The organism is Paenibacillus sp. GSMTC-2017 (assembly GCF_016019935.1).
Lineage (GTDB): Bacteria > Bacillota > Bacilli > Paenibacillales > Paenibacillaceae > Pristimantibacillus.
Genome location: NZ_JAECMT010000004.1, coordinates 519044 through 576714 on the forward strand (window position 1 = coordinate 519044; position 57671 = coordinate 576714).

General features: G+C 42.2%; 52 protein-coding genes (2 of these 52 running past the window's edge). 31 read left to right on the plus strand and 21 right to left on the minus strand.

Features of this window, described 5'->3' with window-relative positions:
- From murQ to I6N90_RS18400, 9 genes are all read left to right on the plus strand, one after another.
- Positions 1-284: the 3' end of an N-acetylmuramic acid 6-phosphate etherase gene (gene murQ, locus I6N90_RS18360; protein WP_197937064.1), read on the plus strand. It extends 631 nt beyond the left edge of the window; the window shows 284 of its 915 coding nt (coding positions 632-915); its start codon lies beyond the left edge, outside the window; its stop codon occupies positions 282-284.
- Between the two features lie 54 nt (positions 285-338).
- The gene (locus I6N90_RS18365; protein ID WP_197937065.1) at positions 339-1784 is read left to right on the plus strand and encodes an ABC transporter substrate-binding protein; all 1446 of its coding nucleotides are present in this window, start codon (positions 339-341) and stop codon (positions 1782-1784) included.
- Between the two features lie 84 nt (positions 1785-1868).
- Positions 1869-2771, plus strand: coding sequence for a carbohydrate ABC transporter permease (locus I6N90_RS18370; RefSeq protein WP_197937066.1), 903 nt, complete (start codon positions 1869-1871; stop codon positions 2769-2771).
- 20 nt (positions 2772-2791) lie between these two features.
- Positions 2792-3652: a carbohydrate ABC transporter permease gene (locus I6N90_RS18375; RefSeq protein WP_197937067.1), complete on the plus strand. Its 861-nt coding sequence runs from the start codon at positions 2792-2794 to the stop codon at positions 3650-3652.
- Between the two features lie 36 nt (positions 3653-3688).
- Positions 3689-4660 (plus strand): GNAT family N-acetyltransferase, encoded by a 972-nt coding sequence (locus I6N90_RS18380; protein ID WP_197937068.1) that lies wholly within the window; start codon positions 3689-3691, stop codon positions 4658-4660.
- Complete coding sequence (locus I6N90_RS18385; RefSeq protein ID WP_197937069.1) at positions 4657-5364, plus strand: PIG-L deacetylase family protein; 708 nt, start codon at positions 4657-4659, stop codon at positions 5362-5364. The genes I6N90_RS18380 and I6N90_RS18385 overlap by 4 nt, the downstream gene beginning before the upstream one ends.
- A 49-nt stretch (positions 5365-5413) precedes the next feature.
- Entirely contained in the window at positions 5414-6553 is a 1140-nt protein-coding gene (locus I6N90_RS18390; protein WP_197937213.1) for an exo-beta-N-acetylmuramidase NamZ family protein, read from the plus strand.
- Between the two features lie 17 nt (positions 6554-6570).
- A complete protein-coding gene (locus I6N90_RS18395) occupies positions 6571-7488 on the plus strand; it encodes an N-acetylglucosamine kinase (protein ID WP_197937070.1) in 918 nt (305 codons plus the stop codon).
- 15 nt (positions 7489-7503) lie between these two features.
- Entirely contained in the window at positions 7504-8721 is a 1218-nt protein-coding gene (locus I6N90_RS18400; RefSeq protein ID WP_442950967.1) for an anhydro-N-acetylmuramic acid kinase, read from the plus strand.
- A gap of 49 nt (positions 8722-8770) precedes the next feature.
- Here the strand turns inward: I6N90_RS18400 and I6N90_RS18405 are convergent, their stop codons facing one another.
- The 3 genes from I6N90_RS18405 to I6N90_RS18415 form a co-directional block, all read right to left on the minus strand.
- The gene (locus I6N90_RS18405; protein WP_197937071.1) at positions 8771-9550 is read right to left on the minus strand and encodes a hypothetical protein; all 780 of its coding nucleotides are present in this window, start codon (positions 9548-9550) and stop codon (positions 8771-8773) included.
- A 75-nt stretch (positions 9551-9625) separates the two neighbouring features.
- On the minus strand, positions 9626-10081 hold the full coding sequence (locus tag I6N90_RS18410) for a hypothetical protein (RefSeq protein ID WP_197937072.1): 456 nt from the start codon (positions 10079-10081) through the stop codon (positions 9626-9628).
- Between the two features lie 238 nt (positions 10082-10319).
- On the minus strand, positions 10320-10898 hold the full coding sequence (locus I6N90_RS18415) for a beta-class carbonic anhydrase (RefSeq protein ID WP_197937073.1): 579 nt from the start codon (positions 10896-10898) through the stop codon (positions 10320-10322).
- 231 nt (positions 10899-11129) lie between these two features.
- Here I6N90_RS18415 and I6N90_RS18420 point away from each other — a divergent pair, with 231 nt between their 5' ends.
- Together I6N90_RS18420 and I6N90_RS18425 are read left to right on the plus strand one after the other, a co-directional pair.
- On the plus strand, positions 11130-11612 hold the full coding sequence (locus tag I6N90_RS18420; RefSeq protein ID WP_197937074.1) for an SRPBCC family protein: 483 nt from the start codon (positions 11130-11132) through the stop codon (positions 11610-11612).
- Entirely contained in the window at positions 11587-11943 is a 357-nt protein-coding gene (locus tag I6N90_RS18425) for an ArsR/SmtB family transcription factor (RefSeq protein ID WP_197937075.1), read from the plus strand. Before I6N90_RS18420 ends, I6N90_RS18425 begins: the two co-directional genes overlap by 26 nt.
- A gap of 119 nt (positions 11944-12062) precedes the next feature.
- On the opposite strand, the gene I6N90_RS18430 is transcribed toward I6N90_RS18425, so the two are convergent.
- From I6N90_RS18430 to I6N90_RS18455, 6 genes are all read right to left on the minus strand, one after another.
- Positions 12063-12926 carry a 1,4-dihydroxy-6-naphthoate synthase gene (locus I6N90_RS18430; protein WP_197937076.1) on the minus strand — a complete coding sequence of 288 codons (864 nt, stop codon included), beginning with the start codon at positions 12924-12926 and terminating at the stop codon, positions 12063-12065.
- A 36-nt stretch (positions 12927-12962) separates the two neighbouring features.
- Positions 12963-13694, minus strand: a complete 732-nt coding sequence (locus I6N90_RS18435) for a futalosine hydrolase (protein ID WP_197937077.1) — start codon at positions 13692-13694, stop codon at positions 12963-12965.
- A 1-nt stretch (position 13695) separates the two neighbouring features.
- Positions 13696-16002, minus strand: a complete 2307-nt coding sequence (locus tag I6N90_RS18440) for a PAS domain S-box protein (protein WP_332262471.1) — start codon at positions 16000-16002, stop codon at positions 13696-13698.
- Between the two features lie 64 nt (positions 16003-16066).
- A complete protein-coding gene (locus tag I6N90_RS18445; protein ID WP_197937078.1) occupies positions 16067-16564 on the minus strand; it encodes a hypothetical protein in 498 nt (165 codons plus the stop codon).
- A 51-nt stretch (positions 16565-16615) separates the two neighbouring features.
- Positions 16616-17119 (minus strand): hypothetical protein, encoded by a 504-nt coding sequence (locus tag I6N90_RS18450; RefSeq protein ID WP_197937079.1) that lies wholly within the window; start codon positions 17117-17119, stop codon positions 16616-16618.
- A gap of 63 nt (positions 17120-17182) precedes the next feature.
- On the minus strand, positions 17183-18244 hold the full coding sequence (locus I6N90_RS18455; protein ID WP_197937080.1) for a multicopper oxidase domain-containing protein: 1062 nt from the start codon (positions 18242-18244) through the stop codon (positions 17183-17185).
- Positions 18245-18501: 257 nt separating this feature from the next.
- Here I6N90_RS18455 and I6N90_RS18460 point away from each other — a divergent pair, with 257 nt between their 5' ends.
- From I6N90_RS18460 to I6N90_RS18470, 3 genes are all read left to right on the plus strand, one after another.
- Complete coding sequence (locus I6N90_RS18460) at positions 18502-18726, plus strand: hypothetical protein (RefSeq protein WP_197937081.1); 225 nt, start codon at positions 18502-18504, stop codon at positions 18724-18726.
- A gap of 367 nt (positions 18727-19093) precedes the next feature.
- Entirely contained in the window at positions 19094-19627 is a 534-nt protein-coding gene (locus I6N90_RS18465; protein ID WP_197937082.1) for a YceI family protein, read from the plus strand.
- A gap of 191 nt (positions 19628-19818) precedes the next feature.
- The gene (locus I6N90_RS18470; RefSeq protein ID WP_232243093.1) at positions 19819-20973 is read left to right on the plus strand and encodes an amidohydrolase family protein; all 1155 of its coding nucleotides are present in this window, start codon (positions 19819-19821) and stop codon (positions 20971-20973) included.
- A 44-nt stretch (positions 20974-21017) separates the two neighbouring features.
- Here I6N90_RS18470 and I6N90_RS18475 read toward each other — a convergent pair whose 3' ends face one another.
- The 3 genes from I6N90_RS18475 to I6N90_RS18485 form a co-directional block, all read right to left on the minus strand.
- A complete protein-coding gene (locus I6N90_RS18475) occupies positions 21018-21575 on the minus strand; it encodes an NADPH-dependent FMN reductase (protein WP_332262472.1) in 558 nt (185 codons plus the stop codon).
- Positions 21576-21706: 131 nt separating this feature from the next.
- Positions 21707-22381 (minus strand): response regulator, encoded by a 675-nt coding sequence (locus I6N90_RS18480; RefSeq protein ID WP_232243094.1) that lies wholly within the window; start codon positions 22379-22381, stop codon positions 21707-21709.
- Positions 22381-24063, minus strand: coding sequence for a GAF domain-containing sensor histidine kinase (locus tag I6N90_RS18485; RefSeq protein WP_197937084.1), 1683 nt, complete (start codon positions 24061-24063; stop codon positions 22381-22383). Before I6N90_RS18485 ends, I6N90_RS18480 begins: the two co-directional genes overlap by 1 nt.
- 370 nt (positions 24064-24433) lie before the next feature.
- On the opposite strand from I6N90_RS18485, the gene serS reads away from it, so the two are divergent.
- The gene (gene serS / locus I6N90_RS18490) at positions 24434-25732 is read left to right on the plus strand and encodes a serine--tRNA ligase (RefSeq protein ID WP_197937085.1); all 1299 of its coding nucleotides are present in this window, start codon (positions 24434-24436) and stop codon (positions 25730-25732) included.
- Here the strand turns inward: serS and I6N90_RS18495 are convergent.
- The 3 genes from I6N90_RS18495 to I6N90_RS18505 all read right to left on the minus strand — a co-directional run bounded on the left by I6N90_RS18495 (position 25711) and on the right by I6N90_RS18505 (position 28904).
- On the minus strand, positions 25711-26091 hold the full coding sequence (locus I6N90_RS18495; RefSeq protein ID WP_197937086.1) for an aminoglycoside 6-adenylyltransferase: 381 nt from the start codon (positions 26089-26091) through the stop codon (positions 25711-25713). The two genes, serS and I6N90_RS18495, sit on opposite strands and share 22 nt — an antisense overlap.
- A 604-nt stretch (positions 26092-26695) precedes the next feature.
- A complete protein-coding gene (locus I6N90_RS18500) occupies positions 26696-27418 on the minus strand; it encodes an amino acid ABC transporter ATP-binding protein (protein WP_197937087.1) in 723 nt (240 codons plus the stop codon).
- Complete coding sequence (locus I6N90_RS18505) at positions 27411-28904, minus strand: ABC transporter substrate-binding protein/permease (RefSeq protein WP_442950972.1); 1494 nt, start codon at positions 28902-28904, stop codon at positions 27411-27413. Before I6N90_RS18505 ends, I6N90_RS18500 begins: the two co-directional genes overlap by 8 nt.
- 497 nt (positions 28905-29401) lie before the next feature.
- Here I6N90_RS18505 and yidC point away from each other — a divergent pair, with 497 nt between their 5' ends.
- The 3 genes from yidC (at position 29402) to I6N90_RS18520 (ending at position 31423) form a co-directional block, all read left to right on the plus strand.
- Positions 29402-30226, plus strand: coding sequence for a membrane protein insertase YidC (gene yidC, locus I6N90_RS18510; protein WP_197937088.1), 825 nt, complete (start codon positions 29402-29404; stop codon positions 30224-30226).
- A gap of 108 nt (positions 30227-30334) precedes the next feature.
- Positions 30335-31069 (plus strand): pirin family protein, encoded by a 735-nt coding sequence (locus I6N90_RS18515; RefSeq protein ID WP_197937089.1) that lies wholly within the window; start codon positions 30335-30337, stop codon positions 31067-31069.
- Positions 31070-31096: 27 nt separating this feature from the next.
- A complete protein-coding gene (locus I6N90_RS18520; RefSeq protein ID WP_197937090.1) occupies positions 31097-31423 on the plus strand; it encodes a hypothetical protein in 327 nt (108 codons plus the stop codon).
- Between the two features lie 426 nt (positions 31424-31849).
- Here the strand turns inward: I6N90_RS18520 and I6N90_RS18525 are convergent, their stop codons facing one another.
- Complete coding sequence (locus I6N90_RS18525; RefSeq protein ID WP_197937091.1) at positions 31850-31981, minus strand: DUF4023 domain-containing protein; 132 nt, start codon at positions 31979-31981, stop codon at positions 31850-31852.
- A gap of 325 nt (positions 31982-32306) precedes the next feature.
- Between I6N90_RS18525 and I6N90_RS18530 the strand changes: the two genes are divergently transcribed.
- The 5 genes from I6N90_RS18530 (at position 32307) to I6N90_RS18550 (ending at position 39344) form a co-directional block, all read left to right on the plus strand.
- Complete coding sequence (locus I6N90_RS18530) at positions 32307-32513, plus strand: cold-shock protein (RefSeq protein ID WP_197937092.1); 207 nt, start codon at positions 32307-32309, stop codon at positions 32511-32513.
- A 140-nt stretch (positions 32514-32653) separates the two neighbouring features.
- Positions 32654-35101 carry an ATP-dependent DNA helicase gene (locus I6N90_RS18535; RefSeq protein WP_197937219.1) on the plus strand — a complete coding sequence of 816 codons (2448 nt, stop codon included), beginning with the start codon at positions 32654-32656 and terminating at the stop codon, positions 35099-35101.
- Between the two features lie 76 nt (positions 35102-35177).
- Entirely contained in the window at positions 35178-35336 is a 159-nt protein-coding gene (locus tag I6N90_RS18540; protein ID WP_197937093.1) for a hypothetical protein, read from the plus strand.
- A gap of 212 nt (positions 35337-35548) precedes the next feature.
- Positions 35549-37297 carry an ABC transporter ATP-binding protein gene (locus tag I6N90_RS18545; protein WP_197937094.1) on the plus strand — a complete coding sequence of 583 codons (1749 nt, stop codon included), beginning with the start codon at positions 35549-35551 and terminating at the stop codon, positions 37295-37297.
- 19 nt (positions 37298-37316) lie between these two features.
- Positions 37317-39344 carry an ABC transporter ATP-binding protein gene (locus I6N90_RS18550; protein WP_197937095.1) on the plus strand — a complete coding sequence of 676 codons (2028 nt, stop codon included), beginning with the start codon at positions 37317-37319 and terminating at the stop codon, positions 39342-39344.
- A 166-nt stretch (positions 39345-39510) separates the two neighbouring features.
- On the opposite strand, the gene I6N90_RS18555 is transcribed toward I6N90_RS18550, so the two are convergent.
- The 3 genes from I6N90_RS18555 to I6N90_RS25300 form a co-directional block, all read right to left on the minus strand.
- Positions 39511-39789: a ribosomal protein L7/L12 gene (locus I6N90_RS18555; RefSeq protein ID WP_197937096.1), complete on the minus strand. Its 279-nt coding sequence runs from the start codon at positions 39787-39789 to the stop codon at positions 39511-39513.
- 100 nt (positions 39790-39889) lie between these two features.
- A complete protein-coding gene (locus tag I6N90_RS18560) occupies positions 39890-41635 on the minus strand; it encodes a methyl-accepting chemotaxis protein (protein ID WP_197937097.1) in 1746 nt (581 codons plus the stop codon).
- Between the two features lie 193 nt (positions 41636-41828).
- The gene (locus I6N90_RS25300) at positions 41829-44471 is read right to left on the minus strand and encodes a putative bifunctional diguanylate cyclase/phosphodiesterase (protein WP_197937098.1); all 2643 of its coding nucleotides are present in this window, start codon (positions 44469-44471) and stop codon (positions 41829-41831) included.
- Positions 44472-44722: 251 nt separating this feature from the next.
- On the opposite strand from I6N90_RS25300, the gene I6N90_RS18570 reads away from it, so the two are divergent.
- The 5 genes from I6N90_RS18570 (at position 44723) to bcp (ending at position 51883) form a co-directional block, all read left to right on the plus strand.
- Positions 44723-45169 carry a MarR family winged helix-turn-helix transcriptional regulator gene (locus I6N90_RS18570; protein WP_197937099.1) on the plus strand — a complete coding sequence of 149 codons (447 nt, stop codon included), beginning with the start codon at positions 44723-44725 and terminating at the stop codon, positions 45167-45169.
- A 43-nt stretch (positions 45170-45212) separates the two neighbouring features.
- Positions 45213-48389: an MMPL family transporter gene (locus I6N90_RS18575; RefSeq protein WP_197937100.1), complete on the plus strand. Its 3177-nt coding sequence runs from the start codon at positions 45213-45215 to the stop codon at positions 48387-48389.
- Between the two features lie 226 nt (positions 48390-48615).
- Entirely contained in the window at positions 48616-50196 is a 1581-nt protein-coding gene (locus tag I6N90_RS18580; RefSeq protein ID WP_197937101.1) for a sensor domain-containing diguanylate cyclase, read from the plus strand.
- Between the two features lie 97 nt (positions 50197-50293).
- On the plus strand, positions 50294-51358 hold the full coding sequence (locus tag I6N90_RS18585; protein ID WP_197937102.1) for an asparaginase: 1065 nt from the start codon (positions 50294-50296) through the stop codon (positions 51356-51358).
- Positions 51359-51418: 60 nt separating this feature from the next.
- On the plus strand, positions 51419-51883 hold the full coding sequence (gene bcp, locus I6N90_RS18590; protein WP_197937103.1) for a thioredoxin-dependent thiol peroxidase: 465 nt from the start codon (positions 51419-51421) through the stop codon (positions 51881-51883).
- Between the two features lie 104 nt (positions 51884-51987).
- On the opposite strand, the gene I6N90_RS18595 is transcribed toward bcp, so the two are convergent.
- Positions 51988-53793, minus strand: coding sequence for an LTA synthase family protein (locus I6N90_RS18595; RefSeq protein WP_197937104.1), 1806 nt, complete (start codon positions 53791-53793; stop codon positions 51988-51990).
- Between the two features lie 298 nt (positions 53794-54091).
- Here I6N90_RS18595 and I6N90_RS18600 point away from each other — a divergent pair, with 298 nt between their 5' ends.
- On the plus strand, positions 54092-55042 hold the full coding sequence (locus tag I6N90_RS18600; RefSeq protein WP_232243098.1) for a M15 family metallopeptidase: 951 nt from the start codon (positions 54092-54094) through the stop codon (positions 55040-55042).
- A gap of 171 nt (positions 55043-55213) precedes the next feature.
- Here the strand turns inward: I6N90_RS18600 and I6N90_RS18605 are convergent, their stop codons facing one another.
- A complete protein-coding gene (locus I6N90_RS18605; protein WP_197937105.1) occupies positions 55214-55369 on the minus strand; it encodes a DUF1540 domain-containing protein in 156 nt (51 codons plus the stop codon).
- 101 nt (positions 55370-55470) lie between these two features.
- Between I6N90_RS18605 and cls the strand changes: the two genes are divergently transcribed.
- On the plus strand, positions 55471-56919 hold the full coding sequence (gene cls / locus I6N90_RS18610) for a cardiolipin synthase (RefSeq protein WP_197937106.1): 1449 nt from the start codon (positions 55471-55473) through the stop codon (positions 56917-56919).
- A gap of 481 nt (positions 56920-57400) precedes the next feature.
- Positions 57401-57671, plus strand: the 5' portion of a protein-coding gene (locus I6N90_RS18615; RefSeq protein WP_197937107.1) for a Fur family transcriptional regulator. Its footprint extends 125 nt past the window's final position; only the first 271 of its 396 coding nucleotides appear in the window; its start codon is at positions 57401-57403; its stop codon lies off the right edge, out of view.

Consider the following 57671-nt stretch of genomic DNA (forward strand, 5'->3'; position numbering starts at 1 on the left):
CGACTGGCACGATGGTGAAGCTGGGCAAAACGTATAACAACCTTATGGTAGACATGAAGGCTAGCAACAAAAAGCTGTATATTCGGGCTTTACGCATGGTTAGAATGACAACTGGTGTGGATCATCAAGCAGCAGAAAATGCTTTGCAACTTGCTTCGCTAGACTGCAAGCTCGCCATTATGATGATTAAATCTGGATTGAAAGCTGATGAAGCGAAGACATTATTGGCCGAAAGCGGTGGCAGCCTGAAGAAGGCTATACGCATCTGCACCAAAGCGATCTAATAGGCTTGGCCGGATGCCAGCATATAGAACTTACATTAAGGGAGGATCTTAGCAATGAAAAGAAAAACAAGATTTGCTGCAACAGTACTCGCTCTTATGTTATCTGTCGGTGCATTATCAGCATGTGGTTCTGGCAACAACAAACCTGCTCCCAGCGGTTCACCTAGCTCGACTAGTGGGGCAGAGGCAAGTGGAGCTAAAGACACAATTACAGCGTTGCTTCCGCCGGTGTCTCCAAATTACCAAAAAAACTTTAAGCAAATGGAAGCAGACTTCACTAAGCTTTATCCGAACTTAACTCTTAAAATTGAACCTGCGAGCTGGGAAGATATGACTCAGAAGCTGGATACGCAAGTAAATGCGGGCAGCCCTCCTGATCTAGCTTTTATCAACTCCGAAGGTATTTCAAAATATGCACAAATGGACATGGTGATGGACATTAGTGATGCGGTAACACCTGAGATGGTTGCTGACTTTGATGAAGCGCCACTTGCGTATATGAAAAAAGATGGTGGCTTGTTCGGTCTTCCAGCTTACATGGAAGTTCACGCTATTGGCGGTAACAAGCAGTTCCTTGAAGAAGCAGGAATCGACTGGAAAAAAATTCAGCAAGAAGGCTGGACGTACGATGAGTTCCGCGAAGCAATCAAAAAAGGTGTTGTTCAAGAAAATGGAGCAACTTCCCGTTATGGCTTCGTATTTGCAACATCAGGTGTTGCAGCGAGAGATTACTTAGGTATTCTTGTGAAAAATGCAGGTTTGCCTTCACCTTTCACAACGGATCACAAGTATACGTATACAAGCAAAAACTTCCTAGAAGTGCTTAAAGCAGTACGTCAAATGATCGACGACGGTTCCATGCCAAAAGAGCTTAGCTCCGTAGATGCAGGAAAACGTTGGAACATGTTCCTAACTGGCCAAACGATGATTACTGGTAAAGGTCTTGCTGTATTCGAAAACTCTGCAAACAACAATAACAAAAAAATTGATGCTAACGATGGCAGCGCAGTTGCTAACAGCATCAAAGTAGACTATATCGTATTGCCTCTTCCATCTTTTGCAGGACATAAGCCAGTATCGCATGCAGTAGTAGACGGTTATGTAGCATTCCGTGGTAAGTCAGAGCCAACAGCTGAGCATAAAGCAAATGTAGCGAAAGCAGCTTATTTCCTAGCAGCAGGACAAACATCAGCGGCAACAAACAGCGATTTGTTCGCAGCATTTATTACAGACAGCGCACGTAAAGCAGCTGAAAGCATGGAATCTACTCGTAACCCAGACAACATTGCAGCAGTTGACAAAATGTTAGAACATGCAGCACCTGCTCGCCCTGATATTCCAGTTGTACTTGGTGCTAAAGCGATTAAAGTAGAAACAGAAGTTATCATCCCTAAACTTCAAGCATTGCTTGCAAATGAAATTACACCAGAAGAAATGCATGAAGCAGTTACGAAAGCTGCTATCGAGGCATTTGGAGCAGATGGAGTAGTAAAAGAGTAATTTGACACTCGGATAGCCGCTCCTTGATCGGGGCGGGCTATCCGATCTATGTTTTGAACTGGTATTGGAGGGGAGTCCTGCAGTATGGCTCGAGCAAATTCGAAGGGAAGTTATCGCTTAAACAAGGGAGACAGCATGTGGGCGTATGTCTTTATTGCTGTTGCTCTTATCGTATATGCACTGTTTACAGCTTATCCTGTTTTGAGTGCATTCATTATTAGTTTTCAGGAGTACAAACCGTTAGGCTCAGAATTTATTGGACTAGACAACTACGCGAGTATTTTTAAGAGTGAGCTATTTGGAAAAGCAGTTTGGAATACGGTCATTTATACGTTACTAACTGTCCCTGTAGCACTCATTCTTTCATTTGGTGTCGCCATTATGATTATGCCTCTGAAAAAATGGGCGCAAACAACGTTTAAAGCAGTCTACTACTTGCCTGCTGTTGCATCTGGTGTGGCACTTTCCGTTGTATGGCTATGGATCTTCGATCCAATGGCAGGCGGTATGCTAAATCAGCTTATAGGCGTATTCGGTATCGAGAGCCAGAACTGGCTAGGTTCTAGTTCAACGTCTATGTTCTCACTTGTCCTTATGTCGTGGCTGTCGAGCCATGGTACTAGCATTATCATTTACGTAGCAGCCTTGCTCGGAATTGATCAGAGTTACTATGAGGCAGCAGACATTGACGGTGCTTCGTTTTGGCAAAAGATGTGGCATATCGTTATTCCATGCCTGAAGCCTACGACACTTTTCCTACTCGTAACTGGCGTAATTGGCTCTTTCCAAGTTTTCCAAAACGCATACCTTATGACAGGCGGCGGACCGGATCACTCAACAACGATGGTAGGTCTCTTAGTCTTCGATACAGCGTTCAAATATTTTGAATTCGGGAAAGCAGCAGCTCAATCACTAGTTTTAGCTCTTATTATCGGTATTATCGCATTTATTCAGTTCAAATTCCTTGGCAAAGACGTGGAATACTAAAGTAGAAGGAGGGGCTCATCTTGTCATTGTTCAACAACCATTTAGGAAATCCAGTCTTCAGATATGCGCGTAACACGATTATCGTAGTCCTCCTTCTACTATTTGCGATTGCGACATTGTTTCCAATCTTCTTTATGATTATGTCGTCTTTCGGAGATCCCGTAGAAGCAGGAGCAATTAGCTATTCCATCTGGCCGGGTAAGTTTTCACTCGATTCATACAAGTTTTTCTTCGATTATAGTGAATATTCATTCCGTTGGATCTGGAACTCATTGTTTGTGGCAACGATTATTATGATCTCGAACGTAGTATTTGCGACTATGGCGGGTTATGCATTTTCAAAGCTTCAGTTTAGAGGCCGCAATGTACTGTTCGCTGTATTGTTAAGTGCCATGATGATTCCGTATCAAGTAACACAAGTTCCTCTTTATATTTTGATCGTTAATATTTTTGAGATTCAAAATACGTATAAAGCACTTATAATGCCTTCGTTAGTTACGGTGTATAACATTTTCCTTGCGAAGCAGTTTATGAGTTCAATTCCGAAAGAAATATTGGAAAGCGCTAAGGTAGAAGGTGCTAACCAATTGAAAATTTTCTTCAAAATCATCATGCCGCTATCCAAAACGGTTATGGCTGTTATGGCGATTTTAACGTTTATGGAAGCATGGAATACGTTCTTCTGGCCATTCCTCGTTACGAACACGATGGATATGCAGACGATTCAAGTAGGTTTGAAAAACTTCCGTTTTGCGAACACAACTTATTTTGCTCCAATGATGGCGGGTGCGACTATTTCGGCATTGCCGATGTTTATTCTCTTCTTTAGTCTACAACGTTACTTCCTTGAGGGTGTAACAGTAGGCGCAGTTAAAGGTTAATCCATTGCATACGTGGATAGTCGAAGGAGGATTACAATGATTGCGACTTGGCATGACCGTTATACGTCCCAAGTAATCGCCTTATGGAACGAAGAGGCGGTGAAGGACGGTTATAAGGAAATGACAGAGGAATCCTTTCATAACATCTTCTTGCGCAATACTTACTTCGATAGAGAAAACACCTTTGTATGGCTTCAAGGCGGGTTTGTGCAAGGTTTCGCATGTGGATGTACAGGGAATGATCTTCCTCTAGGTGACGTTGCAGGTTATATTACTTGCATCATTTTGAGGGAGACATACCGTACAGATGCACGTTTCAAAATGTTGCTTGATGTGATGGAGCTGCGCTTCGAGCAGCTCGGTAAAAAACAAGCTGAGGTACTCTTTTTCAATCCGATGCAATTACCTTGGTATATTCCTGAGACAGCCCGGCATGAGCATAATAATGCGCCGGGTTTTCCTGTAGGCAGTAAAATTCATCAGTTTCTAACTAGTGTTGGTTATATAGATAGAGCTACTCAATGTGCGATGTATTTACTGCTTAGTGAATTTAAAGTACCGCTGAACATCGTATCTAAAGAAGAAAAGGCAGCATTGCTCGGATATCGAGTAGAGTTGTTCCATCAAGAGCGTCATAGCGGATTAAACGAAATGTTAGATGGACTCGCTAACCCCTTATGGAAGAAGGAGATTAATAGAAGCGTTAAGGAAGGTGCTCCAGTTGTTATCGCCGTATGCAATGATGTTGCTGTTGGTTTCGCTGGCCCTGTCATTCAAGGGAAGAATGGGCGCGGCTATTTTGCTGGTATTGGCGTTCTGCCTGAGCACGAGGGACACGGATTAGGTTCAAGTCTATTTTTTCGATTATGTGAAGCGTTCCAATCCAGTGGAACAGAGTATATGTCGCTCTATACAGGCAGTAACAATCCTGCTATTCGCATCTATGAGAAAGCCGGATTTACAACGGTGAAAACATTCGCGATTATGAGAAGGGAGCTTGTACAATGAATGAACGCAAGAGGATAACCATTTTGGGTATTGGTGCTCATGTAGGCGACGTGGAACTAGTAGCAGGCGGTGTACTTGCTAGCCATTATTTGAAGGGCGACAAAATTGCAACATTGGCGCTAACAGCAGGCGAACGCGGTGTTCCAGATGGTAAAGATGTGAATGAATATCGAGAACAGAAAATACGCGAGGCTCATACTTTTGCAGAAATGCTAGGTGGAGAAGCTCGTGTTTTTGACATTCCAGACGGAGAAATTGAAGACGATCAGGACATCAGACTTCGTGTATGCGATGTCATTCGCGAAGTGAAACCGGACATTATCATTACTCATCATAGCCAAAGTATGCATAAAGATCATGCTACCACTCATCGTATTGTGAATGATGCTAGATTTTTTGCGGGATTGCGTGCAATGGAACGTGAGCTTCCTTCCCACTTTGCCCCTAAACTATATTATGGAGAGAACTGGGAAGATGCTGTAGATTATGTGCCGTATGTGTATGTAGATTTCAACCAAGAAGCATTTGACCTTTGGATCAAAGCATTGTCTACACACTGGTTCGTAACGGGCAGCAAGTCGTTTAATTATATGGACTATTACAAGTCGCTCGCGCGAGTTCGCGGCCTTGAGGCGCGGAAGGAATATGCGGAAACATTTATGGTTCCGGCTGAAACGATGCGCCTGCGTCAAGCAGAGCTATAGAAGCTGAACGAAGTAAGAAGTACGTAGTATGAAGTATGAGGTGGAAAATATGATCCTTAACGGTATCGATAACATTTCGAAGTATGCACATTTATTTCAAGGCAAGCGAATCGGCTTAATTACTTCCCCTACGGGACTAGATGCTAATTTTCGGTCAACGATTGATATTTTGCATGAACGATTTCATCTTGCGGCAATGTTCTCCCCAGAGCATGGTGTACGTGGTGATCTGGCGGCGGGCGCGCTTGTCGATACTTATGTAGATGCTAGGACGGGTGTACCCGTTTATAGTCTTTATCGGAAGGATTCCAAGAGACTGACTAAGGAGATGTTGGATGCGGTAGACATCGTTGTTTATGATATTCAAGATGTCGGAACTCGCTATTATACGTTTATTTATACAATGTTATATGCACTGGAAGACTGCGCTGGTGCAGGAAAACCATTTGTTGTACTCGATCGCGTTAACCCGTTAGACGGGGTGACAGTAGAAGGCAATGTGCTCAAGAAGGAGTTTCAGTCGTTTGTTGGCAATTATCCGTTAGCTGTTCGTTATGGGTTAACAGCCGGAGAAGTTGCGACGATGGCAAATGAAGAGTTGGGCTGGAACGGTGAGCTTCATGTTGTTCGTTGTGAAGGGTGGAGTAGAGGAATGAGCTTCCGAGAGACGCGAAGACCTTGGATTCCGCCTTCTATGGGAATTCCTCGTTACGATACTGCACTTCTATATCCGGGAACCTGTTTATTCGAAGGGACGAATATTTCGGAAGGACGCGGGACGACAGCTCCATTTGAGATGATTGGAGCGCCTTTTATAGATGCACAGCAGCTTTCGGAGGAGATGAATGCGAAGAAGCTATCGGGTGTACATTTTAGACCAGCTTATTTCAAGCCAACTTTCTCGAAGCACGAGGGTGAGCTATGCGGCGGTGTTTACGTTCATGTGTTGGATGAGCGAGCTGTGCGTACTGTAGAAACTGGTGTTAAGCTTATGTTCACCATTCAGGAGATGTATGCTGAGTTTGCGTTTCTAACGCCCGTACGGGAAAATGGAAGGCCGTTTATCGATTTACTGTGCGGAGATCGTGTATATCGGGATAAGTCGATAAATGTTGATATGCTGCTAGAATCATTTGCAGAGGAAAGTCTAGCATTTGCGGATCGGAAGAAGCAATTCCATCTCTATTGATATTGGAGTGAATGTAGATGAAATATGTTGTCGGTTTGGATGGTGGTGGGACGAAGACAGCAGTAACGATTGCAGATGAGCAGGGTGCGATTATAGGCACGTTCGTCGCAGGAGCGCTTAACTATAATGGGCAAGACGAAGCTAGTGTACGAATTACGCTCGCACATATTTGTGATGAGATCGAACGAATTTGCGATGGTGGACTGGGTGCGTGTGAAGCAATATGTATCGGTGCAGCAGGTATAAGCAATCCAGTAGTCAGCGGGCGATTGACGTCTGGATTAAGAGAGAACGGATATAACGGCAAATTAGTGCTGGTCGGTGATCATGAAACTGCTCTTTGTGGCGCACATGAAGGATTATACGGCATTATTATCATTGCTGGTACGGGATCTATTTGTTACGGACGAAATACATCTGGTGCTATTCATCGTTCTGGTGGATTTGGCCATCTTATTGATGATGAAGGAAGTGGCTATAGTATTGGTCGCGACCTGCTATCTGTTGTGGTACGAGCTTATGACGGACGGGAAGATGCAACTATCATTACGAAGCTTGTTTATGACCGTCTTGGAATAGGGACGGTGCAGGAAATCGTTGGGTTTGTCTACGATAAAAGTAGAAATAAAGGGGATATCGCGGCACTAGCTTCCCTGTTATCTGAAGCATGCGAAGCGGGTGATAAAGTCGCCCAGCGTATAGCGATTAAAAATGCGAATGCTCTAGTCGAGCTAGCTTCTGCCACTGTGGAACAGCTCGGTTTACAGGAAGGCGAGCTTTCACTTCTTGGTAGCGTGCTACTGAACAATCGCCATATTCGCGAGTTGTTCAAGTCGCGGATGAAGGAGCGGTATCCGAGGCTTCGTTGTATCGAAACGAAACAAGATGCAGCTTATGGTGCTGTTTTGCTAGCGCTGGATAGCATTCGGAAGTAAAGTTTAGCCTGAGCAATGTTGCAACTATGGGAGCGTGGGGGAATCATGTTAAAGTGGACGACGGACAAACCTTTTGTCTTTGCAGTTGGACTTATGTCAGGAACGTCACTTGACGGTGTTGATGCTGCTATCGTACGGATTGAAGGATCGGGACTGGATGCTAAAGTGCAGCTTTTACACTATTACACAAGATCTTACGATGATGCTCTACGCGAGAGAATAAAGGAACTTTGTGACCCAGCAAACTCGGACATTTCTAAATTATGCGGCATGAACGTCTATATTGCGGAGTTGTTCGCTGACGCAACGTTGGAGGCTATACATGAGGCGGGACTGTCGCTTTCCGAGATTGACTTCATTAGCTCACATGGACAAACTGTATGGCATATGCCAGACTCAGTGCAGGATGACCCTTATATGGTGCGATCCACTTTGCAGCTAGGAGACTTGTCGGTTATCGCCAAAAAGACGGGAATATTAACGGTGGGTGACTTCCGCCCAGCGGATATGGCTGTAGGAGGTCAAGGAGCACCGCTTGTACCCTATGGGGATCTCATACTGTTTGGTCATCCAAGCAAAGGACGATTGCTTCAGAACATTGGGGGTATAGGGAATTGTACTGCTTTGCCTCCAAGAGCTGGAACGGACGATGCATTCGCCTTCGACACTGGCCCTGGCAATATGATTATCGACCAGAGCGTTCACACGCTGACAGATGGCAAAATGAGCTACGATGCAGAAGGGTCTTGGGCAGCAATTGGTACGGCTGATGATGAACTACTTGCCGAGATGCTAACTCACCCATACTTTGAGATGCCTGCGCCGAAGTCAACTGGTCGCGAGTTGTTTGGTACAGCCTATACAGCTGCTTTTCTTGAGCGTGCTGGTGAACGAGGGCTTGCTGCTGCCGACATCGTTGCAACGGCAACTGCATTTACAGCACATACGATTGCTAACGCGTGTAAGGGGATTGTATTACCACGATGCCAAATTGATGAAGTTATAGTAAGCGGCGGTGGCGCACATAATCGCACGTTGATGAATATGCTCGCAGCGCTGCTTCCTGAGCAGAAAATTATGAACGCTGGTACACTTGGGCTCGCTGATGATGCGAAGGAAGCTGTCATATTCGCATTGCTTGGGCATGCTTTCCTATGTGGAAATACGAACAATGTGCCCGCTGCAACGGGAGCTATACGTCCAACAGTAATGGGTAAGCTTGCGTTGCCTTAACCTATTTAATTGGTTCACAAAGTTTATTAATAATCGAGAGTCGAGTGGTTTAGTCGATAGAAAACGGAGGTGACTTACCGCCGCTGCCATTATGTTCAAGACTGCCTCGACTCACTATATAAGAAACCCACTGTTCTCCGCGATCTTCTTCTTTACTCCAACTTTCCACAAAAAACACTTCATATGTCTCTTCGCCTAGCTCACTAACTTTTGTCTCGCGGGTGACTGAATAGCCGTCAATTTCGGTTGTCGTTTTACCAACTTGATCTGGATAAACTCTGGTCATTGTACCATCGCCAGCTGTTGCAATTGAAACAGCGTCCTCCTTAGTAAAAGGCCCCACTGGCAACGGTGGTGGTGCAGGGGGAAGTAAAGCGGATACCAGGACTGTAATGACAATTGGCAGAAGGAACAAACCGATCCATACTTTTAATCGGTGTTTGTTGTTTTGTATACAAATTAGTAATTGATCCATTAGGAAATAGACGAGTGCTGCCCAAGCGGTGAAATAAATAAACCAATCCAATTTCAATAAAATAGCATGCAATGCTCCGAAGGCAACATGTCCAATGCCCTGAGTAATAATGAGAACTGAACGGTTTTTAATCCATTTAGGCAAGAGAAACTCTAGTCCAACTGATATAAGAGATCCATAAATTAGAATAACAGGAAAGGCGATCATTCCTGAAATACCCATCCAGCTCAAAAACGAATCGACTGTATAGTTTTTATCACCTTTAACCAACATGGATAATAGTGGAATACAAATAATTAAAGCGAAGGCGGAGATATAGGTGTTCAAAACTTTACGACCTAGCACGTGCAGCATTATTGATGTCTCCTTTTATTTGGCTAGTTGTGTACGTGACAAGCAACCTAATTTTGATATAACGTAATAGATATTCTAACACGTGTTCCTATTTCGGTGAGCAAGTTCAGTTCCGATAATCATAATGCAAAGTACAACCATAATTGTAATCAACCAAAAAGCTCCATGTGACCATAAGCTTGGCGTTGGATAATTGCCAGAATAGGTGGCGAGTATGTACCGACCTTCCGGTGTTTTTACTGCAATTTTGGACTTTTTGTTTGCACCCTCAATCGCGTAATACTGGGTACCCTTTGGATATGTATTTGAAAAGTTACCGTGATACGTTCCTTCTCGATCAGAATAACGTGTAACTTCGCCAAGTCGCTTCCCAATGCTGTCAGATTGAATTTCCTTATCGGTAATTGTATAGCTGTTGCCATCATATACAACGAAATTATTTATCCAGTCGGCGGATATCGTTACAGGTTGTAGGAATAGTATCATGATTACAATAAATGAACGGAGCAGAAAAGTTACCATTTGGCGCATAACAAGTCCCCCAGTACTAATCTCTATCCTATATGAACGAAATTTGCGATACGAATTGCACTCCTATATAGACGTTAATTATGGAGTAAAAGTTGTGACTTGCTCGGTGGGCGTAGAACAACAGAAAACAACCTCGCTGAATCACTCTTACAAGTGTCAGGGAGGTTGTTTTGTCATTACTATTTTATTTAAACAGATAACTCTCAAAGTTCAATGGAGCACATCTATTTCTAGTTTCTTATTGTGTGTTTGACTCTTCTCTGTAATCTTCAACAAGAACCTCAAGTGCACCTGTTTCTGGATGAATGACGAAGCCATGAACAGGGATATCTTTAGGGAATAGAGGATGATTACGAATCATTTTGACACTGTGCATGACACCTTCCTCAGAGCTGCCGAAGCCACGAAGGAATTTTTCCATACGAATGCCTGCATTTTCAAGTGTTTCAACTGCAAGAGGGTCAATTCCATGTTCGCTAAATTTACTAATTAAGGCATTTGTATCAAGGTTGGTCATGCCACAGCCATGATGTCCAATAACGAGCACTTCACGTGCTTCGAGCGCATATACAGCAACAAGAATGCTTCGCATCGCACTACCGAACGGTTGTGTCAGAATGGCACCTGCATTTTTAATAAACTTAGCATCTCCGTTACGAAGATTAAGAGCTTTGGGAAGCAATTCTACAAGTCGTGTATCCATACAAGTTAGAATAGCAATTTTTTTCTCGGGGAATTTGTCTGTCAAATATTCCTCGTATTGCTTTTCCTCTACGAATTGTTTATTAAATGCCACAAGCTGAGACACAATAGACATTGACCGTCCTCCTTTAGATTAAATGTGAATCGATTCGTATCGTCTTCGCATTAGTAAGCATATAAGTTGTGGTTGTTCTATTCAACCCTACTATGTATTATTCATACAAAGTCGGCATCCGTCAAATGAAGGATTTGTTGACGCGAAACCAAATGGTATCGTATAGTGATAATATGAAACCATTTGGTTTCGTAATTAGTTGGAAAGCTATCATGTAGTGGAGGTTAATATATGAATAATCATCAAGGTCATGTTGAAAATAGTGGAAAAGCAGAACAGTCAAAGCTGCCTGATGTAGTAAAGGATATTACGATTAAAGCACCTATAGTGAAAGTATGGGAGGCTGTTTCAACAGCAGAAGGAATTGGTGCGTGGTTTATGCCTAACAATTTCGAGCCTCAAGTTGGATTTGAGTTTCATGTTGATGCAGGACCATTCGGCAAATCGCCTTGTAAAGTATTAGAGATTACCCCACCGAATCGTCTTTCGTTCCGCTGGGACAAGGATTGGATTATTACTTTCGAGCTGCAAGAGACGGAGGAAGGTACCCGCTTTACGTTGACACATGGCGGATGGTTAGCTGAAGGTGTAACAGCCTTTAATGAAAAACATGATGTTGTTCGAGATCGTATGGGTAAAGGCTGGATTGGTATTGTACAGAAACTCGCACAATATGTGGAGGATCAATATGGCGGAACCAGCTCAGAAGTATGATGTATTTCAGGCAATTGCCGACCCAACTCGGAGGAAGTTATTGCATTTATTAGGTAATGAAGAGATGCCTGTTACAGAAATTAGTGGGCACTTTCCAATGACTCGGACAGCTGTGTCCAAACATCTTAGAGTGTTGGCGAAAGCGGGGCTAGTGCGGGATCGCAAGGTAGGAAGAGAAACAAGGTATCGATTAAATGCGGAGCCGCTGCGTGAGCTTGAGCAATGGTTGTCTTATTATGAACGATTCTGGGATAACAAGTTGTCAATGCTCAAACATTATGTAGAGTCCAATAATACAGACATATCGACTCGGGCAAAAGCAGAGGACTAGTGTAGTGAGCAGAATTGCTGATGCGAGCTAGAGCTACTGTAATGTTATCCAAATAAAAACGGTCTCACACACTCTAACGAGAGTATGGAGACCGTTTTTCATTTGCAGAGTGCGTTACGTTACCGCAGTAGGCTCAAATCAAATGAAGGTACGAGGCCCTGAGCGGCGGCTCGTCCTAATAATGCTTCAACAGCGCTGTAGCCTTCTTCACCAAGATCGCGGCTAAAGCTGTTCACGTACAGATCAATATGCGACTTCGCAACTTCAGGAGAAAGCTCTTGTGCATAATCCATAATATAAGATTGTGAAACGTCAGGATTCGCCCAAGCATAATCAACAGACTCACGAATCCAACGACTAATTGCTTCGCTATCTAGTGTCCTACGAGCGATAATGGCTCCAAGCGGTATAGGAAGTCCGGTGTCAGATTCCCACCAACTGCCGAGATCGGCCACCATATGAAGTCCATAAGTCGGATATGTGAAGCGGGCTTCATGGATAACAAGCCCTGCATCTATCTTGCCATCTCTCACAGCAGGCATAATTTCATGAAAAGGCATGACGATTACTTCTCCTACACCACCCGGTACCTGCTGTTCTACCCATAAACGGAACAGCAAGTATGCAGTGGAGCGTTCGCTAGGAACTGCAATACGTTTACCAGAGAGTGTAGCGCCATTAATATGCGCTCCACCCTCAAGCGAATTTTTTGTAAGGACAAGTGGTCCACAGCCTCTTCCAAGGGCTCCGCCACAAGGCAATAAGCGATAATCGTTAAGTACCCAAGGCAATGCTGCATAAGAGATTTTCATTACTTCCGGACCTTCTAAGCGAGCTGCAAGATGATTAGTTATATCAATATCCGCATAAGTTACATTCAGTTTGGGAGCACCAGGTACAAGTCCATGAGCCCAAGCGTGAAAGATGAATGTGTCATTAGGACAAGGAGAATAGGCAATGTTTAGGCTAGGTTGAGTAGACATTTGTGAGATAAACCTCCTCTATAGGCAAGATAGCATTTACGTATCGAGGTTATCGATATGCTTTGGGAAAAGTGTAGCGATCGCATAGCTAGCATCTTCTAGTGCTTGTAATGCTTCACCAATGCGCCAAGCAGAGCGGTCTCGAGGACCGACCTCATTAGATATTGCTCGTAATTCCATGACTGGAATACCTAATTGCTCCGCTGCAATAGCTACGCCATAACCCTCCATACCTTCGGCAGCTGCACCAGGCACAAGTTGTGAACGAAGCTCAGCTGTAGCTGATGAGCCTGTTGCCGACGACACTGTAATAATGGGAGCATATACAACGGTAAGACCACTTAGCGCTAATGCAGACAAAAGTTTATCGTTCCATGATTCGCTCACTGCTACATGTGATGACCCGAATCCGAGCTGATCGACACTTAGAAATCCATCTTGTGTCTCCGCCCCAAGATCTGCTGCTACAATGCTATCAGCGAGTACGAGTGAGCCGATGCTCGCACGTGAAGGGAACCCGCCACCGATGCCAACACTAATAACAAGTTCATACGTACCGTTAACAATTGAAGTAGCTGTTCTTGCCGCAACCGCAGCAGGACCTACACCCGCCGAAATGACATTGATGCGTGAAGGGCGAGCTTTTGCAAGACCTCTAATGACAGCATCACGTTCTGCATCAACGGCTGTGACGATAAGGATACGCTTGTCGGTAGGATAATTATTATCATCTATTAAGACATTAGCGAATGAATGTTGATTTGACATCTTATTGTACTCCTTTTTCCTCAAGAGGTAGGCAGATCGATTTTTCAGGAATCGGTAAACGAATTTCTACACAAGTGCCTTCACCAATCTTACTATAATAATGCATGCTACCTAGATGAATGGCGATAATTTGTTGGCAGATCATTACGCCGAGACCGTTGCCGCCTTCTTTCTTAGAATAGAAAGGTTCGCCAATTCGTTTGAGATCGTCTTCAGAAATACCTTTTCCTTGATCGATGAAGCAAATGATAATTTCGTGGTCATCGAAACTCTTGAGCTCGATAATGAGTTCCCCGCCATCTTCCATCGCTTCGAGGCCATTTTTGATCACATTGACGAACACTTGCTTAAGTTGGCTTGCTACGCCTGGAATAGTAGGGATATCGGTCAGTTTCCGAACGACAAGTTCCACATTATAAAGTTTAGCTTCTGAATCCATAAGCATCACAATATCCCCGACGAGTTCGTTTATTTTCAAACAATCTTGTCTGATAGCTTGTGGTTTAGCAAGTACAAGAAACTCGCTGACAATCATATTAATTTGATCCAGTTCGGATAACATCAGGTCCAGAATAACGGGTGACAATGACCCTGTTCGCTGGTAGTGTTGCACGAAACCTCGCAAAGTCGTAAGAGGGTTTCGAACTTCATGCGCAACGCCCGCTGCCAGTTGACCTACGACGGACAGCTTCTCGGATCGTCTAATCATTTCTTCTGCTTGTTTCCGTGAAGTTATATTACGTGAAATCGAAGCGATCGCGATAATGGCATCATGTTCGTTTCTAATAGCCGAAATTGTGATGCTGATCTCAATACTATCACCAGTCTTAGTAAATCGAGTCGTCTCATGGTCCGTAACCGAACCACCAGTTATAACCTTATGAATAAGATCTTCATAAGCCGTGCGATATTCTTCAGGAACAGTAGGAAGTGGATGACCAATTACTTCGTCTCTCCGCCAGCCATATATGGCCTCAAAAGCGTTATTCACTTGAATAATTCGTCCTTGTAAATCGATTACGTGAATCGCATCTGAAGTGTGATTTACAAAGGATTCCAAGTATTGCTTTGTACTTTGTAACTCATTCGCAGTGTCCTTAAGCTGAGTCGTATATTTATTAAGGTTAGCACCCATTGTATTAATTCGCGTAGCCAGTAGACCCAATTCATCGTTGTTATGAATAACGGTGGTAGCTTTGAAGTTGCCGGTAGCTATTGCGTTGACTGTTATTAATATTTGATTGAGCGATCGTATCATATAGCCTGCAATAAAATAGCTAGAAATCAGTGTGATCATTACAAGTACAAGCGAGATTAAAATATGTGCAAAAAGTTGCCTTTTGAGCGGCTCATGAAGTGCTTGTTCATCGAATGCAACACTAATGACATAGTGCTTGTCCGCTATAATTGGAATAAAGCTCCGTAGTACTTGCTTGCCGTTAGAAGAATGACTATTGGTGATCGTTTGTCCAGTTGTAACAACTTCCTGAACAATAGCTGTTTCTTCGGCTGTATTTTTGTACGTGTACGTACCGAAGGGAATAGCTCTAACATCAAGATTGTGTACGGGCACACCTTTTTTCATCTTTATAATCGGAGCAGTACCAAAATACTGCGGGTCGATACCTGTTATTTCTAGAAGGGCAGGCTGTTGATTAATCAGTTTACGAATAACATCATTAGTACCGTTTACAAGATCGTACTTAAAGTTTTTATCTGTATTGATAATCGTATTGATCATGTAGTTTGTGGAACCGTCGTAATAATAGCCCCATTTGTTAATAAGTGTAGGGTCAGAAACGGCGTAGTTGATAGGACCTGTCCAAAAGTTTTGTAACGTTTGTCCTTGTTTAATATCAACTTTTTTTAAATTAAATAGCTGGTGAAAAGCTGTATTCCAATAATCCCATGACTTAGAGCTTAAGCCCAGTTCGTCGGGATTAGAGGATTTAACGGAAATAACCTCACCGTTAATACGTTGCCAGAGTGTTAAATCATCTATGCCGAGCTCATCACGCAGCGCTACTAACTGCGCATCTGTAACTTGCTCGATATCTGGATTTAATTTCTCTTGGGCGACCATAGCGGCGAGGCGAAGTTTAATACCCAGTTCTATATCCATCGTATTACGATTTTTTTCTAATGTCTCAAGAGTGACAACAATCTGCTTGGCGATAGCCTGCATTTGTCTCTCGTAAGTATTTTCTTGATTCACTTTGGAAGACATATAAGAAGACGCAATATTAAGTAATAATATGATGGCGACAATCATTGAGATGGAGAAAGATAACTTAGCTTTGATTGACACGATTGTTCCTCCCGAAGTCTAGGATGTACCTTAATAATTAGACAACGGGAGGTCGAAATCCTGTCTACTCGCGTCGAAATTGCTCGTCTTGTAAATATTGGACGGATTCTTCATACGTTTCGAAAGCCATTTCTAGTTCTTTGCCAGCGTAGACATACCAGAGGTCATCTTCGAGAAGCAACGTTAGGCGTGCACCGCCCGGTCCTCTCCAAAATTCTGCACGTGAAGATTGGAAGGAGTCTTTTGGTTCGCGGGCAACTCTAGTGTCAGCTACTTCTAAAGAGTCACCAGTAAGCGAAGTGATCGAACGAGCAATTAATTGCTTTAGCTCATCTGACTCGAAGTCACGGATGTTAACCATGCCTTTGGCATCTGTGGGCACTCCCTTAAGAAGTCCGGCAAATACAAAGCCGTTTCCGTTCGGGTGTAAGTGGTAGACGACTGTTTGTTTCTCATGGACACTCTCTTCATAATGAAAGTTTACGCGGCCAAGCGAAACGTCCTTTCGCTGAAGTTCAGGAAAGGACGTAATGATAGCTAGTTTTTGGTCAAATGTAAGCATATTACAGGGTGAGCCTCCTCAGAATAGACAACGGTGAATGGGTGCTTCGTCTTAGTCTGTCTTTTTTCTTAGCAATAAAATCGCTGCTCCACCTACGACAAGAAGAACTGCGAAATACGGCTGTTCCGATAACACAGTATTAAATAGCGCACCGAATGAAAAGACAATGAAGAACAATAGAGAGAGCACGGTTAAAATATTGATTGGAATGAGCAGCCATTTGTTACGGTTGCCGAACCAATAAAATTCAAGCAAACCAACTGCAGGGGCAAGGATAAAGCCAGGCCACATCACGTGCCAGTTGTTAAATAACATGGAAATTTGACAAACGATACCAACTGTTATCAAAGTACCGCCTGGAATTAAAAGTCCAAGACCTCTTCTGCCAGTCATACTGAAATATAGCCAGTGAAAGAACAGACCTAGCGGAAGTACAAATAGTGATGGCCAGAAGTATGCAAAGATTTTACCAGGTCCGAATGTTTCACCTTGATTAAGTAGCAACATGACGCCGAGCAGCAGTAGAAGTGAACCGCCAATTGTTTTGATCTTCATACGAATGAACACTCCGTTCCTTATAAATTATAATGGATCATTACTCACAATCAAAGTACGGTTTTATTTTGGCTCAAAAGCGATCTCATACACCTCCCCGGGTGCTACATGAAGTGTATCCGTTAGCAATGGACTGCCCGTTATAGGCTTTTCATTGTGCGAGAGTACAAGCATATGATAACCATGCAAATGCAAGGGGTGATGAACAGTGCTGCGATTAATAATAGTTGCCCTTATTTGTTCGCCTTCCTTTGCAACAATCGTAGAAAGATTAGGCGTTGAAATCCCATTAATTGTATCATAAAGGGCTGGTATTCCGTCGTAAATAGAAAGTCGATTATACAAAATAATGATACATGGATCGTTCAAAGTAGACTCCTTATTAAAGGGAATTTCGATTAATTCGTTTGTACAGCTACCACCTACAAAGAGGGGTGAATGGGGTAAGTAGTTGTAATCCGTTGCAGCAAGTGTTGGGACGCTAATCATAGTGGCAAGGGCAGCAGCAAGGCCAGAAATCTGAAGTCTTCTAGTCCAAGGCCTGACGTAAGTCTCTTTTGCACATAAAGTCGCTTTTTGGTTGCGGCTCGTTTGACGTACCCATAACGAACATCCTAGAAACAATAAAACGATAAGCGGTATAGTCACTTCTAACCATTGAAATGGAGTGGATAGGGAGATAAGAAAGTAGAAATTGCCTAGTGCGAGTAGTGCCGTAATAGTAAATGGTGCCACTAGAGCAGAGTCTGTTGCATGTCTCCTGCGGGGAAGATCAAGAGCGTGCCCCTTTTGTGCTTGCGTTCTTACAAGTAGCAATCGTAGTCTTGGCATTGCTAGTAACCAAATTAACAAAACGGATAATACGGCTAAAGGTGCTCTTACGAGTACTCGATCTATCCAAAGCATATGGTGAAGTGTTGCAGCAAGAGTAATGTCGGCTACTATGCCTATAGCAACAATAATAGTAAGACCAATGGTCCAATACTTTATTGAGCGTACTTTATGGTGAAGCTCCTTTTCGGAACGGCTACTGATTAGTGTAGATGCCTTATTCCAAGCGATGAAGCTTATTATAAGCAACAGTAGTAATGCTCCTTGATCGATATAAGTAAGTATGCTGTACATTTACTTGACCCTCCTAGGTCTATATCTAATAAATCGTTTATCGTTCGTTAGCTTCGTTATAATGGTAGCCTTTGTAAAGAATGCTTAAAACCTCCGAGAGTCTTATCCTAACCTAGACTTCAGTCGGGGGTGAACTGTTGCGAAGCGGAATGATTGCCCATTACGGAGAAATTTCCTATGAAGCGACATTTTACACCTCTTGTTAGTTTCTATTAAAACGATACAATTAAGATACAAAATAGTAGGAGGTGAAAAATATGAGCCAAGAACAAGAAATTGTTCAAGAGAACGCGGAAGAAATTGTACAATTGATTTCGGAGGATTCCCCTGCTGAAGAAGTTGCTGAAGCAGAGGAAGAGGCAGTTGAAGCAGAAGCTACTGAGGTAGTAGAAGCTGAGTTGGAAGAGGAAGTAGAGGAAGCAGCTGCAGCGGTCGAAGAAGAGGCTGAAGCTGAAGAATCGTCTGAAGAAGGAACAGAGTAAGTGTTTGAAAAAATGAAATAATACTTAAACTAATAAAACTCTTGCGAGGTTCTGATCGTCGATAAATGGCTGATGAGCTCGCATGTTAAGCAGTTTTTATGTAAATAGAGTGTAAGAAAAGGACATCTTCTCTAAGTGGATAGGCGATTAGGATTTTATCCGATTCGTGTCTACTTAAGGAAATGTCCTTTATTTGTTTTGTTTACTTTTCAGAATTGGTTATCACAGTATCACCGTTGTTTCCCAAAAATTATCGAGTACGAAACAGTTGACAATCAAATGTCTTTAGTTTAAGATAAATTCAACAGATAACAAAAGTAAGTTAATTAATATTTGTTAGCATATAAACTAAATGGAGGTTTTATAAATGGCAAAAACAATATGGGCAGTAGACGCCTCACACAGTGCAATCGATTTTTCGGTAAGACATATGATGATTTCGAAGGTAAAAGGGACGTTCCACACATTCGAAGCTAATGTCGAAGCTGATGTAAATGACCTAACTTCAGCAAACATTTCTTTTAGCATCGATATCAACAGTGTAGATACTCGCAACGCTGATCGTGACGCACACTTAAAAGGTGCTGATTTCTTTGACACAGAAAAATATCCTACACTTACTTTCAATGCCGCTACTATCGTGAAAACTGGCGAAGGTGAATATGAGGTATCTGGAGAAGTTAGCTTGCATGGTGTTACTCGTACAGAAACTTTCGAAGTGACTTATGAAGGTTCTGGCAAAGATCCATGGGGTAATGCACGAGCTGGTTTCAGCGCTAAGAGCACACTTAAGCGTAGCGACTACGGTCTAACGTACAATGCAGCACTAGAAACAGGCGGCGTTCTTATCGGCGACGATGTGAAGATTTCATTAGAAATTGAAGCTGTGCAACAAGCGTAATAAATAAATGTAAGAGTAGCAGGGCTGTCATTAGTGTAGAGAAATCTACCTAAGGCAGCCCCTATTTGTGTTTAAATGAAGAAAATCATTAAAAAGTATAACAATTCATGAATCTAGTGGAATGTACAGGATTTAAGGAGAATGTTACGATGTTGCCAAGTATAAAACGAAAGGCGAGAGGGTGAGGTTTTATGGAGCATTCGAAAGGCTATCGTATCGCAAAATTAGTTATTAGCGTAGTTGCTATTATGGGAGTATTTCTTATTACAAGAGAATTATTTCAGGGCAAAGCAAACAACGAGAATACAAAGGTAATCGAACAAAGCGCATCGGCAGTCAACCAAACTGGAGAATCACTATCTAATGAAATACCAACCGATGATCAAAATGGTGAGAAAAGTTTGGAACAATTGGTTAAACAATATGATGATATTCCGATTTTTGATGCACATAATCATAATGCAGGTGGTGAAAGATATCGTAAAATGATGGAGACGTGGGACAAAAATAGTATCGAACGAATCGTTTTGTTTGGTGCAGTATCTTCACCTGATGCAGTCGTAACAGATAAAATCGCTTGGGAAGCTTATTTGGATCATCCAGATCGGTTTATTCCCTTTTTCTCAGGAGTAAACTTGTTAGAGGAATCAGGCCTTCAGACGGTAAAGGACAATTTGGAGAAGGGTTATTTCGGAATAGGTGAAATTGCAGCTGCGTCTACCTATTCGCCAATACTTACTAAAGTACCGTGGAAAACAGCTCATCCAATGGATGGTATTTTGCCACAAATATATGAGTTATGCGCACAATATCAAGCACCTCTGTTACTGCATATTGATCCGCTTGATGGGCTACCGATCTCGAAGCTCAAGGAAGCTCTTATGCAATATCCTGATACAACAATTATTTTGGCACATGCCAATGCCTACAATACGCCTGGAAATGTAGAAAATCTGCTAGAGGAACATCCGAATCTTTATGTTGATTTTTTTGCAGGGTTTACTGCTTACAATGCGGATAGTACAAACAAGCTTGACGACTTTATTCCTATTATAAAAAAATATCCAAACCGTATTCTGCTCAGCACAGACTCTGGATTTGGACTTAATAGTGAGCTACAAGCCATTGATGCAATATATCGGCTAATTGATCTACTCAATGACAGAGTGCTAGCAAAGCAGATTGCTTATGACAATTTGGATGCATTGATTGCTCGTCAGCCTGCTACAGCAACACAACTTAAGGCTATCGAAGAGCTTAAACTAACGGAAGCGCAATTACCTAATTTAGAGTCTCTATCGAAGCTGGAAGCAGCTAAAATTATAAATGCGGGGAGGGATAAATAGGGGCTGTATTGTGACTGAACAACGAGTATATTAGCCCCTGCCCATTACCCTTTAATTCGGCTTGCCAGCTCTAAAAATGAATGGGTTACACGTCTAATCCGTTCGGTAACTTCTCCACCAGAACCTTCATGATCGGTATGCGATTCAGCGAACCAATTGCGCTGCGCACCACCAATAGATATCCATTCAGCGGAATTAATGCCATGCAAGTTGCGAACGATGGCTTGAAGCTGTTGAAGAGAGCTTGTTCCAACCGCACCGCCTGCAGAGCTCATGGACAATACAGCTTTTCCACGGAAGTGTTCTTGACCTAGATGGTCAAGCGCATTTTTTAATACACCAGATATACTGCTATGGTACTCAGGAGTAGCGAGCACGATAGCATCGCTTTGGCGCATAACTTTTTGTAACTCGGAAATCGTATCGGTACTATCATATTCGTCATCCGGTGAATAGAACGGCAACGGTTTTTCATAAAGATCAAATAAATGTGCCTGATGCCCACTTTTTGAAATGATGTCGCCAACAAATGCGGATAAGCGGGTGCTTGTGGCGTCTTTGCGATTGCTTCCTGCTAACAAAATGATATTCATACGAATCATTTCCCTTCTGAATTGTCATCGACAATTGATCTGATGTAATCATATCATCGCCATTCAGATCGGCGCGTCAGAATATGGATGGATCTTTATAAGCAAAGAGCATTCAACCTTTGGCTGAATGCTCTACGACTTTAGTCTGAGTTTTGAACTTTACTATTAAGCCCGTGTTTCACTGCATACAATGCTGCTTGCGTACGATCCGTTACCCCGATTTTGCTCAAAATATGGCTAACATGCGTCTTGACCGTTTTTTCGGTAATAACTAGTTCTGTCGCAATGGAACGGTTGCTCATACCGGATGCGATTAGTGAGAGAACATCTTGCTCACGTTTTGTTAATAAGTCGTGTTGTTGTGGTTCCTCGTTATTAACATCTCCGTTATAGAGAGATACATATTGATTCATCAATTGGCTGGCGATGTCAGGGTGAAGCTCAACCTTACCATCTTGAACACGTCGTATCGCAATAGCTAAATCATCGGGTTCAATATCTTTGAGCAAATAGCCTTTTGCTCCGGCTCGAATAGCAGGTAACGCGTGATCCTGATCGGAAAAGGAAGTAAGAATAATTACTTTAACAGTAGGATGCAGACGTGTAATTTCTTTAGTAGCATCAATACCGCCCATGTCCGGCATACGAATGTCCATAAGTATAATGTCTGGAGATAGTATAGAAATTTGTTCTAATGCTTCAACACCGGATGAAGCTTCCCCTACTAGTTCAATATCACGTTGTGAAGATAGGAACATCTGTAAACCTTTACGAACCATTTTGTGATCGTCTGCAAGCAAAATGCGTATACTCATCAGTTGTTAACACTCCCTCTATTGGGCGCCACATTCAGAGGAATCGAAACCTCAATTAATGTTCCTTCTCCAAGCGCGCTAGTTAGCTTCAAACGCCCGCCAAGAGACAGCGCTCTCTCCTTCATAATCGATATTCCCAAACTATCTGTCGCCAAAGATTCTGTCACATTCATACCGCAACCATTATCCTGCGCGACAAAAATCAATTCTTCATTAAGAATAGAGATGGCCATCTCCATCCGATCGGTCGCAGCGTGCTTTGCGATATTATTTAGCGATTCTTGGCCGATTCGCCACACTGTTTCTTGGATGGTAGGAGATATGTTCTTTAGTTGATCGTTGCCCTCTATTTGAACGGAAATACCTAACCGTTTGCCATAGTTCTTTAGTGCATGAACGATGCCGCTATCCAAGTTTGCGGGTCTGAGCTGCATAATAAGGCTTCGCATTTCCTTCAATGCTTCTTGCGACATACTGCCCATGTCCGCAATTGCTAGCTCCGTAGCAGCAACATCACTATTACGCAGAAGTGAGCCTGCACCTTTGGCGGTCATACTTATTGAAAACAGCATTTGCGAAACGGAATCATGCAAATCGCTTGCAAGACGATTTCGCTCTTCAATCCGGACGAGTTCTCGTCTTGTTTCCTCTAATCTTGCATGTTCCGCTGCTACTGCAATATGTTCAGCGATGGAGTTAAGTACTTCTCCGTCAACTGCGGAGAGGAAAGGTGGATCGGAACAGCCAATCAGTAAGTAACTCTCAGTTGCCGTATCATTGCATGTACTTCGTACAGCGAGCACGGTATGAATACGAGGGGTGGAGTGAGTGTACTCCCATTTGCTGATTAATGTAGCAGCCAGTGCTCCACTTAACTCTAGATAGTTATTACCTGTGAGCGATTGCTGAAGCCAATTCGCCTCTATTTGAGGCAAACGTACAAAGTTGTCCAGCAACACTTCGCCCGAGTATAGAGCTTGTAATTGATAATGCTCACCGACCTTTTCAAGAAGAGCTACACCCCGCCATTCAAAGTGTGTGGTCAGAAGTTCTACTGCTCGTTCAATAATCTGAACCCTTGCCAGACCTGAGCTAATAGACAAATTAAGAGCACGGCTGAAGTGACCAAGGCGTGTAAACTGTACAGCTCTCTGTTCTTCCATCTTATGAAGTCGCATTCTCTCTACAGCAACCCCGATCTGCAAGGCAACAGATTGAAGGAGGGCAAGCTCTTCATTTGTAAAATAATTTCTATCCGCAGCGCCGACATTCAGTATCCCAAATTTGCGATCACCTATGCTAAGAGGGACAGTTGCATGATGGGTGTAGCCATACGTATCGCCGTAATTTGCAGCTTGGGCATGACCAAGCCTACGACAACTCATAATGTTGACGGCATCGTTTAATTGATCGTCATGATATTGATCCATACACCAGCATGATCCGCACTGCATAAGACTTTTATCGTTATGAAGCAGCCCTGGCGGGAGGTTGCGATCTGCGGCGAACGTGTATTCACGGTTATCTTCGATTAGAAATATCCAACCGAATGTAAGTCCAGTTACATCAAGCAGTCTCTCAAGCACCGTATCCAACATATCAAACACATGATTGGATTGGTTTAACGTTTCTGCGATCGTTTTAAGAGCAGTAAGCTCTTGTATATGTGATAGTTTTTTCACTCAAGGAGTCCCCCTTTTCTATAAAAAGATAGACCTGTTTTTACCAATATACCGTGTTATCCCATTTTGGGAAACTAAAATGAGCTTGCATTTTGACTTTGGCATACGCTATAATACGAACCAACTTAACATTATCATTATGCCAGTGAAGAGTATCCAACTCGGAGGCGTTCTCGTCAAGGGGAAACCATATTAATGGCTTGCTCCCCCTAAGTTTACCGGAATCCGCCCGTTACCGCGGAACAAAGAGGATCAGACTGTTGCTTTTGTCTGTCTGATCAATTTGGGTGGCACCGCGAGATAAACGCTCCTCGTCCCATGTGGGATTTAGGGCGTTTTTTGTATTTCCATCAAAAAGGAGCGCGGTAGCATGTTGGACATGAAATGGATTAGAGAGAATGCGGAAGAAGTACGGGTAGCGGCGGAGCAGAAAGGGATCGATGTGTCGATTGATAACCTTCTGCAATGGGACGAACGGAAAAGAAAGTTGATTCAAGAAACGGACGGACTGCGAGAAAAACGGAATCGCTTGTCGCAACAAATCGGGCAATTGATGCTGGAGAAGCGGGTAGAGGAAGCTAACCTTATTAAGGAAGATGCGCGGAAAGTAAATGATCGTTTAGGGAAGCTTGATCATGAGCTAACTATTGCGGAAGAGGCTTTCGCTACTCTGTATGAGCTTGTTCCTAATGTAACTTCGCCGGATACACCAGTCGGTCGTTCGGATGAAGATAATGTTGAGCTTGCTCGTTTTGGGGAACCCCCTAGCTTTGACTTTGAGGCAAGGGATCATATGGCACTGGGTGCGCTTCACGATCTTATCGATGTTCCAAGAGGTGTAAAAACGGCGGGAACTCGTCACTATTATTTGAAAGGTGCGGGAGTGTTGCTGCATCGTGCTGTACAACAGCTTGCGCTGGATCTTCTCGTAGAGAAAGGATTCACCCCGTTGGAAGTGCCGCTAATGGCTAGGCCGGAAGCGATGAACAACACCGCCTTTTTCCCAACGGGAAGGGATCAGACTTATCGGCTTGAGGATGAGGACCGCTATTTGGTTGGAACATCGGAAGTTCCACTTGTAACTTTTCATGCTGGCGAAATTGTTCAAGTAGAGACACCAATTAAACTTGCGGCAGCATCGATGTGCTTCCGAAGTGAAGTCGGATCGGCAGGGAGAGACGTACATGGACTCTACCGTGTACATCAATTCGCCAAAGTAGAACAGGTTGTTATCTGCCGGGCGGATGCAGCATTATCGAATACTATATTAGAAGAGATAACAGCAAATGCAGAAAAACTTCTCCAATTGCTCGAATTACCATATAGGAAAGTAGCAGTCTGTACAGGGGACATGTCGCAAAAAACGTATAAACAATATGACTTGGAAACATGGATGCCTAGCCGTGCGGCTTATGGTGAAACTCATTCGTCGTCGAATCTCCATGATTTCCAAGCGCGTAGATCGAACATTCGGTATTACGATGAAAACTGCGTGTTACGTTATTGTCATACTTTGAACAATACGGCTGTAGCGAGCCCACGCATTCTAATTCCACTATTAGAAAATCATCAACGCGAAGATGGCTCGATTTATATTCCAAAAGCGCTAAGGCCTTATATGTATGGGAAGACGGAGCTAGTGGCTCCTCAACTTCTAGGCAAGGACTGAACATGTTTCAAGTATGCGGTGACACGTTCATCTTCACCTTCGTTGTAAGTGAAGCCGTAATGGTCAGAAACAACTTTGGCCGTTTCACGGAAAAGCTCGCCCATCGTATATAGGGAACGCCAGATGTTGGCTTCGTCGGCATCTGGGAATGTACTTACAAACTTTTGCCAAAGCTCGGGTGGTAGAAGCTGCTCGTAATATTTGCCCAGCTTGCCTGGGTTACTTTCAAAGTTGGATTGTACGCCGATGTACCAATCAAGCATAAGGACGAGCATGTTGCGAACGGGGCGCTCAAAGAAATATTTCACATAAGAGAGTTCGCCGCGCCATAACCCTTTTGCGATGTAGGGAGTTACCATAATTTTATACGGTCAGTAGTCATAGGTAACGGATTTACATTAATTTTAGTTACTGTTGCAGCATGTAATGACACATCAAACGCCTCCCACTTTATTGAATGATGTCGATCTAGTAATAGAACCCACTTTATGGCTAACTAGTTGCAAAATAAATGATCACATACTTAGTTCGTTAGCGTTATGTTCGGTAACATGCGCTACCATTAATGACTAGTATGATGTCTCCTAACGAACCGTATGGTGCTTATATTGAAGAAAATGACATGTAATTTAGTCTAACGAACTCCAGTATCGTTATCATGTAGTTTTTGAGCGAAATAAAGCGACTTTACACGTAATAAGCATTCTTGAGTTCGTTAAACCTTTTGAACGGTACAATTTGGGCAAATAAGAGTTACTGAGTTCGTTAGCTATAAGTTCGAAAACACATGCTGCCATTAATGACTAATAGTATGCTGACTCGTTAACGAATTGCATATCCTTGTCAGTGAAATATAGTCACATCAAGCACTGGTATTGAGATTAAGCTTCCCTGCTCAGCTTTTTTCTCATATTCAAACAAAAAAAGGACGACAATGCGTCGTCCCCCTCATAAATTCAATCCCTATAAAACCTGCTCCAAAAACCGAGCAGCACGTTCGCTTTGCGGCTTAGTGAAAAATTGTTCAGGCGCAGTCTTCTCCACGAGTAAACCGTTGTCCATGAAATAAATCGTTCCCGCAGCTTCACGTGCAAACTTCATCTCGTGTGTAACGATCATCATCGTCATGCCTGAGTTACCTAGACTTTGAATAACGGCAAGCACTTCCTTCACCATCTCAGGGTCAAGCGCCGAAGTAGGCTCGTCGAACAACATAATGTCAGGTTCCATTGCAAGGCTACGAGCAATTGCCACACGTTGTTTCTGTCCACCGGATAGTCGTGAAGGATAGCTATCTGCCTTATCTGCGAGACCAACACGCTCCAGCAAAACCATCGCCTTATCCTTAGCATCAGCCTCTGATAATCCTTTTACCTTACGTGGCGCAAACGTTATATTGTCCATGACAGTCATATGCGGGAACAAATGAAAATGCTGAAACACCATTCCAATTCGTTGTCTTACAGCCCCAATATCCGTATGCTTGCTAGTTAATTCAATATCATCGATTGTAATAATGCCGGAGGTGGGTTTCTCAAGCAAATTTAAACATCTTAGAAAAGTCGATTTACCTGAGCCGGACGGCCCGATCAGCGCCACGACTTCTCCTTGTGCGACTGTTGTTGTAATACCCTTTAACACTTGGTTTTTGCCAAAAGATTTAGTAAGTTCGGTTACGTTAATCACTGCGGCGCAGCCTCCTTTCGAGCAGATTTGCAAACGATGTTAAAATAAGGACAAGCACATAGTAGATTGCACCTGCGAATAATAACGCCTCGAATGCGCGGAATTCTGTCGCTTGCACAACTCCTGCTCTACGCATAATATCTTGAACACCAATGACAGATACGAGTGAAGATTCTTTCAATAAAGCAACACATTCATTAACGAGTGCCGGCAAAATGGTGCGTAGTGCTTGAGGCAATATAATCTTTATCATCATCGTCCAATATGGTATACCTAGTGCCATAGCAGCTTCGCGCTGCCCTTTGTCTACCGCCATAATACCACCACGAATCGTCTCGGAGAGATAAGCCGCAGAGTTTAAACCAAAGGCAAGACCTGCCGCCAGAAGCGGCGAAATATCATAATTGAGCAACTGTGGTGTCGCATAATAGATTAATAGTAACTGCAGAAGCAGCGGCGTTCCTCTAAAGATGGACGTATATACAGTTGCGAACCATTCGAGTGGCTTAATGCCTGATATTTTGAACAGTGATAAGATCGTACCCCACACAAATCCGAACAGGGCGGATACAAATGTGAATAAGAGTGTAACGTAGACACCTTTCAAAATATAAGGGATATAACCTTTAAGAATGCTGAAGTCGAGATTAAGGAGGGAAGCTTCTTTTTTCTCCTCTTCTTTGAACCATTTGCCGACAATTGCATCAAGTTCACCGTTTTTCTTCATTTCTTCTAGTACACCATTAAAAGCCTCTACATGTGCAGAACCTTTAGGAAAAGCAATGGCATAGCCATCTTCTACGTTGCTAGCTGGAACGAAGTTCATCACTAGATCAGGATTGGCTGCTATCATTTCTACAGCTACCGCATCTTCGACAATGACGGCATGAATGCGGCCAGTCTTAAGTTCTTGAATCAAGTCGGGAATACGGTTAAGTTTTTTTAGTTCAACTCCAGTAAGTGTCTCGGCGTATAGATCTTGAGTTGAACCAAGTTGTGTACCGACAACTTTTCCGTTTAATGAACTTTCTGTCTCAAGTGGTTCACTCTTTTTAGAAACGATCGTATTGCGCGCTACGTAGTAGGACGAAGAGAAATCGACGTTCTGTTTTCTTTCCTCTGTAACGGACATCGCTGACATTACAAAGTCTACTCGTTCAGTTTGCAACGAGGCAATTAAGCCGTTGAAATCCATACTTGAAATTTCTAGCTTATAACCAAGCTTAGTAGCAATGTGTTTGGCGATATCGATATCCAGACCGACTATTTCACCATTGTTTTTTGCATCTACATTTTCGTAGGGGGGATAGTCTGGCGATGTGCCCATAACGATCGTTCCCTTTTCACCTACAATTGGAGAAGGTGCTGGAGATGCTGCGGAAGTGGTCGTGATGAAGTGCCCACCCGCTTGTGTACCGCTTAGCAATATGCCCGTAGCAATCATTATCGTCATGAGAACGACGAGTAATAGGGATGATCTTTTTATTATAGATGTTCGCATGTTAGCCTCTTTCATTTTTAGTTTTGTCGACAGAAATTTAGTAGGGTTAGAATAGCATAAACAAGCTCGCTTGCAAACGGTATCTTTATCCATTTAAATGAATATTTATTCAATTTTAAATAGATATAGAACAAATTTTTATGATAATATAGATATACATAACAGTGATGAGAAGGGAGGGAATGCTTTGTTCGAGCTGGAGTTACAGGAATGGATTCCATATTTATTTACGATGAGCTTATTATGCACATTTGTGTATGCTTATACGGCTCATCCTAGAGAAGGGCAAACAATTATTTGGTGCTCGACGGTGCGATCTGAAATACTTTGGATCACCGTATCTCAAGTGATGGAAATTACCGCTACCATTCAACGTTGGCTCGTCAGAAACGTGAAACGCAAAGATGCGCCTATTGATGATGAAACGGAGTGCAAGTCCTCATTTGTTAAGCAAGTTCAAACAAATGAGGAGGTTAATATTTATGCCCAGAAAACAAACATTCCCGTCCTTTTCTATCGTTCGGTTGGTCGTATTCGTCATTTTACTCGGAGCGCTGCTTACCCTTGGAGGCTGTACTCCAGCTTCAGGAACGATTGACGCAGAAACGCCCGGTATATTTAATCATTATGTCATTTACCCGCTGTCTCAAGTGATCGGATGGACGGCAAGTTTGTTCAATGATAATTTCGGTATTGCCATTATGATAATAACGATTGTTATCAGACTTGTTTTATTCCCGCTTATGCTTAAACAATATCGTGCTCAGCAAGCGATGAAAGTAAAGATGGCGGCAATGAAGCCGGAACTTAAGGAATTAGAGGCGAAGTATAAAGGCAAGAAGGACCAGGATTCAATAACGAAGCGTCAAGAAGAGATGATGAAACTGTATTCGAAACATCAAGTAAACCCGCTTGCGATGGGTTGTCTGCCGATGTTAATACAATTGCCGATTCTTACAGGACTTTATTCGGCTATTCGTTTAACGCCTGAACTGTCGTCACATTCGTTTCTTTGGTTTAAGTTAGGCGAACCAGACATCCTGTTGCCGATAATCGCTGCGGTCGTTTATTTCATTCAATTCAAAGTTTCGCAGCAAGGGAACGAGTCGGAGCAGATGAAACAGCTTGCTCTACTTGGTTACTTGTCTCCGATCTTAATGGGAGCTTTCGCAATGTGGGCACCAGCGGCGATTTCGCTTTACTGGGTGACGGGCGGACTATTTATGATTGTACAGTCATATTTGCTCGCTAAACTGTATCCTACTGTTGTTCCAACCACGGTTTCGAAGAAGCCAGTAAGTAGTTGAGCATATTGGAAGTTGCGTATTTCCTAAATTAGAAAGTTGAACAGTTGCGCATTTTCTGCTATAAATAAGTAAGTTAATTAATATTTTACGATGAGAGGGAGAATGAATGTGATTCATATATTTCCTGCATCGGAACGACATACAATCGACTTAGGCTGGCTGCGAAGCCAGCCTCTCTATTCATTTGGAGAATATCAGCATGCAGATCGTAATGGCTTCGGCGTCATGCGTGTATGCAATGACGATTATTTGGCACCAGGCAGAGGTTTTGGTGCACATCCCCATAGTGACATGGAAATTGTGTCTATCGTTCTGAATGGCAGCATTAAACACGAAGACAATTTGGGTAATTCCGTTGTAACTGGATTTGGTGAAGTACAACGAATGTCAGCAGGCAGTGGAGTAATCCATACCGAGTTTAATGCATCGGAAACGGAAGAGATGCGTTTGCTCCAGCTATGGTTTATGCCACGGGAGCGAGGGCTTGCTCCAAGTTATGAAGCAAAGAAGTTTAACCCGGATAAGTTGCATAATAACTTGTTGCCTGTTGTATCTGGTGAATCTGCTACGATCGGCAGCCTAGAAGAGATAGCTACGATTAATCAGGATATGACGATCTATCTAAGCAAGCTCGCGTCAGGCGAATCACTTGATGTGAAGACAAAGCAAGGACGAAAGCTGTTTCTTTATACGATTGAAGGCAGACTAAGTGTAGCAGATCAACTACAAGATTCCGGTGAACTGTTCCTAGGAACTGGTGATACTTCACATATTGAAGACATTAGCGAACTTGTGCTGAAGGCTTCAGAAGATACTTTCTTTATGTTGATTGATTTGCCTTAAAGGCTAAGATTTGGAGGTTAGCTTAGTATGAAACAGACGTTGCTAGTGAAACATGCGGTGAGTGGCCGAATGTTTTTTGATTCCAATAAGAAAAACATAAATTACACATTAATTGAACAAGGTGACGGATGGTTGTTTGAAATTCATTCACCTTTGGATGAAACGTTAGAAGCGCTGCTCGAATGTAAGGAAGAGTTAAACGTGTTTATTTTCAAAACTTATGAGGATCAGCCTACGTTGAAGATTTGGTACTACGTTAAGGATGGACCGGTACACTACGACAAGGACAAACAGCAAATCTCAATTTACGCACATTCCCGAATTGAGTATTACCCGCATGAGTATGCACAATAATTAATAAAAACGGTCATATGTGTAGAGGATTCTCCTTATGAGACAATGGCTTTGTCGCTTATTCCAATGGAGAGTAAGCATAGATATGAGTTCTACAGTGGTATGGTAACGAATATCAATAAATAAGCGCAAATCTACGTTTATTTTAAAGTGGTAGGCAGTGTTTGTAGAATTTAAGCTCAAAAATGTGCTTATTCGTGTGAAAAGACCGAATGCTTAGTGAGAATAAGTGTATAAATGCGCTTAGTGGTGTATAGGATGCCTATTATGTCAGATACTATTCGCCAGTGATCATAGTTCTACTCACCTAAAAATAGGGGCCGTCTTACTTTAAGACAGCCCCTATTGTCGATTCTTGGTACTGGTATTTTCGATTTAGTTGTTATAACTAGTTACCGATGGTTCCTTGCTGCATACCACTACATGTTACTTGTTCGTACTATGCTTTTTTGTAGACAGCTTGTCCGTAGGAGTGCCGTGACCGAAGCGTCGTTTGTTGCGCTCCGCCTTCTGTTGTGTGTCTTTCACTTTGTTTACAAAGTCTTCCGTACTCATCATTACTCACCTCCTCTATTGAACTATCCCCCAGTTGTGATGGTTCAATTCTAGATCGGAAAACACGAATTGAACATCGTTTGCCTTATTTGGATGAACATGGTACAATAACTGAAATTTGAAAACATTATCCTGTTGTTAGAGACGACGGAGCTGCATAGATAAAGACTGCCCTTGAACCTTGTGTTTGAGGCAGTTTTCCGTTTACGGAATAAAAAGCAGCTGAGCGAGTCCCCTATACAACGGGAAGGGATCACTTTTATTCTGAAAAGCGGACGTATGTTAATTTGTTTGATATACGTTTGCGCTAGTGCGAAGGAGGCTGACCATGTACAATCGTAAAAAACCGCTAGAGGAAATTCCACAGGAAAACACGAAGGTATGGACATGCGAAACTGAGGGCTGCAACAGCTGGATGAGAGATAACTTTTCTTTCGAGCAAGTCCCGAATTGCATCATGTGTGACGCGCCGATGGTAAGTGGCGAGCGAATGCTCCCGACTTTGGTTAACACCACGGCAGAATTAAAGAGCTGATCGAATATACATACAACCCTGCAAGCGCGGTTTTGGCCGTTGCAAGCAGGGTTGTTCTGCTTTTATAACCTATTGTAGTGGCTGGAAATATGATACACTTTGAGAACAAATGTTCTTTGGCGATGCCTGAAGGAGAGGTTATGACGGACACAAACACAATTACTCTATCGGTTAGGCATCTTGTTGAATATATATATCGGAGCGGGAGTATTGAATCGGGGCTTCAGTCCTTAGATGCGATGCATGAAGGGACGAAGGCGCATCAGCGCATACAAGGGACCTACGGTGAAGGAGATCAAAAGGAAGTTTATTTGAGTGCAAATATTGTATGGGAAAACCTCCTATTTACGGTAGATGGTCGCTGTGATGGTTTGCTGGTAACAGAACCTGTTCCGACTATTGATGAAATTAAGTCTACCCGTGGCGACCTTGTGCGCATTAAGGAAAACGAAGGTTATGCTGTGCACTGGGCTCAGGCATGGTTTTATGCATATATGTACGCTTTGCAAACGGGTACTAACACTATGAAGGTACAGCTTACATACGTACAGACCGGAACTTTGGAAGAGATAAGATTCATCAGGGAAGTTAGTTTCGAAGAGCTTGAGCGCGATATTTTGGATATGGTCGCTCGTTATGCTCCTTATGCTGGGCTTCGAACGCGTCATCAAGAGCGCAGAGATGCCTCAATAAAGTCGTTGCCATTCCCATTTGATTCGTATCGAGAGGGACAAAGAAAGCTTGCGGGAGCTGTATATAAGACAATTGATGAAGGTGTTTCTTTATTCGCTAGGGCACCAACTGGTATAGGTAAGACGGCCTCGACCACTTATCCAGCTATTAAGGCGATTGGGAGCGGACTACTGCAACGGATTTATTATTTGACTGCTCGAACGACGACCCGTGCGGCTGCTGAAGACGCTCTTTTGCTAATGGAGTCGAAGGGTCTGAAGTTGCATGCTGTGACGATTACAGCGAAGGATAAAATATGTTTTCAAGAGGAAACACGCTGTGAAAGGGAAAGTTGTCCATACGCAGACGGTTATTATGACCGAATTAATGAAGCGGTAATGGATGTGCTGGAGAATGAGACGATTATGACACGAGCGGTAATTGAAAAGTATGCTCGTAAGCATACGGTTTGTCCGTTTGAATTTTCGCTGGATCTCTCTTATGGTTCGGATATGGTCATATGCGATTACAACTATGTATTTGATCCGCGCATTTCCTTCAAACGGCAATACGCAGAGGGGAAGAAGCGGACTGCGCTGCTTATAGATGAGGCTCATAACTTGGTAGATCGAGCACGGGAAATGTATTCGGGAGAATTGACCAAAGCGCCATTTCTCATGTTGCAAAGAGAGCTGAAAGGTCGCCATAAAGGTGCTTATCTTGCCGCTAAGGCTGTTAACGACTACTTTATTGCGAAGCGAAAATCGCTCGGAGAATCTTCACAGGCGGTGGATCATCAGTTATCAGAGGAGCTTGTGAAATTGGTAGAAACGTTCACAGCAGAGGTTGAGAAGCTTCTTGAGATGGGGACTATGCGTAGTAATGTTGCTCTATCTAATCTAACAAGTATTCCTGTTCAAGAAGGTGATCTGTTCGATGACATTATTCCTTCTGAGCGAGCAGTACAGGATAATACGAAGGCTGAAGTTCTTAACATAGGAGAGCAGGGCCTAGATCTCTACTATGCGGCACAACAATTTCTACGAGCAGCTAAGTTATACGACGAGCGCTTCGTAACAATGACTGAACTTACCCGTAACGATGTTAGCGTGAAGCTACAATGTCTCGATCCATCCGCTCTTCTCCAGCAGATGGGCAAAGGTTACCGCTCACATATTTATTTCTCAGCGACGTTAACACCGCTGAGATATTATATGGACATGTTAGGTGGAACGAAGCAAGATTACACACTGTCCCTACCTTCTCCTTTTTCGCGAGATCAACTTGAAGTTACCATTCATCCGTTGTCGACTCGGTATGGGGATCGGGAGGACTCTTATGTACCCATCGCAGAGCTAATCGCGCGGACTATACAAGGGGGACGAGGGAACTATTTTGTATTTTTTCCTTCGTATGCTTACATGAATGCGGTGCACGAAGCATATATTGAGTTATTGGAAAAAGCGGATAACGAGACCACTGAAGGTAAAGTTCAGGTGTTGCTCCAACGTACAGATATGAGCGAAGTGGAAAGGGATACATTTTTGGCTGCTTTCAAGCCAGACAATAAACAAACTTTAATTGGCTTTGCTGTTATGGGAGGGGTTTTCTCAGAAGGAGTAGACTTACCTGGAGATAGGCTGATCGGAGTAATAGTCGTTGGAGTAGGTTTGCCGCAACTTGGTATGGAACGTAACACGCTAAGGGACTACTATCAGAAGCAAGGAAGTAACGGTTTCGACTATGCTTATGTCATACCTGGTATGAACAAAGTGTTGCAGGCTGGGGGCCGATTAATCCGTTCTGAGAACGATAGAGGTACACTTTTACTCATCGATGATCGTTATTTACAAGCGACATATCGGAGACTATTACCAGCGGAATGGTTGCCTTTGGGAGAGAATATGTATAACTAACTATACAGTTGACAGTTTTTTCATGCGATGGTAAAGTGACAAATAGATTTCACAAATGGGAAGGAGGATTACGCTGATGAATAACTTGAATGGAATGAACACAATCGAAATGAACGCTATCATCATCATTACAAACGATAAGAACGGCATGGCGTTCCCTAAACATGGAATGATTGCTACTGTGTTCAATCATAATGGTTTTGATCATCATAACGTAATCCATCGAAGCGTCTAATAACTTTGAGTCTAGGGAAATACCCGATATCAAAGGCGCAGGGTTACGTTTCCGTAATCATGCGCCTTTTCTGTACTTAGGATGATTTTTCCACGATTGTAGTGGAGGAGTGACATTCTTTAGTCGGATGAAGCGTGTCGTTACGGCGACATGCTTTTTTTGTTTTTTAAAAATAGTCATTTGGATGGCGATGGAAGGTGTGATAGAGAGATATGTTTAGTGTACTTACAAAATTGAGCTGGTTTTTCAAAATGGAATGGAAAAGGTACTCGGTCGCAATCGTTTTGCTTGTTCTAACGGGAATTATTGATGTTATTCCTCCTTGGATGCTAGGTTACTTGGTTGACGGAATTAGCCAAAATATACTTGGTACAGCGGAATTCAATCGTATTATGTACGCTTGGATTGCGTTAACGATAGTTGGATATGTCATTACGTATGTTTGGCATTATAAATTGTTTGGCGGAGCATTTATGTTAGAGCGGCTGCTTCGCTCTAGTCTAATGGGACACTTTCTACGGATGACGCCGAAGTTTTACGAACGTAATCGTACAGGTGATCTGATGGCACGCGCCACAAATGATTTAGGTGCTGTGTCAACGACAGCGGGCTTTGGCATACTAACGCTTGTTGATTCCACCTTGTTCATGATTACGATTTTGATCGTAATGGCTGCCTCCATCAGCTTGAAGCTAACACTTGCAGCATTATTGCCGTTGCCGCTTATGGCGATTGCGATGTCTTATTACGGAAAAAAAATTCATGAGCGTTTTACAGACGCACAAGATGCGTTCGGTGAGCTAAACGATCAGGTGCTTGAATCAGTAGCCGGCGTTCGCGTCATTCGCGCCTTCGTACAAGAGGAAGCAAGTAAAGCGAGATTCAGTGATAAGACGAATGAGGTATTAGGCAAAAATATTGCAGTCGCACGAATCGATGCACTCTTCGAGCCAACGATTAAAATTCTCGTAGGTATGAGTTACTTAATTGGTCTATGTTATGGTGGGTTTCTCGTTTTCCATAATGAAATAACGCTTGGTGAACTTGTATCATTCAATATTTTCCTTGGGATGCTCATTTGGCCGATGTTCGCTATCGGAGAACTCATTAACATTATGCAGCGTGGTAATGCTTCACTTGACCGTGTTAATGAAACACTTGGCTATAAGCCGGATGTAGCTGATGCTAACAAGGCTGTAGCAGTTGATAAGCCAACGGGCATTGCATTTAATAAAGTTACTTTTCGTTATCCGTCTTCTGAGGTGGATAATCTTAGAGATGTTTCGCTCAAGCTTCATCAAGGCGGAACACTTGGTATTGTAGGACGTACTGGAAGCGGGAAGACGACGTTACTTAAGCAACTACTTCGGGAGTACCCGCTAGGGGACGGAGATATTTCAATTTCTGATACATCGATAGAGGACATTAAAATCGATAAGTTGTTAAGTTGGATTGGTTACGTCCCGCAGCAACCGATCCTTTTCTCGAAGACAATAAGAGAAAACATTTGCTTCGGACGAACAGATGCATCAGAAGAAGAATTACAACGAGCTCTTGAGAGTGCGTCATTTGCTAAAGACATCGTATTCCTGCCAGATGGACTGGAAACGTTAGTTGGCGAGAAGGGTGTTGCCCTCTCTGGTGGACAGAAACAGCGTGTTAGTATTGCGCGTGCACTTATTGCAGATCCTGAAATTTTAATGCTAGATGATGCTTTGTCAGCAGTAGATGCGAAGACAGAAGCCGAAATTATTGAAGGTATTCGTACAGAACGTGCAGGCAAAACAACGTTGATTACAACACATAGACTTTCAGCGGTACAACATGCGAATTGGATTATCGTTCTTGATGAGGGACGAATTATCGAGGAAGGTACTCATGAACATTTGCTGGCAAATGGCGGCTGGTACCGTGAACAGTATGACCGTCAACAACTGGAATCTATTATAGAATCTGAATAGATAGGAGGCGTGATAATCAATGGGAACGACAGGTAAACGATTGTTTCAATACGCCATGTTATATAAAAAGTCGATTCTCGCTGCAATGGTGCTACTTGTTCTTGCCGTATGTGCAGAGCTTACAGGACCACTTATTGCGAAGCGAATGATTGATCAAAACATATTAGGTGTTGAGAAGCAGTGGTATGAGGTTGATGGTAAACAGCCTTATGCTGTGAACTATAAGGATCAGTGGTTCAAGCGTATAGACCGCTTCGATGATGACAAAGTAGAGATAAAAGGCAAAGAAGTCCGCGTGTTGCAAGTAGGCCGTAGCTATTACTTTTTGGATGGTGCTCTTGAGTTTTCGGGCGGCAAACGTGAAGTAACGGGCAATGAACTGACAGTAGCGAACAAAACAACAGGAGAAAAAGCCGTATATCCTGTTACAAAGCTAACAAAGAGTGAGTTGTTTGCCTTCTACAAGCCTGAGATACCGGGATTATTTCAGTTAGCAGCACTTTATATGGGCTTGCTTGTGCTCGTAGCGATATTTTCTTATGGGCAACGTCTAATTTTGCAAACGACAGCCAATCGAATTGTACGGAAAATGCGTAACGATGTATTCTCCCATACACAACGATTGCCGGTTAATTATTATGACAACTTGGCAGCAGGTCAAGTCGTCTCCCGTATTACGAACGATACAGAGGCGATACGTGAGTTGTATGTCGGCGTATTAGCGAACTTTTTTACAGGTACGATCTATATAGTGGCGATTTATGGCGCCTTATTTTTACTGGACCCAAGACTTGCACTTATCTCGTTGCCACTTGTGCCCATATTGATCGTGTGGATTATTATTTATCGAAAATATGCGGCTAAGTATAACACCATTATTCGGACGAAGCTTAGCGAAATTAATGCGATGATCAATGAGTCCATTCAAGGGATGACGATTATTCAAGCGTTTCGTCGTCAGAAAGAGACGACGAAGGAATTTGATGAGATGAACAACTATTACTTCAAGTATCAAAACAAGTTGTTAAGTTTGAACTCGATCACCTCTCATAATTTGGTCAATGTCGTTCGTAACGTATTATTCCTTGCTGTCATCTGGATGTTCTGGGGTGGATCGCTCGGAGCTGTCGTGACTGTTGGTGTACTTTACGCTTATATCGATTATATGAACCGAATGTTTGCACCTATCGTCGGTATCGTTAATCAATTGTCTAACTTAGAGACAGCACGTGTCTCAGCGGAGCGCGTGTTTAAGTTGATGGATGAGGAAGGTATTGAAGTAGAGAAAGGCAAGATGGATCGTTACAAAGGCGAGGTAGCGTTCAGCAATGTATCTTTTGCTTACAAGAAAAACGAATATGTACTCAAAAATATTACGCTAAATGCTCGTCAAGGCGAGACGGTTGCATTGGTTGGTCATACGGGTTCGGGCAAAAGCTCCATACTGAATCTATTGTTCCGTTTCTATGATACGAATGAAGGGGCTATTTCTATTGATGGCAGAGATGTACGAGACATTCCAAAGCAGATGCTTCGTCAGCATATGGGTATCGTATTGCAGGACCCGTTCCTTTTCACTGGAACGATCGCATCGAATGTCAGCTTAGACAATCCAGAAATTTCGCGAGAGAGAATCGAGCAATCGCTGCGTGATGTAGGAGCTTACGATATGTTCAGTAGTCTTCCAGGCGGCATCGATGCACCAGTAATCGAGAAGGGAAGTACGCTGTCTGCTGGACAACGACAATTGATCTCCTTCGCAAGAGCGCTGGCTTACGATCCTGCTATTCTCATTTTGGATGAAGCGACAGCAAGTATTGATACGGAGACAGAGGCTGTCATTCAAGAAGCGCTTGATGTGCTGAAGCGTGGGCGTACGACCTTCGTTATCGCGCATAGACTTTCAACCATTAGGCAAGCGGATCAAATCTTAGTGCTTGACCGTGGCGTTATAGTTGAACGTGGTAATCATGATGCACTAATGAACCATCAAGGGAAGTATTATGCGATGTATCAGCTACAACAAGGATCGGCTCAGACTGCATAATCAAATGAAAAGTGATTAAACATTGGGTGCTAACAACCTATAACAAAGAGATGTTGTCTCAAAAGCAAACAGCTCTAACCCGAAAAAGTCGGGTTAAAGCGTCGAGTTATACCTAAAAAAGGCGTTATAAATAGATTGATCTATTTATAACGCCTTTGCTTTATTTCTATTTATTTTCGTTTTTTATCGCATCAACGAATTGTTTAGCTTCAGTGAGAGATATTCCTAATGCTTCTCGCACCTCTTTAATAGCTTTTACATAATTGTCTTCTTGGAGGTGTTTTCTGACGTCCTCATTGATAGGATGTTCAGCTACCCCAAGTTTTTTGGATAGTTGATCCAACGTATATTGCTGGTATTTAATCATCTTCTCTAAGTTATTCACTCTACTGGTAACGAAGAAGCCACTTACAATAATCAATGCTACAAGGACGATAAATTCCACTTACATCACTCCGAATCAATATGAAATATGAGTAGATTACCTATAACTGTGTATAGGTTAATACGGTAATTCATATCGTTATGTTGCATTGAATCGTTTGTTACGTTTTAAAGCGACCCACTGCTTCGTTCAAGCTTGTTGCTAAGCTACGTAGCTGGACTGAACCGCTAGCAACTTCTTGCATGGATGCAAGCTGTTCTTCCGATGCTGCTGCGACGCGTTGTGAATTCGCTGCTGCTGATTGTGCGATATGTTCAAGTTCATCAAGTGATGCGGCAATTTGCTCACTACCAGCAGACATTTGCTCTGCTGCTGCTGATACTTCTTCAACTTGACTAGCGACGTGTCTAATTGACTCTTTAATCGTACGGAACGATTCCCCTGCCTGGTTAGTCACACTTGTACCTGTGCGTGCGGCTGAGACGGAAAGCTCCATAGCACTTACTGCAGCAGCCGTTTTATTACTTATCAAGTTAAGGATTTGCCCAATTTGTTCTGACGAATCTTTGGAACGTTCCGCTAGCTTGCGAATTTCAACAGCTACTACTGCGAATCCTTTACCATGTTCCCCAGCACGAGCGGCTTCGATGGATGCGTTTAATGCTAATAAATTCGTTTGATTTGCTACTTCACTTATCAGTACAAGTATATTTTCAATTTTATCACTTTGTTCCGTAAGCTCTTGAAGAGTTGCAACAGTTGTTCCAATGTTGGACTCGATGTGCTGCATGTGATGGAGTGTATCTGAAATAACAGATTCACCTTCAGTTGCAAGTACGTTTGTTTCTGCTGCAAGCTCAGATACGGATGAGGTGGACTCTGCAATACGGCCGATACCGATTGCCATCTCTCCCATAGCTCTTTGGCATTCCTGGAAGCTTTGTAATTGCGTCTCTGAACCGGAAGCCACCTCTTGAATCGCTTCCGTAACTTCTTCCGTCGCTCTTGACGTTTGCTCAGCGCTGAGCTGCATATTAGAAGCAGAGCTTGCTACTTCACTAGAGTCTCTGCGAATTTCGGCTGTCACCTTCCTGAGACTTGCAATCATGGCGTTGAAGGATGTGGAAACTTTACCAATCTCGTTATCGTTTCGAACTGGAACAGCGACTGTTAGATCGCCAGAAGCAGCTAGTTTAGATACTTCAGCAAGACGCACTAGTGGCTTCAGGGTAAATCGGATAAGAATAACAATAATTAGAATAGCGATGATCGATAATACAGTAGCGATAATGATGCTTTCCCAGAACATGGCGCTAAGTTCTTTGTTTACTTGTTTGTAATCGAAATCGAGACTGAATACACCGACGGGCTGACCCTTATCATTAACGATAAGTTTAAAGTAAGATACCCATTGCCCCATAGTGTCCGTATATATTTCAGACCAGCTCTCCCCTTTTTCAAGAGCAGTACGGAACGATTTCTCAAACACTTCAGACATTTCGTACGTTTTTCCGACTCCAAAACCATTCGCAGTCATATCCTCATTGCTTTGCATGATCATGACTTGTTGTTTACCGTTTACTTCGACGAGTTCAGGCATATACATAACTGCGTTTGTAATTCGATCATTACGAGTCATTGCATCAAATTTGTTTTTTAATACGAAGAACGTAGCAGCTGTGCTTGTTTTTTTGGTAAGCAGCTCTGTATATCCCTTGGAAATAAATTCGTAATCAAATTCAAGTTGGTAACCTAACGTTTCACCAATGTGTTTAAGTTCTTCATTTAATGTTTTTTTCTGTGCATTGTAGGATATCGACTCCATCGAACCGATAAGTACAATTAATAATGTTGCCATCAGTAAGGAGCTAGTAACAACAATACTCTTATTTTTTAAACCCAACATGCGTATACACCTCATGATTTTTTATTTGCTTAATTGGAACGTGAAACAGGGTAGAAGGGACGCCAGTTGAACTCCATTTGTTCTTTATTTTATTTAACAGTAGCACTCAAGTATTAGAAATGTTTTGGTGCTAATGTTAGGAAAGTATGAAAAAACCTCCCTTCCATAGTGGTGGAGGGAGGCTCGGGAATTATTAAGTTATTATTAATAAGGTTTCTAATTGTTCCGGTGGCAGTGGACGGCTAAACAGATAACCTTGCAATTCATCACATTTCAGATCTTTACAAAATTGCGATTCATCGGCGGTTTCTACACCTTCAGCAACTACTCTCATATTCATACTATGTACAAGCTCAATAATCGCCCTGACGATGGACGACTTTTTGTCGTCGTGGGTAATACCTTGAATGAACGATCGATCGAGCTTCACATCGGTAATTGGTAAACGTTGTAATTGGTTAAGTGAAGAATAGCCTGTACCGAAATCATCGATGGAGATTTGAATGCCGAGATTTCGTAAGTATAAAATAGTCTCGATCACTTGATCAATGTTGCGCATGAAGACACCTTCTGTAATCTCTAAACTAACAAATTGAGGTTCCAATCCAGTTTGTTGCAGCCCTTTTTCTATCATTTCTTTCAAATTACCTTGATAGAAATGGCGTGCAGAGATGTTGACCGATACACACACTTTTTTTAATCCTGCATCTTGCCAAGCTTTGTTTTGCCGGCATGCCTCATGAAATACCCAACTATCAATGTCTAGAATGAACCCTGATTCCTCTGCCAAAGGAATAAATTTATCTGGTGGTACGAACCCAAACTCAGGATGATTCCATCGAATAAGTGCCTCAATACCGCAGAGTTCGCAAGTAGAGGCATTAATCTTCGGCTGGTAATGAAGGACAAATTGATTGTCCTGCAGTGCATTGTACAAGCCGTTCTCAAGGCGCATCTTTTCTTCAACGACCTGAACTAAATTCGGTTTAAAGAAGCGATGACAGCCATCACCTTCCTCTTTTGCGTTATACATGGCGATATCGGCATTACGGACAATGGTGTCTAGATTATCTCCATCGCGTGGGAAAACACTAATACCTACACTTATTGTCAGAAATAACGGGAATCCATCGATGACAAAAGGTTCATTAAAACAGTCATGAATAGCGAGCGCACATTGCTCAATTTCTTCATTCTTTCCATAACGAGCAACAAATACGAACTCGTCTCCCCCAAGCCGGAAAACGCTAATTTCCTTGGAGGTTAACGTCTGGAAACGTTTCGCTGCTATTTGTAATAATCGATCACCAAAAGAGTGCCCTAACGTATCATTAATTTGCTTAAATCGATTAATATCTGCAAATAGAACAGCAATAGGCATTTGGTCGGGTTTGCGGCCAAGGCTCATCGTAATTAGCTCTTGTACGTGCAAAGTAAATTGTAGTCGATTTGGTAAGCCAGTCAACATATCGTAATAAGCAAGCTGGTGAAGACGTTCCTCAGATTGCAGAAGCAGTTCAGCTTGTGCCTGCAACCGATCATTATTTTTTTTCGATTCATGAAATAGATAAAGTAGGCTGCTAGCCATATGTTTAAAATTGGTGATCAAAGAATGAATTTCGACGATGTTGCTCTTTGGAAGTTCTAGTGTACGATTTTGCCTAACTTTCAGGCTAAGATTTTTTGTTGAAGCAGCGAGTCGCTGCAAACTATGTGCGAACGCGCGGTTAATGAGCATTGCGATACAAGATGCAACAGTAGCAAAAGTAAACATGTATATGAAGTGGATAAAGTATCGATCAAACAAAGATGTATGGTAGTTGCCTAGCGGAATGCTGACGAGAAGCCGTCCTGAACCGTCAATCAGTTCTGAGATATATATAAATTGTTCCTCTCGCCACGTATGAAGATGTAATGGGTTTAAGCTGCTCAGCGAAGTGGAAAGGTACAAATTATCTTTAATCAAGTTGAGAGACTGCATATTGAATGGATTGTTAATGGTGTTTATTAATTCTTTCTGATTGGAGGCAATGACAACATGATTACTATCGATCAGACTAAATGAATAATTATCTGGAGTAGTATATCGATCGATTAAATACTGGATCTGCCTCGTCTGAACCTCATTAAGAGAAGCAGAGTATGGACTACTGATCGCATTCCATTCCTTGGATACTGTCTTAACTGCGGCAGAAGCTGTATCCTCAGCGTACATACTTACTTCATTGAAGGAATTTATACTATTTATAAGCATATTTAGCAGAAAGGATAACATTACGATGCCAAGTGTTAGATGAAGCAACAGCTGATTTACGGAGCTAGGAAGTCGACTGCGGTTAGATAATCCGCTCCATCGTCGAAGTGGCATATATTGATGAATAATTTCAGCGAAAAGAGCGTTAAACAATCCGTTAACTGCAAATATGCAAACAATCAACTTCACATTAATATTTTCTTCAGGAAACTGCTGACTACTGATAATAAAAATGAGTGGCATAGCAATTAATAACCAGAAAAGTGCAGTTGATACGAGAAGTCTTCCGTTATATCTTCGAAGCAATAAACCTACAACAATAATTTCTAATATACCGAGTATAAAGAAAAACGGATGGTCCATCAGTAAAACGCCTGAGGAATAGGCAATTATTGCTGCTGAAACTCCTCCCCAAAAACCAAAGAGCCTAACGATGATTAAAAGAAATAGACTTGTCAGCGAAAAATTTATTCCGTAAATAAAAGTAAATTGACTCCACTCTGCACCAATTGCAAGAAGGGTACATGCAGCGAAAGTAGCAGCAATCATCCAGTTATTTCGTTTTTGTATTAAGATGCTCACGTAAGTCCTCCCGATGCTGTAACTAGCTATTTTGTGTATGGGCTTTCATCATAGGTTATAGAATGGAACAGCGCTATTACTACCAAGTATTCGCTCTTTTTTTCTACACTTCGACAAATTTTTCTAAATCCCTTTTTTCTATGGAAGAATAAGGGGTAGTTGCAAAAGTATAGCGGTATTGATATAGTTCTATTATCGAATAGTTCTACAATAGAACAGTTCTATAATAGAATTATATGGGGGTATACGGCATGAGTTTGGATCAGAGCATGCTCAAACAATTGATTAATAGGTATGAAAGGGCAAACTTCGTTATTGAGCGCAGACTAAACGCGAAGCTTCGTGGTATGATGCCAGGCGAGTTAACAGTAGAGCAATTTAAAACTCTCCGCTTTTTGAAACATAACGGCAGCAGCACATCATCGGAGCTTTCTGAAGTTTTTTGTGTTGGAAAAAGCTCAATTACAGCAATTATCACGAGGCTTTCGGATAAAGGGCTCATTAAGCGCCTTCCAGAAGAGAAGGATCGTAGAGTAACCAACTTGGCTCTAACGGAGCAAGGAAAATGTATCTGTGAGCTCATGGAGGAGCAGGTATTGAATGTAATAGGGAAAGTTATGGAACATTTCGATGAAAAAGAAGCGTGCATATTTATTAAAACTTATGAGAAGCTGGTCGAGAAATTGCTAAAGTCATAAGAATGCAACGAAGAGATTTGTTAATCGGAGAAGGAGTGGAATAATGCGAATCATATTAAAATTCAAATGGCTTGTGTTGGCGCTATGGTTACTTGGATCAGTTGGTTTAATGGTCAGTGCGCCCAATATGGAAGAGCTTGTTCGAACGAAAGGCCAAATTACTGTTCCTGAGGGGTATTCTTCTACAACAGCGAGTGAGCTAGAGAAGGAGATTGGAACTTTTGCAAGTAACAAGAACACTGAAGGGAAAACAGCAGAAGATTCAAAAGATATGTCAACTGTACTTGCCTTCCACCGAGAGGGAGGACTCAGCGATGCTGACCTGCTTGAAGTCAAAGGTGCTATTGATAAGCTGAGCAAGGAAGGCGATTCGTTAGGCATCAGCTCCATTATGACTCATTTTGAAATTCCAGAGCTAAAGGAACAGATGGTTTCGGAAAAAGGGGATACGATTCTTGCGCTTCTATATGTTGAAGCTGGAGAGCGTGAGCTCAAAGTTGTTCAAGAGGACTTATACAAAGCATTAGAAAATGTGTCTGTCGAACATTATTATACGGGTAATTGGATTATTAATGAGGATGTTATTCAAAGTTCGCAAGAAGGGCTTAAGAAGACGGAGTTTATAACGGTAGGATTTATATTAATTATTTTATTTATAGTGTTTCGTTCTGTAGCAGCACCGTTTGTACCTCTGCTAGCGGTTGGTTTTACTTATTTAGTTTCACAATCAATCGTCGCCTTTTTAGTAGAATACGTTGATTTTCCACTATCGAATTTCACTCAAATCTTTTTAGTGGCGGTATTGTTCGGGATAGGAACGGACTATTGTATTCTGCTCATTAGTCGTTATAAAGAAGAACTTGCCCATCGTGGTGATAAAACAGAAGCGATCGTACATACGTATCGTACAGCTGGTAGAACGGTGTTTTTCTCTGGCCTTGCGGTGTTGGTCGGCTTCACATCAATCGGTTTTTCTACATTCGTCCTATATCGTTCAGCAGTAGCGGTGGCGGTAGGTGTTCTAATACTATTGCTCGCATTATATACACTAGTGCCTGTTTTCTTGTCACTACTAGGCAACGCGTTGTTTTGGCCATCTAAAGGTTCGCTTGAGCATAAACCAAGTAAACTATGGGGTGCAGTTGGTAGTTTCTCTCTGAAACGTCCCATATGGGCACTTGTCATTTTAGCAGTAATAATTGTGCCTTTCCTAGCAGCATATAAAGGGACAATATCATTTAACTCGTTAGATGAGCTTAGTGATAAATACGGCTCAGTTAAAGGCTTTAATCAAATTGCTGAAAGCTTCGGACCAGGAGAAACGTTACCTACTAACGTTATTATTAAGTCAGAGAAAGCTCTTGATACACCAGAAGGTCTTGCCTTGCTTGAACAAGCGAGTAGGGAACTTGCGAAAGTTGACGGAGTAAAACAGGTTCGCAGCGCGACTAGGCCAACAGGCGAAGTGCTGGAGGATTTCCTCGTATCGGATCAAGTGCTGACACTGGATGAAGGATTAGGAAAAAGCGGTGAAGGTCTTGGTGAGATAAGCAATGGTCTTGCTGAGGCAAGCGGTGCACTTAACGATAATGCACCGAAACTTGCTGAAGCGGTCGATGGTGCAGATCAATTAGTTGAAGGAACAGAGGAACTTCGTACAGGTATTGTTCAATTAACGAAGGGCATTGTATCGATTCAAAAAGGACTAAACGAAGGCACAATAGGTGCTGAAGAGCTGATTAAAGGACTTACGAAAGCGCAAGAAAGTGCGGAGGTGCTCGCAACTAGCAGCAGCGAACTTCACACTGGATATAAAGGTCTTGAGGGTGGACTCGCTGGATTAACAACAGGTTATGAAGCCATTGCGACTGAACAAGCGAAGTTGGCAGGAGGACTTGCAGGAGTATCGCAAAGTTTGGCTGGACTTGCAGAAACGTATCCAGAACTTAAAGCTGACAAGGTGTTTCAAGAAGCGGTTGGAACGATGAGTGGCCTTGAGCAAGGGGCAGCAGCGCTCGGTACACAATTAGCTGAACTGAATAAACAATTGGCTGGTGTGTCATCAGGTATGGTGCAAGCAAACACAGGTTTTGCAAAAGCATCAGCGGGACAATTCGCATTAGCTGAAGGTCTTAAAGAGCTGGCAACAGGGTTAGGCAAGTTGAAAGAGGGTGTATCTCTTGCGGCAGCTGGTCAAGGTGAGATCGCTCGTAAATTACCTAGTGTGACACAAGGGCTCGGTGATTTAGCTCAGGGGCAAGAGGAGTTAAAGAGTGGATTTACTTTGATGAACAAACAACTAAGTGAGCTTACTGGTGGTCTAGATCAGAGCGTGGAAGGCTTAACGCAAGTGACAGATGGTCTCGCTTCGGCAGGTGGATACTTGCAAGGTTTAGCAGATGCCCCGAACAAAGGTATTACAGGCTGGCATATTCCGAAGGAAGCTATTGCAGATGAACAATTCCAATCATCTCTTAATGTGTACATGTCAGAGGATCGTAAAACAGCTAAATTTGATGTTATATTCAGCAGTAATCCTTATTCACAACATACAATGGAAGAGATTGATTCACTTAAAGGTGCGATAGGGCGAGCGCTAAAAGATACAGTGTATATGGAATCGGAGGTTGCAATCGGAGGCGTGACAAGTATGAACCACGACCTTAATACGATCTCAAAAAATGATTATGGGCGGACTGTCATTCTAATGTTAATTGGCATTTCACTCATTCTAATCGTGTTGTTCCGCTCGATTGTCATTCCAATCTACATTGGTGCGTCACTGTTAGTGACGTTCTATACTTCACTTGCGATTACGGAAGTTATTTTCGTTAACATGTTAGGTTTATCAGGCATTAGCTGGGCAGTGCCGTTCTTTGGTTTTGTATTGCTCATTGCACTTGGCGTAGATTACAGCATCTTTTTGATGGATCGTTTCAAGGAGTATAAAGACCTTGATCCGAAAACAGCTATTTTGGAAGCAATGAAAAATATGGGGACTGTTATTATGTCAGCAGCAGTTATACTCGGAGGAACGTTTGCGGCAATGTTGCCGTCTGGTGTTATGTCACTCCTACAAATTGCAACGGTTGTACTGTGTGGACTGTTCCTGTATGCACTAGTTATGTTGCCACTGTTTATCCCAGTAATGGTAAGAACATTTGGCGAGGCGAATTGGTGGCCGTTTCTCGGTCAAAGGAAACAAGATAAATCGATGTAATTAGATGAGCTAGTGATGGAAGCTGGTAGTATGCCAATTGGCATGCTGCCAGCTCTTTTTTTCTTAGTTAATATGAAGCAGGCAGGTTATCGTTCCTTTGAACTAGAATGTAATGAATAATAAACGATATATATTAAGATTTTGTAAAAGATAGCATAGAATATCATAGGTCATATCCGTATAATGGAATAAGCTGTCTCTTATTGAAAGTAAACGGAGGGCGTCAATGAGATTAAAACTAGAAGCCAATCGTAAAATAAAGCTCTCTACTTTACTTACAGGCTTGGTAGCAACGTCTGTACTTTGTACTGCACTTATACTTCTTCTGACATCCTACACCGCAGAGAAACAATCTCTTCTTAATACAACGCTCACACTCAACTATTCAAAAGCGTCCAAAATGAGCCTCACTGTAGATTCACTCTTTAAATCGATGCGTGCAAGCTTGCGTTCAACCGCTCAGTTTTTAGAGGACAATGTCTCTACTGACTACTCAGAAGTACAAAGTCATCTTGAAATAGTCAACGATATGAATCGTTATTTCAACTCTATTCTATGGATTGATGAGAGCGGAGTCATTCGTAATATCGCGCCTGATAGCATAGGGATTCAAGGACAAACATTTACCGAAAAAATATTGAAAGAAGATATGGAAGCAAAAAAATCGTTTGTTTCTTCCCCATACATTGGGCCAACAGGGCGACTTATTATCGTCATTGGAGAACCTTACTTTACAAAAGATGGCGCGTTTCGTGGTTATATCGTAGGTACGATCTATTTGCGCGAAGAAAATATTTTAAACGAAATTATAGGTGCACATGGCACGGATGAACTTAATTCCTATTACTTTGTTGTTGATCGTGAAGGGCATCTGATCTATCATCCTGACAAAGCTAGGTTAGGTGAAGATGTAACACCTAATCCATTCGTCAGAAAGTTAATTAGTGGACAAAGTGGGAAAGGAATAGTTATAAATACAAGAGGCAAAGAGTTTGCTGCCGCCTATAGTTACATCACAGAACCTGGATGGGGAATTATACAGCAAACGCCAACTAGCTCGATAAAAGAACGATTGAAAGATAGTGTACAGAAGCAGATTGTATATATGCTCCCTCCTTTTCTTTTGCTACTATTGTTATCCATGTGGTTAGCTCAGCTTTTGGTGCGTCCGTTCGTTTCTTTAGCAAATATTGTGAACGACTTTTCTGAAGGCAAAACGATTTCTTTACCGTCGCTTAAATCACATTGGAATAGAGAAGCAGACTTTTTGAATCAGACAGTAACACTTGCTATACAGACGATTCAAATGAATAATAATAAGCTTGCTCATCGTGCGGTAACAGATCCGCTAACGGGACTCTCTAATCGCAGAGCATTAACTGAGCTGATGGAGGATATGGCCGTAGAAGGTAAGCCGTATTCACTTATCGTTATTGATATTGATAAGTTTAAAGGGATTAATGACACTTACGGCCATCAAGCAGGCGATGAGGTGCTTAAGCATTTAGCAGGAGCAATTTCAAATTCTGTAAGAGATGGGGACAGCTGCTTCCGCTATGGTGGAGAGGAGTTTGTTATTTTATTACCTAATACATATGAAGAAGATGCTTTTAAGATGGCGGAGATATTAAGAGAGTCGACGGAAAATACGATTAGTCCTGTAGGTCAGGCTATTACAATTTCACTTGGTATTGCGGTCTACCCAACACATTCAAAGTCTCCTGACGAATTGTTCCGTATGGCAGACAAGGCGCTATATCAATCGAAAAATGACGGACGTAATCGAACTACAATTGCAAAGTCATAAATAAAAAAGGAGCCTGCGACGGCTTCTTTTTTGCTCAAATCGAATACTATCGTATAATAAGAAACAGCAGATGTGATTACTGGGAAGGGGGCTGCACATGAAGCAGCTTTTAATTATTTTTACAGGTGGAACGATTGGTAGTAAAGCAAAGGGGTTAGAGATAAATGTAAGTGAAGCGGGCTCCTACACGTTATTAGAGGAATATCAGAAACAGTCGTTTAGTCGCAATGATGTTTCTTTTGATACGTTACAACCGCTGAATCTGCTGAGTGAAAATATAACGCCGAATGATTGGATTCAATTAGCAACAGCTATTCGTCAAGTAGACTATGCTGCTTATGACGGTATTATCGTCACACATGGCTCTGATACGCTTGCTTATACTGCTGCAATGATGGGATATTTGTTCAATGACATACCACTTCCAATGGTACTTACAGCAAGTAATTATCCGATAGCAGACGAGCGTAGCAACGGGATACGCAATTTGTCCAGCTCTATTGACTTTGTAATGGACGGAGGCCCGTCCGGTGTATTTGTTGTATATGAGAATGACAAGGGACAATCACTTGTTTACTTGGGCACACGAATTATGCAAAATGAGTCATTCACCGATCAATTCAGAAGCCCTTACGAATTGACTTACGGTACGATGACAAGCGAAAGATCGTTCCACTGGCAGGCGGATCGCAGAAATCCCACGCCAGAATCAATGGGGACTAGAGTAAGTACGCTGAATTGGGAGCCAGCAGCCTTGGGGCTTGAAGATTCAGTTCTATACATAAAACCATATCCAGGACTCAACTATTCGTTATATGAATTCGGAGGCAAGAAACCTAGAGCAGTACTACATGATCTTCATCACTCAGGTACAGCATGTGCACTTGCGTCAGGAAAATATTCACTCCTATCGTTCATCGAAAGATGTAAGGAGAATGGGATAGATGTATACTTATGTCCGATCAAAGATGCATCAGATGCGCTATATGAATCTTCGCACCGATTAATTGAGGCAGGAGCTAGGTTCATTGAAAATATGTCGATTGAAGCAGCCTTGACTAAGCTGATGATTGCGTATGGTCTCTATGCAGATGGAGGGCAAGCGGATACCTTTGTACGAAATGAATCTATTTATTTCGAAAAGGTTGAATTGCAATCATGATTAAAGAACAGTAATAATGAATTAAAAAATAGCTTTGCTACGATAAAAGGAGGAAATAAGATGAGTCATGTTCAAGTAGGAGAAAAGGTAGCTAATTTTAAGCTTCTTGCTTCAAGTGGAGAGGAAGTTAATTTTGAGGATTACAAGGGTAAAAAGCTGGTTATTTATTTCTACCCAAGAGATATGACACCAGGATGTACAGCGGAGTCATGTGATTTCCGCGACTTTAATGGACAATTTGCGGAGAATGGTACAGAGGTAGTTGGTATCAGCCCAGATGATCTTGCTTCCCATGGACAATTTATTTCGGAATACAACTTGCCGTTTCTCTTACTGTCAGACACGGAACATACAGTATCCGAGCAGTTCGGCGTATGGAAGGAACTTAGTTGGGGTGGGAAAACATTCCTTGGCGTAGAACGTTCAACTTTTCTTATTGATGAAGAGGGAGTACTTGTCCGTGAATGGCGCAGTGTAAGTGTCGAAGGTCATGTAGATGAAGTGCTTGCAGCAGTAAAAAGTTAATATCGTCGTTAATGACGGGTTAGTTAAAATATAAGGGTCTTCGCTCCAATAGCTCGCAATATGCGGAAGCTATCGGAATGAAGACCCTTTTTTAATTTAGATTATTATTCCGTTTTCCAGTTCGGTAATGAATTAACGTAGCTATCAGAGAGCTTTAGTAGTTCGAGTGCACGTTCAAATTCATCTTCAGTCGTTTCTTGCTTCGTATTTCCGTCACCTGAAAGGGAGAAGTGTTTGCCATCTTCGAAGCCACTTCCAGAAAGAAATAGTTCCTGACTGCTTAAAAATGATCCGCTAGGTAAATAATAACGTTGAGGCAATATATTATAAGTGTTCTGATTGTAAAGGTCTTGGCCAAAATGCAGTTGCTTATCGATAGATACACCAAGCAAATTCGAAATCGTAGGCAGTAAGTCTACTTGACCTCCAAGTTGCTCATATACAGCTGGTTCAGAATCACTACCCGGATTTATGACAACAAGTGGAATGTTAATCATATCCGTGTATTTATATTCTCTGCCGTATATTTCCGCCATCAAATCTTTTTCGTTGCCGTCTAGTGAATAGATTGGCAGTCCAAGATGGTCACCGTACAAAACAACTAAGCTGTTTTCCCAAATACCACGCTGTTTCAAGTCTTCTATAAATTCACCTAGAGCATGGTCTGCGTAGTTTTGTGCGACAAGATAGTCGCCTACGAGCGTATTTTCAAAGCGCTCAGGAATGTTAATAAGTTGCTTTTCTGCAGGAAGCGTATAAGGATGATGAGCAGTCATTGCGATGACATGGGCATAGAATGGATTATCCTTCTCTGCCATAGTGCCTAACTCAGCCGCTGTTTTTTTGTATAACATCGTATCAGAGGCTCCGAAAAATACAGTATCCTCTTCACCGAAAAACTTTGCATCATAGAAACGATCAAAGCCTATAGCTTTGTAAAGCTCGCCGCGATTCCAAAACTCTACCACATTGGTATGAAACGTAGCTGAGTCATAGCCTTCTTGCTTCAAAAGTTTCGGCAAGCTCGGCAATTCCTTGCCAGCATACATCTGTGTAGCTGCACCCCGAGGTGGGATATATAGTGACGTATTGACGACGAATTCGGCGTCAGATGTGTTGCCTTGACCTACTTGCTGATAGAAATGATTAAAGTAGCTGTTTTCTTTCACTAGTTTGTTGAAGACAGGTGTAATTTCTGTTCCCTCGACTTGCAAGTTTACTAGGAAGTTTTGCATGGACTCCATTTGAATGATAATAAGATTTTTACCCTTAGCCGTTCCATTTAGAAGGGGCTTATGAATAGTTTTGACACCCTTAACGGTTTCAATCTTCTCTTGTGTAATCTCGTTAGAATCAATATATTCGACATCTTTATTGGAAAAGATCGTATACGCCTCATAATTTAATATGCCCATTTGCTCTGCTTTTACGATTTCATTCATACTCGCGCGATTCGGCATTATATTAAAAAGGCAGATTGCGAGTGAGCAAGTAAGGAGAGCGAGAACAACCCGTCTATTTTCTTTGCGATTGAACTTCTGCTTCCATTCCTGTGATTTCTTGCGACGGAACAACAAGATTGCTAGAATGACAACATCAATATAAATGAATAGGAAATACGGGTCCATGAGCGAAAATACACTATTTTTTACGGCAGTAACCTGATTGACTTGCGCTAGCGCGAAATAGGTGACGATTACTCCGTAATACTTGTAATACATTATGACTGCAAATAGAATAGAGGTTAGCGTTAGGTTTGCTATTAAATAATAAAGAAGTTTTCTCTTACTTGCGAACCATTCGATCAAGCAATAGACAATAAGGACGAATGGAATTTCCTTCAGCATAGTAGTCCATGAGGGACCACCTTCGAAAATAACTGTCCATGCCAAGTAACTTTTGATCAACATGATGAAGGAAAAAAGTAAGATGGGACGAGTGCTCACTAGCAATTTAGATTTTAGGAATGACACAATGACCCTACCTTTCACAGCAAAAACAGGCCTTCTCTTAGAGCAAGCCAGTTGCTTTCTAATAGTATAAATATTTACTGTAATTGCTTTATTATTATGCTCCTTTTTACAGTCAATTGTCAAAAGGCAATTAGGTCCTTAACAAATTTGTCAATTTCCACCTGTTGAAGGGTGCGTAGAAATGGACTTCACTAACGTTATATATTATGTAGTGCATTCGATAGGGGGAACTGATTTGAGAAAACGAAATTTAATGATGTTTGCAGTGGCTGTAGGCTTAACAACCGTAATTGGATATCAAGCTTTTCAAGAGGATGGCTGGTTTACACAATCTCCTAAACTTGCGGAACCACCTAAGGTCACAGAAGGTGTGAACAATGGAGCTAATCAGCAAGAAGGGAAAGTAGAGGGCGAAGTTCCAGATAAGTCTGGCGAAACTGAGACCAACAAAGGAAACGAAACAACAACAGGCGGCGATCAAACAGAAAAGAATGAAGGTAAAGAAACGTCAAAGCCGGACAAGCCCAGTGATAAGGGTTCATCAAATAGTGGCGATTCAGCAGGCATATCAAAAGGGGAAGATGGTGTAGTGGGCGTCGTAGCTGAGCCGGAAAATGTTACGGCACTTGTGAATCCATTCAATAAGTTGCCAGATGACTATACACCTGCTGATCTTGTGTATCCGGACGTTCGTTTTATTTTCTCTGAGAAAATAGAGAAGCGGATGATGCGCAAGGAGGCTGCAGAAGCGCTTGAGAAGCTCTTTAGCGGCTCAGAAGAAGATGGCATCTATTTGGCTGGAGTATCGGCGTATCGTTCTCATGCAACGCAGGTAAAGCTATTTGATCGATATGTGAAGCGAGATGGTTATGAGAAGGCTAGAACGTACAGTGCGCTGCCAGGAACGAGTGAGCATGAAACGGGACTAGCTGTTGATGTTACAAGCAGTGACGGCAAGTGTGCGGCAGCAGATTGTTTTGGTGATACGAAGGAATCAGACTGGCTTAAGAAAAATGCTGCTAACTATGGTTTCATTATCCGTTATCCAGAAGGTAAAGATAAAATTACAGGATATCAATACGAGCCATGGCATTTAAGATATGTCGGTACAGATATAGCTGCAGAACTTGCTGCTAGTGGAGAAACATTGGAAGAATATTATGATGCCGTTCCAGTAAACAAATAATGTTGCTTGCTAACTTTAGTATGGAATAGCAATACGTAGTATGGGATGACTGTAATAGTAGCAAAATAGTTAAACTATAGCAGTGGCGCTTGACGAAGCTTTCGATCGTGATCGTTTGACGATAGTCAGTAGTTCGCATAAGCGCCACATGCTTAGCATAAGGTGTTGCCTTTATATCTTTGATTCAAACGTTTTGCAATCTGTTTCCTCGGACTGACTTGCTTGTTTGCCGCGATTGCTCACGACATAAATTGAGGAAGCGCCGCAATGATTGCCTGTAGCCCAAAACTTGCATGAACTGACTTCACATAGTACGTCCTTTGCCATTCTTGATCACCTCCTTACACATAGGATGGACAATCGAGAGGCACTTTTATACTCGAACTTTAGTAACGATTGTTTCCTGTCGCGGAGGTGCAGAGAGCTAGATGTCTATGCTGCAAAATATATCTTTGGTCATAATGCTGTTAAATATTTTTCTTGCTATAACTGTTATTTTTTTAGAACGACGTAATGCAAGCTCAACATGGGCATGGCTCATGATCCTTTTCTTTATTCCTGTCGTTGGATTTATTTTGTATCTTATATTGGGACAGAAAGTTAGAAGAAGACAACTGAATAAGTTGCTCGGAGATAATCAGCGTATTATTGAAGAAACACTAGACAAGCAGAAGCAACAGGTGATCGAAAAGAAGCTTTTGCCCCCTAATAGTGAGCAGGCTCATTATCAGGACATGATCTATATGAACCTGACTACTGGATACGCACTGTATACAAACAATAATACGGTTGATATATACACAGATGGGCATCAAAAGTTCGATACATTAATAAGAGACATCGAGGCTGCAAAACATCATGTCCATTTGGTCTATTATATTGTGCGTGATGATGTTCTCGGTCGTAGATTAGTTAAAGCGCTAGCCGCTAAGGCAGCTGAAGGTGTAGAAGTGCGTTTCTTATATGACCATATCGGGAGTTCCAAACTGCCAAGTCGTTATTTCCGTGAACTTCGTGAGGCTGGAGGGATGGAGGCGGCCTTTTTCCCTTCACGAATTCCGTATGTTAATTTGAAGATCAATTATCGAAATCATCGTAAACTCGTTATCATTGACGGTAATGTTGGCTATATTGGCGGCTTTAATATCGGTGATGAATACTTGGGCTTGGACAAAAACTTTGGGGAATGGCGTGATACGCATCTCAAAGTAAAGGGAAGCGCAGTTTTGCAGATGCAAGCACAGTTTCTGATGGATTGGAACTTAGCATCGAGTGGCAGATTAGACCTCAATTCAACCTATTTCCCAGAGATGGTTGTAGATGAGGGGAACATCGGTATGCAGTTAGTTGCAAGTGGGCCTGATACGGAATATCAAGAAATCAAAAACGCTTATATCAAAATGATCTATTCGGCAAAAGAAACGATTTGTTTGCAAACACCATACTTCGTTCCTGACGAAAGTTTAATGACCGCCCTTCGGATAGCTGCATTATCGGGAGTAAATGTACGTATTATGCTGCCGAGCAAGCCGGATCACTTCTTCGTCTATTGGGCGACACATTCTTATTTGGGCGAGATGCTGACTAGCGGGGTTCAGATATTCCTATATGAACGAGGGTTTCTTCATGCTAAGACATTAGTAGTCGACAGCAAGATTGCTACAGTAGGTACGACAAATATAGACATTAGAAGTTTTAAGCTTAATTTTGAGATGAATGCTTTTATTTATGATACGGAGACTGCTACGCGGCTAATGACTATTTTTGAGCATGATGTTACTCATTCCCGTCAGCTTTCGATGGAGGATTACGAAAATCGTCCGATGTTCAATCGATTCAAAGAGTCGATTTCTAGATTGTTAAGTCCAATTCTATGATGACAACGTTAAAAGGGATCCCGCTTATCTAAGATAACCGGAATCCCTTTATGTTTCTGATGGACAACTATTCAATTTATTCAAACTCTCCATTCCACAGTTTACAGTGCTTACTTATAATCATGTTATCCTTTCGGTTGAAATCCTTTCCAATTATAGTCCTTGCATTTAAGTATATTCTACTAATTCCCACATGCCCTAACTTGTAAGGTACTCCTTCCTAAAGTAATGGGACATGCTTCGCGTTTACTACTGCAATGGTCTATCCCCTCTCTGTTAAGGTAATCCCAGTATACATTATTATTTTAATATTGTAAATATTCAGATAATTACAAAAGACACTGCAATTGTCATCGACGCAAGGAGTTTATTAAGAAGTGTCGGGGTAGTGCAGAATGTGACAAATGAGAGTCGTTGACGCTTTCTTTATTTATATTTATACTTAGTCTAAAATCACAACATAAGGCGGCATGAAGAAGTCATGAGTAAAATAAACTTAACTATACAGAGAAAAGCGATCTTCGAAGTTGTAAAGGAAGCCTATGATCATCCAACAGCAGCCGATGTCATCGATAGACTTCGGGGACGGGGCTTTAACTTCGCATATGGCACCGTATATAATTCACTTCGTTATTTAAGAGATGCAGGGTTGATTCGTGAGCTGAAGCTAGGGGAGGCGATTAGTCGCTACGATGCTAGAACAGATGAACATCAGCATATCGTCTGCACAGTGTGCGGTAGGGTAGATGAGG

What these genes read in the sequence shown, in the direction of transcription:
- I6N90_RS18495 (WP_197937086.1), bottom strand. Translation starts at nt 26,091, where the DNA reads ATGGTAACTCCCTACATCGCAAAAGGGTTATGGCGCGGCGAACTCTCT.
- I6N90_RS18570 (WP_197937099.1), top strand. Translation starts at nt 44,723, where the DNA reads ATGAGTTTGGATCAGAGCATGCTCAAACAATTGATTAATAGGTATGAA.
- I6N90_RS18455 (WP_197937080.1), bottom strand. Translation starts at nt 18,244, where the DNA reads ATGTACAGCATACTTACTTATATCGATCAAGGAGCATTACTACTGTTG.
- I6N90_RS18430 (WP_197937076.1), bottom strand. Translation starts at nt 12,926, where the DNA reads ATGTCTACTCAACCTAGCCTAAACATTGCCTATTCTCCTTGTCCTAAT.
- I6N90_RS18585 (WP_197937102.1), top strand. Translation starts at nt 50,294, where the DNA reads ATGAAGCAGCTTTTAATTATTTTTACAGGTGGAACGATTGGTAGTAAA.
- I6N90_RS18560 (WP_197937097.1), bottom strand. Translation starts at nt 41,635, where the DNA reads ATGTTGGGTTTAAAAAATAAGAGTATTGTTGTTACTAGCTCCTTACTG.
- I6N90_RS18390 (WP_197937213.1), top strand. Translation starts at nt 5,414, where the DNA reads ATGATCCTTAACGGTATCGATAACATTTCGAAGTATGCACATTTATTT.
- I6N90_RS18475 (WP_332262472.1), bottom strand. Translation starts at nt 21,575, where the DNA reads ATGATTCGTATGAATATCATTTTGTTAGCAGGAAGCAATCGCAAAGAC.
- I6N90_RS18580 (WP_197937101.1), top strand. Translation starts at nt 48,616, where the DNA reads ATGAGATTAAAACTAGAAGCCAATCGTAAAATAAAGCTCTCTACTTTA.
- I6N90_RS18410 (WP_197937072.1), bottom strand. Translation starts at nt 10,081, where the DNA reads ATGCGCCAAATGGTAACTTTTCTGCTCCGTTCATTTATTGTAATCATG.
- I6N90_RS18365 (WP_197937065.1), top strand. Translation starts at nt 339, where the DNA reads ATGAAAAGAAAAACAAGATTTGCTGCAACAGTACTCGCTCTTATGTTA.
- I6N90_RS18480 (WP_232243094.1), bottom strand. Translation starts at nt 22,381, where the DNA reads ATGAGTATACGCATTTTGCTTGCAGACGATCACAAAATGGTTCGTAAA.
- I6N90_RS18445 (WP_197937078.1), bottom strand. Translation starts at nt 16,564, where the DNA reads ATGCTTACATTTGACCAAAAACTAGCTATCATTACGTCCTTTCCTGAA.
- I6N90_RS18470 (WP_232243093.1), top strand. Translation starts at nt 19,819, where the DNA reads ATGGAGCATTCGAAAGGCTATCGTATCGCAAAATTAGTTATTAGCGTA.
- I6N90_RS18535 (WP_197937219.1), top strand. Translation starts at nt 32,654, where the DNA reads ATGACGGACACAAACACAATTACTCTATCGGTTAGGCATCTTGTTGAA.
- I6N90_RS18465 (WP_197937082.1), top strand. Translation starts at nt 19,094, where the DNA reads ATGGCAAAAACAATATGGGCAGTAGACGCCTCACACAGTGCAATCGAT.
- I6N90_RS18525 (WP_197937091.1), bottom strand. Translation starts at nt 31,981, where the DNA reads ATGATGAGTACGGAAGACTTTGTAAACAAAGTGAAAGACACACAACAG.
- I6N90_RS18520 (WP_197937090.1), top strand. Translation starts at nt 31,097, where the DNA reads ATGAAACAGACGTTGCTAGTGAAACATGCGGTGAGTGGCCGAATGTTT.
- I6N90_RS18435 (WP_197937077.1), bottom strand. Translation starts at nt 13,694, where the DNA reads ATGTCAAATCAACATTCATTCGCTAATGTCTTAATAGATGATAATAAT.
- I6N90_RS18380 (WP_197937068.1), top strand. Translation starts at nt 3,689, where the DNA reads ATGATTGCGACTTGGCATGACCGTTATACGTCCCAAGTAATCGCCTTA.
- I6N90_RS18540 (WP_197937093.1), top strand. Translation starts at nt 35,178, where the DNA reads ATGAATAACTTGAATGGAATGAACACAATCGAAATGAACGCTATCATC.
- I6N90_RS18405 (WP_197937071.1), bottom strand. Translation starts at nt 9,550, where the DNA reads ATGCTGCACGTGCTAGGTCGTAAAGTTTTGAACACCTATATCTCCGCC.
- I6N90_RS18370 (WP_197937066.1), top strand. Translation starts at nt 1,869, where the DNA reads ATGGCTCGAGCAAATTCGAAGGGAAGTTATCGCTTAAACAAGGGAGAC.
- I6N90_RS18595 (WP_197937104.1), bottom strand. Translation starts at nt 53,793, where the DNA reads ATGTTGATCAAAAGTTACTTGGCATGGACAGTTATTTTCGAAGGTGGT.
- I6N90_RS18415 (WP_197937073.1), bottom strand. Translation starts at nt 10,898, where the DNA reads ATGTCTATTGTGTCTCAGCTTGTGGCATTTAATAAACAATTCGTAGAG.
- I6N90_RS18450 (WP_197937079.1), bottom strand. Translation starts at nt 17,119, where the DNA reads ATGAAGATCAAAACAATTGGCGGTTCACTTCTACTGCTGCTCGGCGTC.
- I6N90_RS18385 (WP_197937069.1), top strand. Translation starts at nt 4,657, where the DNA reads ATGAATGAACGCAAGAGGATAACCATTTTGGGTATTGGTGCTCATGTA.
- serS (WP_197937085.1), top strand. Translation starts at nt 24,434, where the DNA reads ATGTTGGACATGAAATGGATTAGAGAGAATGCGGAAGAAGTACGGGTA.
- cls (WP_197937106.1), top strand. Translation starts at nt 55,471, where the DNA reads ATGTCTATGCTGCAAAATATATCTTTGGTCATAATGCTGTTAAATATT.
- I6N90_RS18400 (WP_442950967.1), top strand. Translation starts at nt 7,504, where the DNA reads ATGTTGCAACTATGGGAGCGTGGGGGAATCATGTTAAAGTGGACGACG.
- I6N90_RS18575 (WP_197937100.1), top strand. Translation starts at nt 45,213, where the DNA reads ATGCGAATCATATTAAAATTCAAATGGCTTGTGTTGGCGCTATGGTTA.
- bcp (WP_197937103.1), top strand. Translation starts at nt 51,419, where the DNA reads ATGAGTCATGTTCAAGTAGGAGAAAAGGTAGCTAATTTTAAGCTTCTT.
- I6N90_RS18550 (WP_197937095.1), top strand. Translation starts at nt 37,317, where the DNA reads ATGGGAACGACAGGTAAACGATTGTTTCAATACGCCATGTTATATAAA.
- yidC (WP_197937088.1), top strand. Translation starts at nt 29,402, where the DNA reads ATGCCCAGAAAACAAACATTCCCGTCCTTTTCTATCGTTCGGTTGGTC.
- I6N90_RS18425 (WP_197937075.1), top strand. Translation starts at nt 11,587, where the DNA reads ATGGCGGAACCAGCTCAGAAGTATGATGTATTTCAGGCAATTGCCGAC.
- I6N90_RS18530 (WP_197937092.1), top strand. Translation starts at nt 32,307, where the DNA reads ATGTACAATCGTAAAAAACCGCTAGAGGAAATTCCACAGGAAAACACG.
- I6N90_RS18460 (WP_197937081.1), top strand. Translation starts at nt 18,502, where the DNA reads ATGAGCCAAGAACAAGAAATTGTTCAAGAGAACGCGGAAGAAATTGTA.
- I6N90_RS18420 (WP_197937074.1), top strand. Translation starts at nt 11,130, where the DNA reads ATGAATAATCATCAAGGTCATGTTGAAAATAGTGGAAAAGCAGAACAG.
- I6N90_RS18545 (WP_197937094.1), top strand. Translation starts at nt 35,549, where the DNA reads ATGTTTAGTGTACTTACAAAATTGAGCTGGTTTTTCAAAATGGAATGG.
- I6N90_RS18605 (WP_197937105.1), bottom strand. Translation starts at nt 55,369, where the DNA reads ATGGCAAAGGACGTACTATGTGAAGTCAGTTCATGCAAGTTTTGGGCT.
- I6N90_RS18395 (WP_197937070.1), top strand. Translation starts at nt 6,571, where the DNA reads ATGAAATATGTTGTCGGTTTGGATGGTGGTGGGACGAAGACAGCAGTA.